At 60.5% G+C, this 57,671-nt stretch carries 52 protein-coding genes (1 of these 52 running past the window's edge); 30 read left to right on the forward strand and 22 right to left on the reverse strand.

Translation table 11 applies throughout. The features are described 5' to 3' along the window. Positions 1 to 682: 682 nt before the first annotated feature. From K408_RS0129650 to K408_RS0129660, 3 genes are all read left to right on the forward strand, one after another. Positions 683 to 2,287 (forward strand): site-specific integrase, encoded by a 1,605-nt coding sequence (locus tag K408_RS0129650; RefSeq protein ID WP_035698644.1) that lies wholly within the window; start codon positions 683 to 685, stop codon positions 2,285 to 2,287. 281 nt (positions 2,288 to 2,568) lie between these two features. Continuing rightward, the gene (locus K408_RS0129655) at positions 2,569 to 4,443 is read left to right on the forward strand and encodes an ATP-binding protein (protein WP_024341996.1); all 1,875 of its coding nucleotides are present in this window, start codon (positions 2,569 to 2,571) and stop codon (positions 4,441 to 4,443) included. A 120-nt stretch (positions 4,444 to 4,563) separates the two neighbouring features. After that, positions 4,564 to 6,036, forward strand: coding sequence for an AlbA family DNA-binding domain-containing protein (locus K408_RS0129660; protein WP_196232418.1), 1,473 nt, complete (start codon positions 4,564 to 4,566; stop codon positions 6,034 to 6,036). A gap of 179 nt (positions 6,037 to 6,215) precedes the next feature. On the opposite strand, the gene K408_RS0129665 is transcribed toward K408_RS0129660, so the two are convergent. Continuing rightward, positions 6,216 to 6,554, reverse strand: coding sequence for a hypothetical protein (locus K408_RS0129665; RefSeq protein WP_155248689.1), 339 nt, complete (start codon positions 6,552 to 6,554; stop codon positions 6,216 to 6,218). Between the two features lie 211 nt (positions 6,555 to 6,765). Between K408_RS0129665 and mobF the strand changes: the two genes are divergently transcribed. The 5 genes from mobF (at position 6,766) to K408_RS0129690 (ending at position 12,707) form a co-directional block, all read left to right on the forward strand. Beyond that, positions 6,766 to 9,402 carry a MobF family relaxase gene (gene mobF / locus K408_RS0129670; RefSeq protein WP_028146051.1) on the forward strand — a complete coding sequence of 879 codons (2,637 nt, stop codon included), beginning with the start codon at positions 6,766 to 6,768 and terminating at the stop codon, positions 9,400 to 9,402. A gap of 379 nt (positions 9,403 to 9,781) precedes the next feature. After that, positions 9,782 to 9,991 (forward strand): hypothetical protein, encoded by a 210-nt coding sequence (locus K408_RS39145; RefSeq protein ID WP_024341992.1) that lies wholly within the window; start codon positions 9,782 to 9,784, stop codon positions 9,989 to 9,991. A gap of 248 nt (positions 9,992 to 10,239) precedes the next feature. Continuing rightward, a complete protein-coding gene (locus K408_RS0129680) occupies positions 10,240 to 10,449 on the forward strand; it encodes a P-loop NTPase family protein (protein ID WP_024341991.1) in 210 nt (69 codons plus the stop codon). Then, positions 10,449 to 10,979, forward strand: a complete 531-nt coding sequence (locus K408_RS0129685) for a hypothetical protein (RefSeq protein WP_024341990.1) — start codon at positions 10,449 to 10,451, stop codon at positions 10,977 to 10,979. The genes K408_RS0129680 and K408_RS0129685 overlap by 1 nt, the downstream gene beginning before the upstream one ends. 3 nt (positions 10,980 to 10,982) lie before the next feature. Further along, positions 10,983 to 12,707 carry a type IV secretion system DNA-binding domain-containing protein gene (locus tag K408_RS0129690; RefSeq protein ID WP_024341989.1) on the forward strand — a complete coding sequence of 575 codons (1,725 nt, stop codon included), beginning with the start codon at positions 10,983 to 10,985 and terminating at the stop codon, positions 12,705 to 12,707. A 16-nt stretch (positions 12,708 to 12,723) separates the two neighbouring features. Here K408_RS0129690 and K408_RS0129695 read toward each other — a convergent pair whose 3' ends face one another. Together K408_RS0129695 and K408_RS0129700 are read right to left on the reverse strand one after the other, a co-directional pair. Further along, positions 12,724 to 14,097: a hypothetical protein gene (locus K408_RS0129695; protein ID WP_155248688.1), complete on the reverse strand. Its 1,374-nt coding sequence runs from the start codon at positions 14,095 to 14,097 to the stop codon at positions 12,724 to 12,726. Between the two features lie 274 nt (positions 14,098 to 14,371). Then, positions 14,372 to 15,628, reverse strand: coding sequence for an MgtC/SapB family protein (locus K408_RS0129700; RefSeq protein WP_024341987.1), 1,257 nt, complete (start codon positions 15,626 to 15,628; stop codon positions 14,372 to 14,374). A gap of 262 nt (positions 15,629 to 15,890) precedes the next feature. Here K408_RS0129700 and K408_RS0129710 point away from each other — a divergent pair, with 262 nt between their 5' ends. Then, positions 15,891 to 16,955, forward strand: a complete 1,065-nt coding sequence (locus tag K408_RS0129710; protein ID WP_024341986.1) for an AI-2E family transporter — start codon at positions 15,891 to 15,893, stop codon at positions 16,953 to 16,955. Between the two features lie 113 nt (positions 16,956 to 17,068). Here the strand turns inward: K408_RS0129710 and K408_RS0129715 are convergent, their stop codons facing one another. Continuing rightward, positions 17,069 to 18,307 carry an APC family permease gene (locus K408_RS0129715; RefSeq protein ID WP_024341985.1) on the reverse strand — a complete coding sequence of 413 codons (1,239 nt, stop codon included), beginning with the start codon at positions 18,305 to 18,307 and terminating at the stop codon, positions 17,069 to 17,071. A 134-nt stretch (positions 18,308 to 18,441) separates the two neighbouring features. On the opposite strand from K408_RS0129715, the gene K408_RS0129720 reads away from it, so the two are divergent. The 5 genes from K408_RS0129720 to K408_RS0129740 all read left to right on the forward strand — a co-directional run bounded on the left by K408_RS0129720 (position 18,442) and on the right by K408_RS0129740 (position 24,559). Further along, entirely contained in the window at positions 18,442 to 19,263 is an 822-nt protein-coding gene (locus K408_RS0129720; RefSeq protein WP_024341984.1) for a universal stress protein, read from the forward strand. A 111-nt stretch (positions 19,264 to 19,374) separates the two neighbouring features. Beyond that, positions 19,375 to 20,211, forward strand: a complete 837-nt coding sequence (locus K408_RS0129725; RefSeq protein ID WP_024341983.1) for a universal stress protein — start codon at positions 19,375 to 19,377, stop codon at positions 20,209 to 20,211. A 48-nt stretch (positions 20,212 to 20,259) separates the two neighbouring features. Beyond that, positions 20,260 to 20,997 carry an ABC transporter ATP-binding protein gene (locus tag K408_RS0129730; protein WP_024341982.1) on the forward strand — a complete coding sequence of 246 codons (738 nt, stop codon included), beginning with the start codon at positions 20,260 to 20,262 and terminating at the stop codon, positions 20,995 to 20,997. Continuing rightward, a complete protein-coding gene (locus K408_RS0129735) occupies positions 20,994 to 23,357 on the forward strand; it encodes an ABC transporter permease (RefSeq protein WP_024341981.1) in 2,364 nt (787 codons plus the stop codon). Before K408_RS0129730 ends, K408_RS0129735 begins: the two co-directional genes overlap by 4 nt. A gap of 2 nt (positions 23,358 to 23,359) precedes the next feature. Then, positions 23,360 to 24,559, forward strand: a complete 1,200-nt coding sequence (locus K408_RS0129740) for an efflux RND transporter periplasmic adaptor subunit (RefSeq protein ID WP_024341980.1) — start codon at positions 23,360 to 23,362, stop codon at positions 24,557 to 24,559. Between the two features lie 59 nt (positions 24,560 to 24,618). Here K408_RS0129740 and K408_RS39150 read toward each other — a convergent pair whose 3' ends face one another. Together K408_RS39150 and K408_RS0129750 are read right to left on the reverse strand one after the other, a co-directional pair. Next, positions 24,619 to 25,299, reverse strand: coding sequence for a cytochrome c3 family protein (locus K408_RS39150; protein ID WP_029674420.1), 681 nt, complete (start codon positions 25,297 to 25,299; stop codon positions 24,619 to 24,621). After that, positions 25,296 to 25,883, reverse strand: a complete 588-nt coding sequence (locus tag K408_RS0129750; protein ID WP_024341978.1) for a hypothetical protein — start codon at positions 25,881 to 25,883, stop codon at positions 25,296 to 25,298. The genes K408_RS39150 and K408_RS0129750 overlap by 4 nt, the downstream gene beginning before the upstream one ends. Before the next feature lie 15 nt (positions 25,884 to 25,898). On the opposite strand from K408_RS0129750, the gene K408_RS0129755 reads away from it, so the two are divergent. After that, positions 25,899 to 26,597: a hypothetical protein gene (locus K408_RS0129755; RefSeq protein ID WP_245265927.1), complete on the forward strand. Its 699-nt coding sequence runs from the start codon at positions 25,899 to 25,901 to the stop codon at positions 26,595 to 26,597. A 506-nt stretch (positions 26,598 to 27,103) separates the two neighbouring features. After that, the gene (locus tag K408_RS0129765; protein ID WP_029674418.1) at positions 27,104 to 29,401 is read left to right on the forward strand and encodes a heavy metal translocating P-type ATPase; all 2,298 of its coding nucleotides are present in this window, start codon (positions 27,104 to 27,106) and stop codon (positions 29,399 to 29,401) included. A 67-nt stretch (positions 29,402 to 29,468) separates the two neighbouring features. On the opposite strand, the gene K408_RS41380 is transcribed toward K408_RS0129765, so the two are convergent. From K408_RS41380 to K408_RS0129820, 10 genes are all read right to left on the reverse strand, one after another. Then, on the reverse strand, positions 29,469 to 29,846 hold the full coding sequence (locus K408_RS41380; protein WP_080654943.1) for a hypothetical protein: 378 nt from the start codon (positions 29,844 to 29,846) through the stop codon (positions 29,469 to 29,471). Between the two features lie 65 nt (positions 29,847 to 29,911). Continuing rightward, positions 29,912 to 31,954 carry a carbohydrate porin gene (locus tag K408_RS0129775; protein WP_024341973.1) on the reverse strand — a complete coding sequence of 681 codons (2,043 nt, stop codon included), beginning with the start codon at positions 31,952 to 31,954 and terminating at the stop codon, positions 29,912 to 29,914. Positions 31,955 to 32,077: 123 nt separating this feature from the next. Further along, entirely contained in the window at positions 32,078 to 33,040 is a 963-nt protein-coding gene (locus tag K408_RS0129780) for a DUF6662 family protein (RefSeq protein WP_245265926.1), read from the reverse strand. A 45-nt stretch (positions 33,041 to 33,085) separates the two neighbouring features. Further along, the gene (locus K408_RS0129785; protein WP_024341971.1) at positions 33,086 to 34,147 is read right to left on the reverse strand and encodes a nickel/cobalt efflux transporter; all 1,062 of its coding nucleotides are present in this window, start codon (positions 34,145 to 34,147) and stop codon (positions 33,086 to 33,088) included. A gap of 5 nt (positions 34,148 to 34,152) precedes the next feature. Continuing rightward, positions 34,153 to 34,431, reverse strand: a complete 279-nt coding sequence (locus tag K408_RS0129790; RefSeq protein ID WP_024341970.1) for a metal/formaldehyde-sensitive transcriptional repressor — start codon at positions 34,429 to 34,431, stop codon at positions 34,153 to 34,155. Between the two features lie 267 nt (positions 34,432 to 34,698). Next, positions 34,699 to 37,380: a magnesium-translocating P-type ATPase gene (mgtA, locus tag K408_RS0129800; protein ID WP_024341968.1), complete on the reverse strand. Its 2,682-nt coding sequence runs from the start codon at positions 37,378 to 37,380 to the stop codon at positions 34,699 to 34,701. 124 nt (positions 37,381 to 37,504) lie between these two features. Further along, a complete protein-coding gene (locus tag K408_RS0129805) occupies positions 37,505 to 37,768 on the reverse strand; it encodes a hypothetical protein (protein WP_024341967.1) in 264 nt (87 codons plus the stop codon). A 364-nt stretch (positions 37,769 to 38,132) separates the two neighbouring features. Next, positions 38,133 to 38,828 carry a VIT1/CCC1 transporter family protein gene (locus K408_RS0129810; RefSeq protein ID WP_024341966.1) on the reverse strand — a complete coding sequence of 232 codons (696 nt, stop codon included), beginning with the start codon at positions 38,826 to 38,828 and terminating at the stop codon, positions 38,133 to 38,135. 42 nt (positions 38,829 to 38,870) lie between these two features. Further along, a complete protein-coding gene (locus K408_RS0129815) occupies positions 38,871 to 39,437 on the reverse strand; it encodes a cytochrome b/b6 domain-containing protein (RefSeq protein WP_024341965.1) in 567 nt (188 codons plus the stop codon). A gap of 10 nt (positions 39,438 to 39,447) precedes the next feature. Continuing rightward, a complete protein-coding gene (locus tag K408_RS0129820) occupies positions 39,448 to 39,720 on the reverse strand; it encodes a PepSY domain-containing protein (protein WP_024341964.1) in 273 nt (90 codons plus the stop codon). 106 nt (positions 39,721 to 39,826) lie between these two features. On the opposite strand from K408_RS0129820, the gene K408_RS0129825 reads away from it, so the two are divergent. Together K408_RS0129825 and K408_RS0129830 are read left to right on the forward strand one after the other, a co-directional pair. Then, positions 39,827 to 40,183, forward strand: a complete 357-nt coding sequence (locus K408_RS0129825) for a PepSY domain-containing protein (protein ID WP_245265925.1) — start codon at positions 39,827 to 39,829, stop codon at positions 40,181 to 40,183. Beyond that, positions 40,183 to 40,848: a response regulator transcription factor gene (locus tag K408_RS0129830; RefSeq protein WP_024341962.1), complete on the forward strand. Its 666-nt coding sequence runs from the start codon at positions 40,183 to 40,185 to the stop codon at positions 40,846 to 40,848. The genes K408_RS0129825 and K408_RS0129830 overlap by 1 nt, the downstream gene beginning before the upstream one ends. On the opposite strand, the gene K408_RS43970 is transcribed toward K408_RS0129830, so the two are convergent. Next, positions 40,821 to 40,952, reverse strand: coding sequence for a hypothetical protein (locus K408_RS43970; protein WP_283806491.1), 132 nt, complete (start codon positions 40,950 to 40,952; stop codon positions 40,821 to 40,823). The two genes, K408_RS0129830 and K408_RS43970, sit on opposite strands and share 28 nt — an antisense overlap. Between K408_RS43970 and K408_RS0129835 the strand changes: the two genes are divergently transcribed. The 4 genes from K408_RS0129835 to K408_RS0129850 all read left to right on the forward strand — a co-directional run bounded on the left by K408_RS0129835 (position 40,953) and on the right by K408_RS0129850 (position 47,199). Further along, a complete protein-coding gene (locus tag K408_RS0129835) occupies positions 40,953 to 42,224 on the forward strand; it encodes a sensor histidine kinase (protein ID WP_245269081.1) in 1,272 nt (423 codons plus the stop codon). Positions 42,225 to 42,725: 501 nt separating this feature from the next. Then, complete coding sequence (locus K408_RS0129840; protein WP_245265932.1) at positions 42,726 to 43,799, forward strand: efflux RND transporter periplasmic adaptor subunit; 1,074 nt, start codon at positions 42,726 to 42,728, stop codon at positions 43,797 to 43,799. A 2-nt stretch (positions 43,800 to 43,801) separates the two neighbouring features. Beyond that, positions 43,802 to 46,879 (forward strand): efflux RND transporter permease subunit, encoded by a 3,078-nt coding sequence (locus K408_RS0129845; RefSeq protein WP_024341959.1) that lies wholly within the window; start codon positions 43,802 to 43,804, stop codon positions 46,877 to 46,879. Continuing rightward, a complete protein-coding gene (locus tag K408_RS0129850; protein WP_024341958.1) occupies positions 46,876 to 47,199 on the forward strand; it encodes a DUF3240 family protein in 324 nt (107 codons plus the stop codon). The genes K408_RS0129845 and K408_RS0129850 overlap by 4 nt, the downstream gene beginning before the upstream one ends. A gap of 44 nt (positions 47,200 to 47,243) precedes the next feature. Here the strand turns inward: K408_RS0129850 and K408_RS0129855 are convergent, their stop codons facing one another. After that, positions 47,244 to 47,900, reverse strand: a complete 657-nt coding sequence (locus K408_RS0129855) for a tetratricopeptide repeat protein (protein ID WP_024341957.1) — start codon at positions 47,898 to 47,900, stop codon at positions 47,244 to 47,246. A 304-nt stretch (positions 47,901 to 48,204) separates the two neighbouring features. Here K408_RS0129855 and K408_RS43975 point away from each other — a divergent pair, with 304 nt between their 5' ends. Further along, a complete protein-coding gene (locus K408_RS43975; RefSeq protein WP_283805287.1) occupies positions 48,205 to 48,339 on the forward strand; it encodes a hypothetical protein in 135 nt (44 codons plus the stop codon). Between the two features lie 225 nt (positions 48,340 to 48,564). Then, positions 48,565 to 48,807: a hypothetical protein gene (locus K408_RS42355; RefSeq protein WP_155248687.1), complete on the forward strand. Its 243-nt coding sequence runs from the start codon at positions 48,565 to 48,567 to the stop codon at positions 48,805 to 48,807. A 243-nt stretch (positions 48,808 to 49,050) separates the two neighbouring features. Here K408_RS42355 and opgC (K408_RS43980) read toward each other — a convergent pair whose 3' ends face one another. Both opgC (K408_RS43980) and opgC (K408_RS43985) read right to left on the reverse strand, forming a co-directional pair. Then, a complete protein-coding gene (gene opgC / locus K408_RS43980) occupies positions 49,051 to 49,503 on the reverse strand; it encodes an OpgC domain-containing protein (protein WP_283805286.1) in 453 nt (150 codons plus the stop codon). After that, positions 49,437 to 50,126 (reverse strand): OpgC domain-containing protein, encoded by a 690-nt coding sequence (opgC, locus tag K408_RS43985; RefSeq protein ID WP_283805285.1) that lies wholly within the window; start codon positions 50,124 to 50,126, stop codon positions 49,437 to 49,439. Before opgC (K408_RS43985) ends, opgC (K408_RS43980) begins: the two co-directional genes overlap by 67 nt. A gap of 266 nt (positions 50,127 to 50,392) precedes the next feature. On the opposite strand from opgC (K408_RS43985), the gene K408_RS0129875 reads away from it, so the two are divergent. Continuing rightward, positions 50,393 to 51,055 (forward strand): cytochrome b, encoded by a 663-nt coding sequence (locus tag K408_RS0129875; RefSeq protein ID WP_433994152.1) that lies wholly within the window; start codon positions 50,393 to 50,395, stop codon positions 51,053 to 51,055. Between the two features lie 73 nt (positions 51,056 to 51,128). Beyond that, positions 51,129 to 51,608, forward strand: a complete 480-nt coding sequence (locus K408_RS0129880; protein WP_028146060.1) for a CDP-archaeol synthase — start codon at positions 51,129 to 51,131, stop codon at positions 51,606 to 51,608. On the opposite strand, the gene K408_RS0129885 is transcribed toward K408_RS0129880, so the two are convergent. After that, complete coding sequence (locus K408_RS0129885; RefSeq protein WP_024341954.1) at positions 51,589 to 52,554, reverse strand: metallophosphoesterase; 966 nt, start codon at positions 52,552 to 52,554, stop codon at positions 51,589 to 51,591. The two genes, K408_RS0129880 and K408_RS0129885, sit on opposite strands and share 20 nt — an antisense overlap. A 457-nt stretch (positions 52,555 to 53,011) precedes the next feature. On the opposite strand from K408_RS0129885, the gene K408_RS0129890 reads away from it, so the two are divergent. Further along, positions 53,012 to 53,848, forward strand: coding sequence for a universal stress protein (locus tag K408_RS0129890; protein WP_024341953.1), 837 nt, complete (start codon positions 53,012 to 53,014; stop codon positions 53,846 to 53,848). Positions 53,849 to 54,326: 478 nt separating this feature from the next. Then, positions 54,327 to 55,301, forward strand: a complete 975-nt coding sequence (locus tag K408_RS0129895) for an ArdC family protein (RefSeq protein ID WP_433994153.1) — start codon at positions 54,327 to 54,329, stop codon at positions 55,299 to 55,301. Between the two features lie 510 nt (positions 55,302 to 55,811). On the opposite strand, the gene K408_RS44165 is transcribed toward K408_RS0129895, so the two are convergent. Beyond that, on the reverse strand, positions 55,812 to 55,973 hold the full coding sequence (locus K408_RS44165) for a hypothetical protein (RefSeq protein WP_349509773.1): 162 nt from the start codon (positions 55,971 to 55,973) through the stop codon (positions 55,812 to 55,814). Positions 55,974 to 56,174: 201 nt separating this feature from the next. Between K408_RS44165 and K408_RS0129910 the strand changes: the two genes are divergently transcribed. Next, positions 56,175 to 56,519 carry a response regulator gene (locus K408_RS0129910; RefSeq protein ID WP_024341951.1) on the forward strand — a complete coding sequence of 115 codons (345 nt, stop codon included), beginning with the start codon at positions 56,175 to 56,177 and terminating at the stop codon, positions 56,517 to 56,519. Between the two features lie 858 nt (positions 56,520 to 57,377). After that, on the forward strand, positions 57,378 to 57,671 hold the 5' portion of the coding sequence (locus K408_RS0129920; protein ID WP_028146062.1) for a response regulator. It continues 99 nt past the right edge of the window; the window shows 294 of its 393 coding nt (coding positions 1–294); its start codon is at positions 57,378 to 57,380; its stop codon lies off the right edge, out of view.

Below are 57,671 nucleotides of genomic sequence, written 5' to 3' on the forward strand. Positions count from 1 at the left end.
GGGGATACCAACACCCGCAAGGGCTGCATCCGTTCAATCATCGATGCGATCCAGGTCAATGACCGCGCCATCCGGATCATCGCCAGCAAGGCTCAAGGCTGCCATCGCCGGAAAACACTTTGCTTTCGGACCGCTCGTCTCGACAATAGTGGAAACCGTTTACCATTCGGCGGAATCTCGCTTGAGCTGGGACATCGGTTCCGGTACATACTGCCGGTACACGCAACCCGCCGCGGTTGTCCGGAAACGCTGATTTTGCTCCGGTTTTCGAGGTCCCCGGGACCCCGGCAGAGAATCCCTCCCTCTCCGCCAGGTCACTCGCATCCGACCGCCACTTTCCAACGCCGAAAACCTTGAAAAACAACGCTTCCGGCCTGCCCCAGGTGTGCCAGTGTCGAAGCGTGTATCCACCAATGTAGTCCACGAAGTAGTCCAGCAGAAAAGGGCGTCCAAGGGCCCGGCGCGATGGCCCAGAGGGCCGGGCCGGGCGCCAACCTATCTGGTGCGCCGGCTTTCCACGTATTTCTTCCAGATTAGGCCCCCCTCAAACCTTGCAGCCAGACTGCCGTCATGCGCTCCTATTCGGGTGCGTCTGGGGGTGCTTCCGCATCGTGAGGCGCAGCGGCGGGCGTCTTGGCTGGGCGCGCTGGCGCAGACCGGTTTCAGCCAGTGGAGAGGCGGGGTGAGTACTGACACCGGGGGACAGATTCCGAACAGCGACGTCGGGTTTCCGAAGGGCAACAGCCCCGAGGAATTCGTTGCGAACATGCTCGCCTTCCTGGAGGCGGCGGCCGCCAAAATCGCCAATCCCTCGCCGTGGCCGGATTTCTCGCCCGACGCGCTTCGCGATATCGCCTCGATCCAAGAGGCGGTGCTGATCGAAAAGGAGGTCAGCAAGGGTGGAGCGGGAAATCCAACGGTCGTGGCCCGGGCCGACCTGTTGCGCCAAGACGTCTGGAATCGGTGGCGGGCTGGCGCAGGAATCGCGCCTAGCAGTGAGCCGCTCTCACACGTGCTCGGCAAGCTCACCGAAGTTGCCGACCGGCAACTTGCAATTCTGGAGCAGACCTCGGCGACGTCGACCAGCCGCAGGTCGCGCGACTTCAGGCCGGTGAAGCCCGAGCCGGCGCAAGCGGCCGCGGCGCCTAACGTCGAAACCTCGACCGCGCCAAAGTTCAGCGAGTTGGAAGACGAATATTTCGAGCTCCGAAAGGCCGGAGGAGCGTCTGACAGTGCCATCAGCACGGGTCGGATGCGTGCGGCAACCTTCAAAGCTCTTGTGGGAGATCGGCCGATCGACTGCTATTTGCCGATTGACCTGCAGAACTTCGTCAACGAGCTTCAGTACGTCCCGGTTGAACTTTCGCGTGAGGGCGAAAACACCGAAGAGCTGCGACAGATGGGCATCCATGCAGCGATCGAAAAGAATAAGGTCGAAAGCTGCTACGAGCCTCTGGCGCTGAAAACCATCCAGGACGGCTACGTTCAGACGGTGCGAGCTATCATCAACGGCGCCGTTGGCTTGCACCGACTTCGCAATCCGTTCGAGGGCTATCGCGTGCGTTGGCCGGACAACGCCAAGCCCTCAGTGAAACGCGAAGCGCTCGACTACGAAAAAGTAGACAAGGTCTTCAGGCTGGGCGTCGACAGCGGCTATCTGGATGACGCGATGCTGGGCCCCCTGTGCCTTCTGTCGTCGCGCCGCATTGGAATCCTTCCGTTCATCCGAGGCAGCGATATTGACCGCAAGCATGGTGTCGACATCGTGCGCGTCAACGGCATCGTTTATGACAAAGAAAAAGGAATGTACAAACGCGTCGGCTTCAAAACAGAGGCCAGCCTGCGCTTCTTCGTGCTGCATGACTTTTTCCGCCGTATCGGTTTTGTCGAATGGGCGGCCGCACAGGGCGATAATTTCATCTTCCGCTTGCTCGCCACCACGACTGATCCGGGCGACGTTGCTTCAAAACGAGTGAACCGGCTTCTGAAAAAAGCTGGCGCGATTGGCATGAATATCGAGGTTGCCCATTCTCTCCGGCACGGCGCCAAAGAGATGTTCATCGAGGAGGATCTCGATGACGAGGCCACCAGGCTGCAGATGGGTCATGAAGCGAACGACGTCCACGCAAATTACGGCCAGCAGTCTGCGCTGCGCCGCAAACAGTGCCAGGAGTTGGCTCATTTCGAGCTGCCGAAAGAAATCGATTGGTCGATGTTCGAGGGGTTGGATTTCGAAACCATGGCGTCTGAGCCGCGCAAAATCGGCCGGCCGAAGCTGAGAGGTTGACGATATTCGTGGGGACGCCGCCGCGGCGTAACCCCTTGATTTCCTAAGACTTGGCCGAGTGCTATGTCGACGCGGATGTCTCGTTGATACATCCAGCACATCTTTCGATCAACGCGATCAAGAAAAGCGGAGGATCGTCGTCGTTGCCGGTGGGGGCGAAAAAGCGTATGGTTAAAAAGTTGTGAGTCTCTGACCGTTCGCCCGAGCGCAAGCTCCGCCGAACCAAGGAGGGTCAACAACAACCGGACCCCGCGGCATTGCCGCCTCGTTAGGAGAAGCCAATGAGCACCCGCGCCATGCAGGTGGCGAATATCGCGTTCCTTTTGGATCGCCTTGCCGCCGACACTCCGCCCAATCAACAAATTCGTGAGCTGACCGAGAACGCTCTCGAGGCAATCGAGCGCCGTCATAAGGCCGGCGACGCAGCCGAGGGTATCATCCGCTGGGATGTTGATTGGGATAATCTGAAGCGCACCAACCAATACAAGCTCTCCATCACAGACAATGGTGATGGCATGACTTCGCAGCAGATGCTGGATTATCTGAATGCGTTGGCGGTACAGGGCGCCAACCAGACACAGGGCATTTCGCAGAACTTTGGCGTCGGCGCCAAGATCACGGCGCTTCACCGGAACAGCCACGGCCTTGTGTACCAGTCTTGGCATCAAGGCAAAGGCTCTATGGTTAAGCTGCACCGCGACGACAAAGAGGGCGTCTACGGGTTGGCTTCATTTGATCTCGCGGATGGTCCTGATTGGACGCCGCGCATCAAGGATTCGTTCAAGCCGAAAAGTATCGACCAGAGCGGCACGAAGGTCACCCTCTTGGGCACTTCTGAGAATGACAATACTTGTTTCCCCCCTGCTGACGCGGGCGGTGGAATGAATTGGTTGATTACCTATTTGACTGGCCGCTATTTCCGGGTGCCAGAGAACACCAAGATCCAGGTCAGGGTGCTGACAAAGGACGAGGACGCATGGCCCAGTGAAGAGCCGTCACCTTCTGCGAAGACTTTCAACTTCCAGACGGTCAGCGGGTCCAAGGCGCTATTTGACCAATACTCTGAAGCCAAGGGCACGGTGCAGCTGGCGACGGCCGATGCACATTGGTGGGTATTCGCCGATCCCAAGGAAGACTCAAAAAAGATGAGCACTCGAGGCGGCCGGACATGCAAAGTCGGTATCGTGTTTCAGGACGAGGTTTACGTCCATCTTACACCCCCAACCGCGCGACGTCTGTTGGCTGGCTTCGGGATCGTATTTGGCGCAGATCACGTCGTCATCTATGTCGAGCCGAAGAAGACCTTGGATATCCGCGCTGACACCGCGCGAAGCCGAATCATTATCAACGGCGAGGACGTGCAGGAGGCAAACTGGTTCGAGATTTGGGGAGCGGAGTTTCGGGAAAAGATGCCCGCTGAGATCAAGGCCAAGATCGACGAGATCATGGCCAAGACCGAACGCGATCCCGACGGCAAGACTCGAGAACGTATTTTGGAGCGGCTGCAGCGCATCCGGGACCTGCTGAGACCGACCAGGTATCGGCGCGATCCGAACGGTTCACTGCGAGCGTCGGGGCAGACACTCGGTGGTGGTAGCGAATTTGGTGATACGCAGCGGGAGACGACCTCGCCAGGCGGTGGAGGACACCGTGGTGGTAGGTCCAGCGACGACTACTTGGCCGATCTTGTTGAATCGGGCGGCGAAGCTGTTAATGCAGTCGTCGTCTCCACAAAGGAACCAGCAGTCAAGTGGGTCTCTCGCGCCGACGGTACTCGCGAGGAAGGCGAGTTGGACGACCTCGCCGCGGAGATCGTCGGGGATACGCTGACCGGTGAGATCGTGAAGGCCAATCGCGATTTCCGTGGTTATCGGGATTTGGTTGGCTTCTTCACGAAGGAGTTTAATCCAGGAGGCGATCCTGCGATTAATCGGAAGATAGTAGAATACGTCGAGGAGTGGCTTGAAGGGCAGCTTGTCGAGGCGATCATGACGGTTCGGAATCTTACCAATGGCCGCACCTGGACGCCTGCTGATATCGACCGGGCGCTCTCAGCTTACTCGTTGACAACCGTGATGATGGCCCGCTTTCATATTGTCGAGCGTGTCAAGCGTTCTCTTAGCTCTGACCTCGCCCGCCCCTCCAAGGCCGCATGAGAATAGTGGTCGACACCTCGCGGGCCGCTGTTTACGCAGCGGCCTTTTCTTGCCGGGCCTGGCGCGGCACAGGGTGCCGCACGTAATCTGCAGCAGTGAACAATGACCAAGAGGCGGAACATGACCGACGCTGAGGTCGGTCTCGCACGCGCGATGCTCGCAAAGGGCATGAAGAACGATGCCGTCCACTTTTACTTCAACAGAGCTAATCGTTTGATCAGCTCGGGGCGCATCGCGCAGATCAAGAACGGTACCTACGCCAAAGATGTGGTCGCCGCCGGGCCCGATGAACTAGAGGCTTTTCTGAAGAAGTGGGAAGCCGAGCACGCCGCAGTATATCCAAGGGGGCCGCAGTCGCCGACAGATCTCGAATACATTGAGGCGATGTTCGAAAAGCGAAAGACTACCTGGCACGTACGGGGCGGTGAAACCGATTCCGTCGAGTGCAAGTTGAACTACACAATTAGCGGCAAGATCATCAGGGCCATCGCTGGTCTCGCGAATAACAAAGGTGGCCACATCATTTTCGGGGTGCATGATGGCGGCAGTACTGTCGAGGGAATGTCGGACGAAAGATTCGAGACGCTTGATCCTGCGTTGCTGAACGCGCACCTTGCCAGTTCGTTGGATCCTGTGCCGAAGGTTACGCGCGTCGCCGCGAGCATCGGGGGCAAGAAAATCGGTGTGATTTATGTCGAGAAGCAGGACCACGGCCCGGTAATCGCCTTGAAGACGATCGGGGGCGATCTCAGGGAAGGCGGCATTTACTTCCGGTACGTCGGTGAAACACGACTTATAAAGCCTGGAGAACTACGGGCGATCATGGAAGCTCGTGAGGCCCGCGCAGTTGCGGAGTTTGCCCGTCGAATGAATCGCGTCGCAACCGGTGCCAATGCGACTATTGACCTGGACACTGGCGAGGTGTCGGGTCGGACCGGCGAATTCGTTATCGATAAAGACTTGCTCTCATCGATCCAATTCCTTCGGGAAGGAGATTTCACACAGGTAAAGGGCGCGCCAGCTCTCCGGGTCATCGGCGATGTCCAGCCGATCTCGGCGGCTGACCGCGAGAAAGTTCGTATCGTTCGCGAGAACGTGACGCCGGATTCGATCATTGAAAACTTCCTGCTCGGAAATTCGGTTCAGGACCCGTTGGCCTACTTGCACTCGCAGGCGTATCATCAGCGCAAATGGATGCCGATTTGGCACTATGTTCGACAGCTTTCCATGACTATCGATGAAATTGTCGAGGATCTGCGACGGTTGAACGCGAGCATGCCTGCAAGTCGTGACGCTGTCGTGCAGCGACTCCGCGGAACGGTGACAGCGCACAAGCTCTATTCCGGCAAGCCGAAAGCCATGCTTGCGTCCTTTCAACCCGGCAAAATCGTACTCCCAAAGAACGATGCCGACCTAAGCGCGTTTGCGTACGCGCTGCATGGCCTACCGGACGATTTTCAACAGGCTGTGGAGCTGCGGCCGCTGCTCGCCGAGCTGTTTAAGCGTGATACTGGAGGAAAAATCAGACCTGCGATCTATCGTGCTGTTTCACGCGTGGACGAGATCTTGCAGCATCAGCGCCTCGCCGTCTGACTGCGAAAATGGCCCCTTCGCTCAGCGTCGCACTAATGAGCAAGGACCGCGAGGTGCCGGTCAAATCGCGGCCAGCGATCACGAAGAATGTGAGCTGATCGTCGATCGGCATATTCAAGTTGAAAGGCACTATCTAAATGGATGCCGCCAGCGCGAAAAGCCGCGCTGGCGGGTCTTTCTTACCAGAAGACGACGAGCACCTCCTGGTTCGCGGCGTTGGCGGAGACCTCGAAGAGGCTACCTGCGTAGAGCAAGGTGTCCTCGTTCCAGGCACCGGTGTCACCGACCCAGAGGGCCTGGATGAGGTGTTCCCAGTCCCTGCGGAAGAACTGCACCCGGATCATGGCGTGGTCGGTCGGCCCCGCAACAGGGCCGCAGTACACCCCGAACGTGATTTCCGGCTGGGGGTCGGCCTCCAAGCGCTTCCGGACCTTCTCGGTGATGACCGAGATCAGGCCATTCCCGAAGCCCGGCTCGGCACACGCCTTGCGGATGATGTTGGTCACGTTGTCGCACATGATGTGCTGCCTTTCTGCTCTCTTGAGCTGCTGGTGAAACAGAAGAAGGCCCCGAAGTCTAAGATCGAGTCCTCCTTCCACGCAGCATTGAACAGCAGAAGGGCCGCGCCTCTTTTGGAAGCCAAAGTGATGCGCTCACGCGATCACTTTGGCTTCCAAAAGAGCTTCGCCTATCTGAAGAGACAATCGGCCTCCGCTCATGGAGGCCGCGATGGTCGCAAGCATCGGCAAAGGAACGGTCGCGCAGTATTATTTGCGCAGAACCGAATATTATCTGACCGGCAAAGAGCCGGCCGGCGTCTGGCTCAGCGAGTCGGCCACGCTTGGCATTAAGGTCGGACAAACCGTCGAAGCGGACCTCTTTGAAAAGCTGCACGCAGGCGTAGGCCCCGACGGGCGGTCGCTCATCACCAACGACGGCGGCAAGGAACGCGTGTCAGGCTTCGACCTGACGCTGAGCGCGCCGAAGTCGGTCAGCATCGCTTTTGCGCTTGCCGACCCAGTGATGCGCGCCGCGATCGAGCAGGTGCAGCTGGATGCCTGTAAGGCTGTCGTTGCCATGTTGAACCGCGAGGCCGCCTTCACACGCCGTGGCAAGAACGGTGCGATCCTTGAGAAGACCTCGCTGATCGTGGCTGCGTTCCAGCACGGCGAGGCCCGTCCTGCGCCGCATATCGATGGGCGAGTTACGGCCGATATGGACCTCCATACGCACTTGTGCCTTGCCAATTTGGGCGAAAGGCCAGTCAGGGAGGACGAGCACGCGCCCACCTTTGGGGCCCTGGACGCACGCCCCTTATTCAAAGCCAAAATGTTGGCAGGAAGCGTGTATCACCTGGCCCTTTCTTCAGGACTTCAGAAGCTGGGCTTTCAAGTCGAGATCACCGGCAAGAACGGGATCTTCGAATTGGTGACGCCGGCCGGACTGGCCGTGAGTGAAGATACGAAGCGGTATTTCTCGGCGCGAAGGACCAAACTGGAAGAGCGCTTGGCAGAGTACGATCTAGCGACCGGCGAAGCGCAGCAGCTCGCGGCCGCAGTCGTCAAGGCGACACGTCTGTCAAAGACATCCGATGATCGCGATCGCTTCGAAATCTGGCGCGAGCAGGCGCAGGAGCAGGGCATCGATGTCGAGCACTTCATTGAGCAGATCCGAACCGGTCGCGCCCTGTCAGACCAAGAACGAGAGGTCCTGATCGCGCAGCGGATCGCGGAAATTCCGGCTGCCCTCACCGAGCACGAATCGGTGTTCGAACGGCGCTATCTGATGGCGGCCGTCGCGAGCAGCCTGGTCGGGACCGGAGCGAGCTCCGAGCGTGTCGACGGCGAGATCGAACGGCTGATGAGTTCGGGCCGGATTGTTCAGCTTGGGCAGGACATTCACAGTCATGGCTTGTACTCGACTCCTGAGATGATCGCGATCGAGAAAAACCTCCTGAAAACCGCCCGCACGCTGGCGCAGCGTGGCTGGACCGAGGTCGACCGGAAGCAGATCGAACAAGAGTGCGACAGGCGCGGCCTGTCGGAGGAACAGCGCGCGGCGGCGCTTGCCGCCACCGACGGCCGCTCTATTGCCATCGTGGAGGGCGCTGCCGGAGCCGGCAAGACCACCATGCTCAAGGTCGTGGTCGATACTTACGGGGACACCAAGAATAAGACCGTGATCGGGAGCGCGATTTCGCACAGGACGGCGTCGATGTTGCGGTCCGAGCTGGGCATCGATGCCACGGCAATTGATCGCCTGTTGGCGCAGATCAAGGCCGGGCAGCACGTGCTTGACCGCAACACCGTGCTTCTGATGGACGAGTGCGGCCAGGTCGGCTCGAAAATCATGAATGAGCTGCTCACGGCCGTCGCGCAAACCGGAGCGAAATTGATTCTGGTCGGGGATCGCGAACAACTCCAGCCGATTAACGCCGGGCCGGCGCTGAAGATTCTGTCGACGGTTTTGTCGCCGACCCGTGTCGACACCATCGTTCGGCAGCGCGAGCAGTGGGCGCGCGATGCGGCACAAGCCTTCGCCAAGGGAAACGCTGCTGCGGGACTGAAGGCCTACGAGGACCGGGGTCTTCTGACCGGCTGCTCGGGAGCGGAGGCCACCATCCGTGCTGCCGTGGACCGCTACATGGAGGCGCAGCGGCGGGCGCCGGACAAATCGCATCTGCTCATCGCGAAATCCAACAAGACGGTCCGGGCCCTCAACGCCGAGATCCGCTCGCGCATGCGCGATGCCGGTCTCCTCACAGGTCCCGATCACGACATCACTGCCGGCGATGCTTCGGGACGGAGCTTCCGGTTGCATCTCGCGGTCGGCGACAAGATCCGCTTCGGCATTCGCCAGGACAGGATCGGCGACGGCGTAATCAACGGAGCGGTTGGTAAGATTGAGGCGATCGAAGAGCTCGATGACGCTCACCTGCTTGTCCGTGCTGTCGTGAACGGTAAGAGCATCGAGTTCTCCACCCAAGCTCTCAAGGACAAGGCGGGCCGCGTTCGGCTGAGTCACGATCTCGCCGTCACTGCCTATAGCAGTCAAGGCTTGACGGCCGAGACCGCGACCATCGTGCTTGGGTCAGAATATGACCGGCACGAGTGCTACGTCGCAATCTCACGCGCCAGAGGCGAGGCACGCATCTATTATGACCAGTCTCTCCTTTCCACCCAGGCGAAGGGCGAGCGAGACCTTGCGTCAAAGCAGCAAGAGCTGACCGAAGGCGCTGACATGGCTTACCTTGCCGCCAGACTCTCGCGGGCAAATCTGAAGACGTCGACGCTTGCTCTGAGCACAGACCCAGAAGTGTCGCGAGATCAATCTGGGCGCAGACGCGATCGTCAGCTTTCGTTGTGATCGACGATCGAGAACTGGCCGTTTCATCGGCCGCCTCACGTCCGGCTGTGCTGCAAGCTGTCAAGTTCGCGGCCGCCGCAACTATGATCGGCAATCTAGGTGAGGACTGCGTTTCAGTTCGGTGAGCGTCCGACGCTGGTTGCAAAAAGCTCCTTTCGGATTGGTGCGGGTCCGTCACCAGGGCGAACCTCTCAATCGGCCGTTGTCTATCGAGGCGCGCAGCGCCGTCAAAGCCGTTCGCTTCCGTGCTTTGCGTGTGCAGCTCGCGCCACGTTGGGGGACCTGACGGTCCGCTTTGACAGCTCCGCTATGACGCCTCGATCGAGAGCGGCCATCGAGGTCGCCAATGGGGCGGACTCAAAAACGAAAGGAGCTTTCCATGACCAACCAGACGACTTCATCTCGCCCGACGCACCGCATCTACGCCGTGACCAAGAACGGCAACCAGAAAATCTGGCGCGCAATCGGCGCTCTCTGGCCGCACAACGACGGCAAGGGCTTCAATCACAAGCTCGACTGCCTTCCGCTCAACGGCGCCCAGATTGTGATCCGTGCCATCGATGCGGATGCCGAGGAGGGCGCGCAATAGCGCGCCTGTTCTCGCTCGGGCGCCGGTGGCCGCGATCAAGGCAAGACCTGCGTTACGCGCGTCGGCTGAAGTTCAGCTGCGGTGACAAGCAACGCCACTCAGCACAATCAGTGAAGAAAAGTTGCTTTATTCTATTGTCTTAGCTCTGATCGAGCCGGCACTTTGGCTTCCAAAAGAGGTGCCTTCGAAACGTGAAACGCTCCTCGCGATGTTGGCGATCCCCGTCAACTCGCAGAAGGAGCTACCCCATGACTACCACCTTTCCTGTGAAACCGCCTTTCCTTGCTGTCACTGCCGCTAAGAAGGGCGGCGTCGGCAAGACGCACCTGATGGCGACGGTCGCCGATCTCTTGGCGCTGAACGGATACCCCTTCACCGCGTTCCAGGCCGACGACAAGAAGCGTTTGGCGACGCTCATCGGCGCCAAGGTCGTCGACCTGCCGAAGGGAGGCGCGTAATGAGCAAGGAAGAGGACAAGAGGCCGGCTGACAAGCCGGCTTCAATCCCTCCGATGAGCAAGATCGAATGGGAACGGAGGCGCGAGGTCGGCGCTCAGGTTCGCGCGGCCGTCGAGAACGTGCTTACAAAGGGCGGCGTGGTCAGCGCGACCCAACTCGGAAAATGGGAGCCTGACGGCACCGAGTATTTCTTTCGCGTGATCAGGCGGCGCATCGGCAAGGAGATGTCGGAGACGAAAGCGGCGGCCGCCGTCACGCCGCCGAAATCGGCGAAGGCGCGCGTCGGGAATGCCAAGGCCAAGCATGCCACCAAGCGCGGGGAGGCAAGCAAGGCCGCGACCGCGACGCTGCCGGTCTCCACGGATCGGGACTGGACCGACCAGCAGCGCAATCGCTGGTCAACGCGGACGCGTGCCTTCGTGCACGGGCTGAGCGTTGCCGCCGTCCTGTTCGCCGGCGCCGTGGCCTTCACGCGGCTCTGGAGCGGGCTGGCTCCTTTCATCCAACAGCAGATTCAGAACTGGAGATAGACAATGGCTGCACTTCCCAAGCTCAGGCCCGGCCTCGACCTTTATCGCTCGTCCGACGAAGCGGTCTACGTCGGCTTCATCGTGTTTCTGGTTTCTTTCGGCCTGCTGCTCGCACCGCTTCTGGCGCTGCCGGCGGCCGATGCCCCGTTCGCATGGCGTGACTGGGGCGCCAACCTGGCAAGTCTCCGTCATGCCGATCGCTGGGCGACACTTTTGGCGACGGGCTGGCCGCGCGTCATCCTGGCAGTAGGCATCAGCATGGTCGCGGCACATTTCGCGCGCTTGACCGCGCGAGACGAGGCTCCTCTGACTGAGCCGTTCCTGACGCCTGACCCGCGCCAGCCCCGCATCTACTACGACCATGATGCACGCCGCAGGCTGTGCAATCGGTTCCGTGCAGAGGCGGGGTATTTCGCGCGCGAGGGAATCTGGCTTGCGCCGCACCTTAACTTGCCGTTCGACCTGGAAAGCCGCTACGCCATGATCTTCGGCGCCTCCGGGCACGGAAAATCGAACCTCGTCCGCGCTTACGCGACGCAGATGGCCAAGCGTGGAGACCTTCTCATGATGCACTGTAACAAAGGTGACGTCACCCGGTCCTTCGATCTCAAATCGGTGGTCTTGATCTCGCCCGCTCATCGTGATGGCTGGGCCTGGGATATCGCCGCCGACATCAGCGGCCCCGCTGCTGCGGCCGATTTCGCGACCGACGTGGTCCCGGCATCGGAGCAGAGCTTCTGGTCGGATACCGCTCGCCTGCTCTTGACCGACATCATCTGCGCAGTTGCCGAGGAGAAGGGGCGGCAATGGGGTGCGCGCGATCTGCTCGAGGCGGTGCTGTCGGACTCCAACGACCTGCGTCAACGCATCGAGTCGCTAGACCTCAGCGCGAGCCCGTTGCTGCGGAGCGGCGAGGAGGATGGCGAGAGCAAGACCGTGCTCAGCATCATGGCAACGCTCCTGAGCGCTGCCATGACCAGCCTCCGTCCGATGGCATACGCATGGTCTACCGTGCCGCCCGCGAAGCGCTTCTCCGTCACTGGCTGGCTGTCGAAGACCTACACCGGTCCCAAGACCGTCATCGTTCAGACCTCGCCGAATTTCCAGATGATGTCGACGGTGGTCTGCGGCGGCATCTTGCGGCGGACCTGCAAGGAACTCTCGGACGCCTCCGTGGAAATCGACACGGCCCGCCGTGTCAGCGTCGTGCTGGACGAATTCTACTCGCTCGGCAAGATTGACGGGTTTGCCCGTGCGCTCTCCGTTGCGCGAGAAAAGGGCTTGGCCTGCGTCGTTGCCCTCCAGTCGGAAAGTCAGCTCAAGCCGTATGGCGACGAGGCGGGACTTCTGCTCGATCTGTTCCAGATCAAGATCTATACTCGCCTCACTGCCGGCGCCAGCGCGGAATGGGCGGAGAAGATGATCGGCTACCGCGATATTCGGTGGCTTGCCCCCAACAACAATCCCGCAAAAGACGACAAGCGGCTCTTCATCAGCCAAACCGACAGGAAGCCCGTGGTCAGCGCCGCCGAGTTCGCGGGCGAGTTGGGCGTGTTCGGCGCGACCGAAGATGACCGCATCGTCCGCGCCGTCGTGCACTACGCTGGCAACGCCTATCGTTTCGACTGGCCGCTCACGACCTGGGCGATCCGGGGTAAAGGGTTCGTGCCGGCCGCGTGGACCCGCTTCACCAAGGCAAACTCCCACGCCAATCCGGAGATGCAATGAGCGGCTCTGCCGCTCATCATCTCCTTCGTTGAGACGGCACTAGGAAGCCACCCAACTCGCGAACGATGGCCGACTTTTCGATCCAATAATCCTGCTGTCCGCGATCAGTAGGGAAGCACAGCATAGGACCACGAATCGTCAAAGCCCGACCGCGCCGTCTCACGACTCCCACTTCCTGGATCGTATCGGCCCCGACCCATTCGTATAGAAGTTTGACAGGGCCTGGGTCCCGCTCGCGACGGAGTCTAGGGATGCGATTGGGCTCCATTCCCAGAGGTGTCCATCGCGGCTTTAGGTTCCGAGCTGTCTCGAAAATTTCTGCCCATGTGTCTGCGCGAAATTGACCGAGTAAATGGTTGCCCGGCCGGTCTTCATTGATCCAGTCCCGGCCCATCTCAAGCAAGCGGGCGATGCCCTGCGTCATGGTGGCCTCGCCAGTCCTCTTCAGAGAGCCGATCCAGTTCGCGACCGTGAGCAACTGATAGCCATTGTTAAAGAAATCGTACTCTCCGCAAGGTCGGGTGTCGACCTTCGATCCATGCAACGCAGCAAGAATTCGATCTTCCAGACTCATCCGCAGCACAATGTCTTTGACGCCGGAGCGCCCACGAACTTCGTCGACCAAGTTGCCGATTGGATCTTTCATATCAGAAGCTCGCCAAGAGAGTTCCTCGACGCCTTCGATCTGCCCGTAGACAGTTCTCTCGTTCAGGAGTCCTTGCGTGGTGGTGGGCCAATCGCGCGACACACGCGACCGCCAGCCGACGCGCCGTTGCGCGACAATGACCTGGCTGAACCATGTCAGGATCGCGCCGTTTGCGGTCGGGTTATTGATTTCCGCCCCGCCGTTTGCAACTCGGTCCGCTCCAAACACGACGTGCGCATTTCGGAGTTCGAAGGTCAGCTGTTTCGAGACGCTTTCCCCTCGCGCGCCGTAGAGGAGCTTACGAACGTGTTCGGTGTCACCTTTGCGTGTTGTTCCCGGAGACGACAGCGTTCCCAGGTAGACGTCTCTACTGGCGGGGGCGGAGCTTCCAAGGAACAATCCTTGGTGCAGCACGGTCTCTACAATCTCCGGGCGTTGCGCATATTCCTTGATATGGGCGTCGTCTTTCCTGGTCCGCGTTCCGACGATATGCGCCATAAGTTCATCAAGCTCTTCCTCGCGCTGATCGTTGAGCCGTCCGATCTCAAAGCCCAGGCTGTCATGTTGTAACTTGAGCATCTTGCGCCAGAGCATAGCGTTTGAGCGAGTGACCCCTTCGTTCCGGGCGACAAGCTGGACGGCTCCGCCTTTCTGCCCAACACCTGCTCCGCGTTGATCTACTTCAGTTACATAGCCGTCCTCCACGAACCGTTTCTCGGCACCGCTGAATGGCGAAATGCTCACGCCAGGCAGCCTGATGTCGAATGGTGGGCCCATTGACCCGTCGCCCACGGTCGACTGGGCAATCTCGGGGGCTTCGCCACGCTCGAGATCGAATGCTCGCGGCGCAAGACCCGCGGGACATCCGCCTGGAGGCGTACTGCGTCATCCCACCAACCCCACATTCGTCGCCGCTTTGGCCAAGCGGTTTCTGCTCGCGGCAATATGCAAAGGCCGGGCGGCTCGCCAGAGCGCGAATTCGACGCTGCCGCGAGAAATCCGGTGCGAGCCGCACGTACTATTGGGCGTCGAAGATTGCGCCAGCCCAGGCGGCGGCGACAACGAGAATGAGGCCGGGGATCAGCCGAATTGCGAAGGAGCGCTCGCCGCTGATCCAGCCAACGACGATCTTGCTGAGAGTATTTGTCGAGAGCGCCGCAAGGATCGGAGCGACAGCGTCGGAAGCGGTGATCTTGCCCGAGGCAGCGAGGGTGGCTGCGGCCACCGCGGGAGAGTGCGTATCCGCGAGCCCAGCTACGGCGGCGCTGACAACCAGGCCGATTTCTCCGAACGCCTCCTGTAAGCTGGCGGAGAGCAGGAGCACTCCAGAGAGCGTCAAAGCCAGTATCAACGCGGACGGCAGGCTGAACGCACGTCCGTGCTCGAGCTCGGCTGTGCCGGTCTCCCTCATGCCCTTGAGGGTGAAGATCGTGCCATAGATCGTCGCCGCCGCACCGGCGCAGAGAAGAGGAACTAGGAGGGCTCGCAGCGTCGGCAGGCTGGTTGCTGCGAGCACTGCGAAGAACTGAGCGATCGTTGCGACGGTCGAAAGCGTTGCGCCGGCCGTGGCGGCCCCGAGCAACTCCGGCTCCTTGCGAGCGCGTGCCCCCATTGCCCCAATGGTGGCTGTACTGGAGACGAAGCCCGAGGCGAAACCAGCAATCGCGAGACCCCTCTTTGCGCCGAGCAAGCGTTTCGAAATATGCCCAGCGGCTCCGATTGCCATTATCAGGATGCCGATGATCCAGATTGCACGCGGATTGAGCGCGCCGAAGGGGCCAACCGGCTGATCAGGAAGCAGGGGCAAAACGACGAGCGTGGCGGCGGCAAAGATCAGGCCGTCCTTGACCTCGTTCTCACTGAGCACCGAGCGGACGAAGTCGTGCAATACTGCGCGTGCTGCAAGCAGAATGGACAAGATAACAGCAACGCCTGCCGCCAGGATGGGCCGCTGCGTGGCCAGCCCGCCAAGCAGGACCGTCAGGATGAGCGCGGTTTCCGAAGTAAGACCAGGATCGTCACTCCTGGAGCGCAGATAGGCTATCGCGGTCACGACAATGATTCCTGCGGTCACGACCGCCAACAGCCCCTTGCCGCCGATTAGTACGCTTATGGCGCCAGCGAGCGATGCCGCGGCAAAGGTGCGCAGCCCGGCGGGCGAGCGCCCCGGTCCCTCGCCCTTGCTGCGTTCTCGCTCGAGCCCGATCAGGAGTCCGATGCCGAGCGCAACGGCAATGGCCATAACCTCGGAGTTCAGGTTTGGGAAATCCACCATGGAAACTGTGCTGCATCAGGCCTTTGTGACGGTGCGTCGATCGGGGGCCGCTGCCCGCCGTCTCACATTCGCACCAATATCAAGCCGACACGAGCAGGAGAAAGGATGCGCTTACTTTTCGCTCGATTGCCTCGCTTTTAAGAGAATTTCACATGCGTCGCCTCACGAGACTTGATTTGCATCAATCGGAAACGCCGATTCGCTGCCTGTGTTGTCGGCGAAGACCAGGTCCCCCGGATCCGCGACCAATAGAGGAGCTGCCGTGTTGCACGAAAAGTCAGATGAGATCTACTCGCGGCGCTTTTCCCGTCACTTGCTGCTCGTATGCTTTGTCGGTGCGGCAGCGCTCAGCGTCTGGAAACTCTCGGACGTTCTGGTGCTTGCCTTCGGCGCCGCGCTTCTGGCGCTGCTGCTGCGTGGCTTGGCGCATGGAGTGAGCCGCCGGACCGGATTGCCGGAGGCCTGGGCGGTATTCCCAGTCGTGGTCGCGATGGTTGGATCCGTCGTTGCCGTTGCTTGGCTGTTCGGCGCACAAATTGCAGCACAATTCAGTGTTTTGGCGAAGGATTTACCTCAAAGCATCCCGCAGCTTGGCAGCGAGTTTCAGTCAAGTGCGTGGGGCTCCTGGCTCCTCGGACGAGCGAAGGATGTGAACCTTGGCAGTGCGACGGGCCAAGCGGCAGGCTACGTCGCTGTTCTATTTGGGTCCGTCTTTCGGGTGGGTGCCTATTTCGCCGTACTTGTATTTTCGGCAATGTATCTGGCGATCCAGCCAACAAGATATCTGGACGGTCTACTGCGGTTGGCACCCGAGAGTCGTCGGGAAGCGGCTAGGAATACAATTGATCTTCTTGAAGCGACGTTGAGGCGCTGGCTGATCGGCCAATCGATTACGATGGCCGTAGTTGGTACTCTGACAGCAATTGGGCTGTTGCTCCTCGGTGTTGCCGCACCGCTCGCGCTTGGACTGATTTCTGGCATGTTTGCCTTCGTGCCCTATGTCGGTCCGATCCTGGCTTCAGCGTCAGGTATTCTCATGGCCGCAATGCAGGGGCCAATGCTAACCGTCTACGTCGTTGCTCTTTACGCGGGAATCCATTTTGTAGAGGGCAATCTCATCACGCCGCTTGTTCAGGCAGAAGCGATCGAATTGCCTCCGGTACTCACGCTTTTTGCGACTCTCGTTTTCGGACTATTGTTGGGCCCCATCGGCGTACTGCTTGCAGCGCCGCTCGCGGTCGTTTTGCTTGTCGCAGTCAATGTCGTCTACATCGAGGGCGTGCTGGGCGAACGCCGGGTTTGGCCGTCGATTCGAGTTGATGCTTGAGAGGCGGCATACGAACAGAAGGTTTCGCGCCGAGGCGACGCTGAATGAAGCCGCCCAAGAAGATGACGACCATAACGAGCTGGCTCAGTTTGACAGTTCTTCTCGTAGGTTCGCTAAGGCGCGATAAGCGCGGCTGCCATCATCAGCACGCATGTGATCAGACCGAGGGAAGGTATCCACAATGGAACGCGAACGGCCGCCGCGCCTGTTTCGGGGTGTCGTGATCGGATTCGGAGCACAGACACGTTGACGCAGGCAAAGAGCATAAGCGTCGCCAGAGATGTGCTTTCAGCCAGCGGCTCAAGCGGGATTGTTAGCGCAAGAGCAGCGACGGCCAGCATGACCAGTCCAGTGGCGATGAGCGGCGTTCCGGTTCGCGAGTCGACACGTCCCGCCATTCCGGGCAGGTCACCTTGCTGCGCCATGCCGTAGACGACCCGCGCTGTCATGGTCATTTGGGCAAGAATGGTGTTGAGTGTCGAGACGATCGCGATCACGCTAAAAGCGTTCGGGCTTATACCCGCAACGGCACCGAACACCAGGCTCAACGGGGCCGTTGATGCCGCAAGGATTTTCGGCGGCACGACGCTGACGGAAATCGCCGCGATCAGAACGTAGAGCACAGTCGTGATCAGCAGCGTCAGCGCCATAGCCCACGGTATGTTCCGTTGCGGTCTCTTCGCCTCTTCGACCACGTTGGCGAGGTCCTCGAACCCGACGAAGGCGAAGAATGCGAGCAGGCCGGCAAAGGTGATTCCGGAAAAGACGCCGGCATTTAGTGGGGGAGGTGTAAATAGCGCAGCGTTAAACGCGGTCCCGGAATGAGTGGCGGACACGATGATCCACACCAGTCCGCCCGTCTCGATCAATGTCAACAATCCCGCGAGCATCACCGATTCGAGAATGCCCCAGGCCGCGACGACGCCCAAGGCGGCGACGACCGCAATTGCAATCAGAGGCGTGGGCAGCTCGACTAGCTGCCTTATGTAGCCGGAACCGCCAAGGGTCACTGCGGCGGCCGAAACGATGCCGATGGCGAGCCTCAATGAGCCGACGGCCGTGGATAGCAGTCGAGAGTTGAATGCGGCACGGATGTAGGCGGCCTCACCGGCGCTAACGGGATAGCGGGTCGCGAGTTCGGCGTACGAGGCGGCCGTCAATGCCATGACAGCGGCCGCCAACGCGAACGCCCACGAGGAGTAAGTCCCGGCATGGCCCGCGACGGCCCCAATCAAGACGTAGATCCCGGCCCCCACGGTGACCCCCGTCCCGTAGAGGACGAGAAGCGGCAGTCCCAGCCGCCGTCGTAAACCCGCAGCGGGCCCGATCTGATCTTGCGGCACTGCATCCATTTTTCAGCATCACAGGCGACGGCCAATACTTGCAGTTTATATCAGCTGGCCTGCTGCGCGGCCTCTTGATTTGCGTCAATCGGGCGCACGTAGGCGGTGCCAAATAGAAGGTGTCAACTAGCGGAGTTATGCCGATGACGATTGCGACCGTGATGGTCTACGTTGATCCCGATCAGCAGGCGGAAGGGCAAGTCCGCATCGCCCGGGACGTCGCAGACAGATTTGGAGCATCGCTGATCGGCGTTTCCGCCTTCGCGGTCGAGCCTCCGTTTGTGGCGGAGGGCGTCATTATCAAGGAAACAACCGCGGATGACCTGAAGCGGATGAGGTCGGCGCTCTCCGACAAGGAGCAATGGTTTCGCACCGTGGCCGCGTTGCCTAAAGAACGGGTGGAGTGGCGCTGCGGTGTGGAATACCCAACCACATTTCTGACCAATGAAGCGCGATCGGCCGATCTGGTGGTGGTCAGGCGGACGCAGGAAAAAATGGATCAATTCCATTTCATTGATCCAGCCGAGGCGATGATGCGGATGGGAAGACCGACGCTACTAGTGCCTGATCATGTTCCGACGTTGAGTGCCGACCACGTCCTGGTCGGTTGGAAAGACTCTCGCGAGGCAAGAATCGCCGTGCGAGATGCGCTGCCGTTCCTCTCGAGAGCTTCGCAGGTCACGATTGTCGAGATCTGCACATCCGATGAACAGGACCAAGCGCGCCACCGCGTCCGCGATGTCGCGAAATATCTGCAGGCCCATGCCGTAAAATGCCAAGGCGATGTGCGCGTGCACATGGCGGAACCGGATGCGCACCAGCTTGTTCGCGTGGCAAAGGACGAGGGAGCCGATCTGATCGTAACCGGAGGCTACGGCCACAGTCGGCTCGGCGAGTGGATGTTCGGGGGCATGACCCACGGCCTGATGAACGAGGCGGCGGTCTGCGTGATGATGTCGCACTAGATTGGCTGTCTCCGTCCCTAGGCACAGTGGTGGCATTGTTATGAGCTAGATCAGGTGGTCCGGACCTCTAGGGGCGACCTTTGAAGAAGAAATTGCATCTCCGGAGACGCCATGGCCATCAGAGACGTTCTACTCACGCTCACCAGCTATCCAGATCCGACGCCGGTTTCAGTGATTGATCGCGCCGTGTCGCTGGCCTCAACTTTCGGCGCCCACATCGCGGCGATCTCGTGTGAAGCTCATGTGCAGGTTCCCGGCAGCTTCCTGGGTGGCGCCGGGAATCTCGGGTCGATCGTGGCGAGCGAGGCGCACAAGAGCCGAAAGAACGCACAGGATCTGCTGGCGGCGTTTGAGGAGGCCGCTCAGAAATCCGGCGTGCTGCACGAGATTGTTCTCGAACGTTGTCTGACGTCTGAAGTGCCGGACCTGTTGGTGGAATACGCGCGGCTGCGCGACCTCACCATCGTGCCGGTGCCAGAATCCTACGACCAATGGTATGCCGAAGCCGTCATCTTCGGGTCCGGACGACCGACTTTAGTGGTCCCCGAAGCCCCGGCATCCGGGCTGATCGACCTGAACAGGGTGCTCGTTGCCTGGGACTTCAGCCGCGCGGCGGCCCGCGCGGTCTCCGATGCCACCCCGATCCTTGAGAAGGCGCACGAGGTGCGCATCCTCACGGTGACCAACGAGAAAGCGATATCGAGCCGGCGCTCGCCGTCCGAACTCCCCAAGAACCTGTCCCGGCACGGAATCGATGTGATCGTCGAGGAGGTGGATGCCGCCGGACGGGCGATCGGCGAGATTCTTGCGGCGCGGACTGCATCCTGCCGAGCGGATCTCCTCGTCATGGGCGCCTATGGCCATTCGCGTTTCCGCGAATTCATATTGGGAGGCGCGACCCGAAGCATCCTGACGGGGCCGCCGATTCCCGTGCTGTTTTCCCACTAAACGGTTCGGACGACTCCGCAAGTGCCGCTTACTCCGCTCCAAACGCACATGGACGCAAATCCGGTCAGAGACGAAGGGAGAATAGTCCCGGTGTTTTGTGCCCGGGGGCTTTCTAAGACGTATCTGATGGGAGAGGTCGAGGTGCACGCGCTCCGAGACGTCGATCTCGACATCTTCGAAGGCGAGTTCGTCGTGCTCCTCGGGCCGTCCGGGTCGGGCAAGTCGACCCTGCTGAACATCCTGGGTGGTCTAGATAGCCCAACTTCGGGCGAGGCCCACTGGCGCGACCACAACCTGGTCGGCGCGACTGATGTGGAATTGACCCGGTATCGGCGCGAGCACGTCGGCTTCGTCTTTCAGTTCTACAATCTCATCCCCAGCCTCACAGTGCTGGAGAACGTCGCACTGGTGAACGAAATTGCGGACAAGCCGCTCGATCCGCTCGAGGTGCTCGCGCTCGTCGGGCTCGAAAAGCGGATCGACCACTTCCCCTCGCAACTGTCCGGCGGCGAGCAGCAGCGCGTCGCGGTTGCCCGCGCCATCGTGAAGTCGCCGGACGTGTTGCTGTGCGACGAGCCGACGGGAGCGCTGGATTACGAGACCGGCAAGGTAGTGCTGGCGGCGATCGCGCGAGCCAACGAGCGGCTCGGTACCACAACGATCATCATCACGCACAATGCCGCGATCGCGGGCATGGCAGACCGCGTGCTGCGGCTCGGTGGCGGGCGGATCGTCGGCGAGGAGCGCAATGCACACCGACTGTCGGCAGACGAGGTGCACTGGTGAGCCTGCTCGATCGAAAACTGCTGCGCGATATTGCCGCAATGCGGGGCCAGGTGATTACCATCGCCCTGCTGGTTGCCGCCGGCGTCGCCGTCTTCGTCGGCTCAGTCTCGACTTACAACTCGCTCAGTACGGCGGTCGAGCGCTTCTACGCAACCGCGCGATTCCCGCAGGTCTTCGTGACGCTCAAGCGTGCGCCGCTATCGATCGTTCCGCAGCTCAACACCATTCCCGGGGTCGCGACCGTGGAACCCCGTATTGTTCGCGAGGTCATCGTGGACTGGCCGGCCGCTTCGCAGCCGGTCTCGGCCCGCATGGTGTCGCTCAGCCATGCCGGCGACGAACGGCTTGCCCGACTGCATTTGCGCCGCGGCGCGGCGCCAGAGCCCGGTTCCGCAAGAAGCGCGGCGGTCAACGAAGCGTTTGCCGAAGCCAACGGCGTGAATCCCGGTGACGACATCCGCGTGCTGCTCAACGGCAAGGTGGAAGCCTTTCACGTGTCCGGCGTCGCGCTCTCGCCCGAATATGTCTACGCTGTCAAGCCGGGCCTTCCGATTCCGGACGACCGGCTCTATGCCATTCTCTGGGTTGACCGCAGCGCGGCGGAAGCCGCCTTCGACATGAAGGGGGCTTTCAATGATGCCATCGTTTCGCTGGCGCCGAGCACCGATCCTAAAGCTGTGATCGACGAGCTGGATCGGGTGCTCGAAGCTTACGGATCGGTCGGCGCTGTTGAGCGACGGGATCAACCGTCCAACCGGTTTCTCGAAGACGAGCTGAACCAGCAGAAGGTGATGTCGACCACCATCCCGTTCATCTTCTTCGGCGTCGCAGCGTTCCTGCTCAACAGCGCACTGGGCAGGCTGGTGGCTGCCCAGCGCGAGCAGATCGCTGCGTTGAAGGCGTTGGGCTTTCCGACCGCGGCGCTGATCCTGCACTATCTGAAGCTGATACTCATCATCGTGCTGATCGGGTCGGTGCTGGGGATTGCAGCCGGCTGGGGCTTTGGAAAAGCGATGATCGCAAGTTATCAGGGGTTCTTTCGTCTGCCGGAGCTGCCGTTCGGGCTCACCCCTTGGTCGGCAGTGCTGGGCATTGCGATCAGCCTGACCGCGGCTTCTCTCGGCGTCTTGACTGCATTACGGCAGGTCGTCCGCCTTGCGCCAGCGGTCGCCATGCGGCCGGCCGCGCCGCTTGGCTTTCGTCGCTCCTGGATCGAGGCGCTCCTGCCACGCACCGCGACCAGGTCACGCCGGCTGATGATCATGCGGAATACGGCCGGACGCCCATTTCGCTCGCTCATGACTGTGATCGGGGTTGCCTTTGCCGTGCCGATGATGGTGCTGGGACTCTTTTGGCGCGACGCCATCAACGAGATGATCGACCTCCAGTTCAACCTGGTCGAACGCGGCAACACGACGGTGACGTTTCCACACCCCATGAATCGCTCGATCATGCGCGATCTGGCACGCGAGCCCGGCGTTCTCGTGGCGGAAGGGCAGCGCATCGTGCCGGTGCGCCTCCGCGCCGGGCAGCGCAGCTATTTGACGTCTGTGATCGGTCTGTCTGCCGGGGGCGAGTTGCGCCGACCGCACGATGCCATGCTGCGCCCAATCGCGGCCACGCCCGACGGAATTACGCTCACCCGGCGGCTTGCCGAACGGCTTGATGTGAAAGCCGGCGATGTCATTGCGGTCGAGGCGATGGAGGGACGGCGGCGCAAGCGCGATCTCCCGGTTAGCGCTATCGTCGACGAGTCGATCGGAATGGCATCCTACATGGAGATCGAGACCCTGAACCGCTTCACCGACGAGGGCGCCGTGATTTCGGCTGCGAGCTTGTACGTCGAGCGTGCGGCGATGCCGGCATTGGGGCAGAGGTTCAAGAATCTCCCGACCATCGAATCGGTGTCGATGAAGGCGTACACGATTTCATCCTTCATGGAGAAGATCGCCGGTCTCGTGTTCGTGACGGCAGGTATCCTTGCCGCTTTCGCCACGATCATCACCGTAGGTGTGGTCTACAACAGCGCGCGCATCAGCTTGCAGGAGCGCGCTTGGGAGTTGGCGAGCCTGCGGGTGCTGGGCTTTACCCGCGGCGAGGTTGCGGGCATCCTCTTCGGCGAGTTTGCCATCGAGATCGCGCTGGGGATTCTGATCGGCCTGCCGCTGTCGCACGCCGTTATCGGCCTGATCACCAGATTTCATTCCAACGAGAGCTTCCAGATACCCGCCGTGATCGCGCCGCAGACCTATTTCATCGCAGCCGGTGTTGTGTTGGCCGCGGCCGCCGTCAGCGCCTACATCGTCAAAGGTCGTGTCGATCGGCTCGATTTGGTCGCAGCTCTCAAGACCAGGGAATGAGCATGCATATCACGGGCCGCCATATCGGGATTGCCGGCGGGCTTCTGGCAGCCGCCGGAATCACGGCCTGGCTCTTAATCCCGGCGCCGGTGCCGGTCGAGACTGCCGCGGTGACGAAGGGAAGGTTCGTCGCCACCGTCGATGAGGACGGCAAGACGCGTGTGCGTGAGCGATACGTGGTCGCGGCGCCGCTCGCCGGGCGGCTGAGCCGAATCCGCTTCAAGGTCGGCGACCAGGTCCGGGTCGATGATGCCGTTGCGACGATTACCCCATCTCCAGCGCCGCTGATGGATTCCCGGACCCGCCGCGAAGTCGAGGAAATGCTCGGAACAGCCGAAGCCAACCTGGAGCGCGCCAAGGCCATTGTCGAGCGTGCGCGGGCCCAGAGGGAGCAGGGCAACACCGACCTGGTGCGGACGAAAACCTTGGCTCAGCAAGGGGCCGCAACGGCGCAGGCCCTCGAGCGTGCAGAACTCGCGATGCGCCTTGCCGACAGGGATTTGCGTGCGGCGGAGTTTCAGGAACACGCCGCAGAGCACGAGATCAGCCAACAGCGCGCATTGTTGGCGCGATACGGCAGCGACGGCGGCGGGCACCCGGATAGCTGGAACGTCGCATCGCCTGTTGCCGGCGTGGTGCTGAAGGTCGCCCAGGAAAGCGAGACGATCGTCCAGCCGGGCGCTCCACTCCTGGACATTGGCGACGCCGGGGATATCGAAGTCGTCGTCGACGTCTTGAGCACCGATGCCGTCGAGATCCGACCAGGAGCTGAGGTCGTCATCGATCATTGGGGTGGGGAGGGAAAGCTGAAGGGTCGCGTTCGCCGGGTCGAGCCGGCGGCTTTTACCAAGATCTCGACGCTCGGCGTTGAGGAGCAGAGGGTGAATGTTCTCGTCGATATCCTCTCGCCAACGGAGCAGTGGGCGCGGCTGGGCGACGCCTATCAGGTGGATGTTCAGATCACCGTCTTCGCGCTGGACGATGCCACGACCGTTCCGGCCGGTGCGCTCTTTCGTCGCGGGGAAGACTGGAATGTCTATGTGGCGAGGGAAGGTCGCGCCGAATTGCGCCAGATTGAGCTCGTACGCCGGTCCGGCCGCCTCGCAGCCGTCGCCGCCGGACTTACTCCCGGCGAAGTGGTCATCGTCTACCCTAGCGACCGCGTTGCACCGGGTACGCGCGTTGCACCACGACCGCGTTGAAGAGACCGCCCGCCTTCTTGCTTGTTCCGGGCCCCTGCTGGTCCCGCCACGCGACCATATCATTCACGGGCGCTTCGATGACAGCGCACACAATTTTCGAAGTTTCCTATGCCTTCTTTGATGTGTTCGCGGCGAACGTTCTCCACGTTGTGGGCATGGCAGCCGTAGCACGTATATTGCTTGAAATCGGTGCCGGGATGGCAGGTTGCACAATTCGCATTGTGGTTTGAATCCAGCTTGAAGAACTCGGAATGATCGAAGGTAGCGGGCTTCCAGCGTTCCAGGCGATGGCATTGCATGCAGTTTGCGGTGAAATTCGCATGGAAATCGCTTTTGGGCGCTGCGTGACAGCTTTCGCACCGCTCCCGCTTTGAAGCCTGAAGTAGCTCATGGCGGAAAATTGTACGGCTGCGCGTCGGAAACAAGCCGACATGCTCGCTATGGCAGGCGACACAATCCTCGACGGTGAGATCTCGATGAAAGCTTGCCTTTTGAGTATCGCTCGCGAGCGGGACACCGTTCGTTGTACGCAAGCCTATATCTGCAACAGAGTGACAATTCGTGCATCGTTGGGGTGATGCGCCGAGAAACGGTGCATGGCAGCCGAAGCAATCCATCGCGAGCGCAGCGTGCCCTTCGCTCAGATGCCCCGGACTGATCATCAAGTCCGGATAGGTGACGGCGAGCGCCATGATTGCTGTGATGCTCAACGTGATTGCCAGCAGGGCGGCACGTCTCATCGCCAGCCCCAAAACAGAAGAACAGTTACAACGTGCGCGATGGCCAGTACTGCGAAGGCGAGCGTGATCGGCAAATGCACGACCTTCCATTGCCTGACTGCATCAAACGCCAGGCTGTCCCAGTACAATTGCTCATCAAGGGCGGCCTGGGGCACGCCTTGCTCACGCAACTCCTGCCGTGCGGATTCCAGTCTGCGCCCCGCGCTCTTCAGCAAATACTTCCCCGTGAGGCCGCTTCCGACGTTAGTCAGCATCGCTCCGACAGCCAACCACGGCAGAATTGCGTTGAAATGGACACCGGCGTGCACCAGGATTAGCAACGACCCGGTCCAGGCCATTCTCTGATGAACGACGAGGAGCTGTACGGGGCGTCCGAGGTCGAGCAATTTCCGCTTGTTGAGCGAATAGCTGAATGACCCGAGAATGAGGAGAGTTCCGGGAATTCCAAGATAGCGGCCAATCCAGACTTTGCCGAACGCATGAAGGGCGGCATCGGCAAGCAGAGCTGCAAGGACGAGCGCCGCAAATGCCGCGAAGAAAGGAAGGATCTCACGGCGAAGTAGGTCGGCTCGTGTTTTTGCCATCCGTCGAGCTCCGGGATGCGCCAGATCAAAACACAGAAGGGGAATAGCCTGAGGCCAGGACCCAAACGACGATCCACGTTGCGCGAAATGGTCAAATGTTGCCCTGACGTGGATCAACAAGCGCTTAGGCAGAACGAAATGCGCAAAGAAGACCAAAACACAGACAACATTATCGAAATGCGCGTCGGCACGGTCGAACAGCTCTTTCACACGCTCGATCCGTATCCATTTCGCGACAAGGACCTCGACCGAGAAGTCGAGGATTACATCGTTGGATGGGCAAGAGAATTGCCGCGTAATCGTCCTTTCAGGATCATCGTTCACTTCCCGGGGGATCAAGGACAGACGCGACTAGCCCAGGAGCTTCCGGAGGCCTTCAGCCGGTACTTCGCGGGCCGGGCTGGCGCCATCCAAGGCGACCTGAACGAACTATTCCGGGTCGGCCGGAGGTCTCTCGCAATTGGCGTTACGATCTTGATCGCGTGCCTTTTCTCGGCACATTTTGCCGCTGGATATCTTATTGAAGCCCCTTTCCGAAGGTTGGTTGAGGAAAGCTTCCTGATCCTTGGGTGGGTCGCAAACTGGCGTCCGCTCGAGATATTTCTTTACGACTGGTGGCCTCTTGCGAGACGCCGAGATCTCTACGGGCGGCTTTCCAGTGCGATCGTCGAGCGAAAGCAGTCTATTCCCGGCAGTACTGAGTCTGCGCGGTGATCGCATCCTTCAAAACTAGCGCCGATCAGGACCGCGATTGCTTCTCGTCTGTCGTGCGCGAGCGCTGTTAGCATGGACGCTCAGTGGCTTGGATTCTTGTCGTCCCGCAACCGCCACTCGCGGCCAGCTTTGCGGTGATCCCAGTCTCGCTGGTCCATCATTCGCTGCAGCCGATGAGTGGCGTTTCGGGTTCGGTCCGTCGCTTCCGGCTGATGCTCCCCGGCGCGCTGTGATGACTTGGACGGCGAGTAACCCTCGGTCGTTCCGAGCTGACCGGCGGAGCAGGGCATGCCGAACGATAACACGGAAAAAACCGTGAGAACGCGAGCTAGTGTGCGCATGACGGCCTCCTCCAGGAAAGTATCGGACAAGCGATCGGCCAGATGTTGATTCAGGTCATGGTCGCATGAGGCTTCCGGATACAATTATTATTGCACCGCAATTGTTTGCTCGAACGGCGAAGCTGGTTTCGGATCAGATTCATTCGCAAAGTATGGAACGGAGCTATGTTGTTGGAGCGAGTGCTTCGATGGACGCTGGTGGCAATCGCGATTGCAGGATTGATCGCGGGTATTCTTGCGCGAGCCGCTGGCCGGCCTGATGTGGCCGATGTTGCGTGGGAGCTTGGGACGGCTCCCGTCATCGGAGGGCTGGCGATCTCGATGATCCGAGATCTCCTAAGCGGCCGCCTCGGAGTGGATGCGATTGCGCTGCTATCGATGAGCGCTGCGTTGGCGCTGGGACAACCGCTTGCCGGCGTCGTGGTAGCGCTGATGTATTCCGGCGGTAATGTGCTGGAGGATATCGCCGTCGCGCGGGCAGAGCGCGACCTCCGCTCACTGGTGGATCGTGCACCCCGGCGGGCCCGTCGCAAGACTGGCGAGCGGATTGAGGAGGTTCCGGTCGAAGCAGTCGCAGTCGGCGACGTTCTGCTGGTGCGAGCCGGAGAGATCGTGCCGGCGGATGGTATCGTCCGCTCGGCCTTGGCGACCATCGACGAGTCCGCCGTTACCGGCGAGCCTATCCCGGTCGAGAAGACACGCGGCACGGCTGTTCTTTCGGGCTCGTTGAATGCCGGCGAGACCTTCGAATTGGCGGTGACCGCGCCGGCCGGCGAGAGCACCTACGCCGGGATCGTGCGCATGGTGACGGCCGCTCAGACCGCGAAAGCTCCATTCGTGCGGATGGCCGACCGTTTTGCGCTGATACTTCTGCCGTTGACACTTGCCTTGGCCTTCCTGGCTTGGCGAATCTCGGGCGATCTCACGCGCAGTCTTGCTGTGCTCGTCGCGGCGACGCCTTGTCCGCTGATTTTGGCTGCACCCGTGGCCTTTATCGCGGGCGTGGCAAGGGCGGCCCGACGCGGCATCCTCGCCAAAGGTGGAGGGGCACTAGAAGGGCTGGCTCGCGCGCACACGGTGCTGTTTGACAAGACCGGTACCCTAACCGTCGGAGGCGCACGGTTGCTTTCTGTCGAGGTCGCTCCCGGCGAGGATCCGGACGAAGTACTGCGGCTTGGGGCATCGCTTGAGCAGGCCTCGCACCACGTGCTGGCAAAGACCGTGGTCGCTGCGGCCCTCGATCGCGGCCTCAAGCTGGGCGCGCCCGAGCAGGTCAAGGAGATGATGGGTTCCGGCCTGAGCGGCTCGATAAACGGTCGCCGCATAACCGCGGGCTCCAGAGACATGATTCTCTCAAAGGCCGAACTTTCGCCTTGGGAGCAGCGTGCGATACGGCGCGCCTCATGGCGTTCAGCGCTAGTCGTCTTCATCGCTGTGGAGGGCCGTCCGATCGGCGCGCTGCTGCTGGCAGACGAGTTGCGACCCGACACTCCGCGAGCGATCCGGATGCTGCGCGATGCGGGCATCGTGCGAATGGTGATGGTCACCGGCGATCGTGCTGCCGCAGCGCAGGCCATTGGTGCAGCGCTTGATTTGGACGCAGTGCTGGCCGACCGTGTCCCTTCGGACAAGGTCGAGGCGGTGCGAAGCGAGCAGCGGTTGCATCCGACCATCATGGTCGGCGATGGCATAAATGATGCCCCGGCGCTGGCCGTCGCCGACATCGGGGTTGCGCTCGGCGCCCGCGGTGCGAGCGCTTCGTCTGAGGCGGCCGACGTAGTGATTCTGGCCGATCGGCTCGATCGCGTAGGCGAAGCGATCATCATCGCGCAGCGTGCACGAGGCATCGCTCTGCAAAGCATTGTTGTCGGAATGGGTCTATCCTTGGTGGCAATGGTAGCTGCCACCATTGGCTGGCTAGATCCGGTGCCGGCAGCCATCGTTCAAGAGGTGATCGACGTTGCCGTCATTTTGAATGCACTACGGGCACTCACTCCTGGGTTCATCGGGGGCGGCGCGCGCATCAGCGCGGAGCAGGGGCTGGCACTGCATCACGATCATCAGACCTTGTTCAAGGACCTCGACCGCTTGCGAAAGATCGTCGACGCGTTGGACGATGCGACGCCCGAATCCGCCTCAGCACTGATTGCCGAAGCTCAGCGCCTTGTTCAGAATGGCGTGGTGATGCACGAGCGCGAGGACGAGGACAGCGTCTATCCGAAGCTTGCCGAGGTGCTGCGCGAACGCCACGGCCTCTCTGCCATGAGCCGTGCCCATCGAGAGATCCTGCATCTTGCTCGCCTGCTCGATCGGATCGTGGACGATCTGCCGTCGGAGAAAGTCGATCGCTATCTTGTCCGAGACGCCCAGCGGGTGATCGAGGCGATCGAAACGCTGGTACGCATGCATACGGCCCAGGAAGAGGATATTTACGAAGCTGTGGCTGCCCAAGCGGCGGCCTAGCTGATTCGGCGCTATGGCCTCGCGGCATGAGGCGAAACAGGGGTCGAAGGCGCAAGCGGGAATTAGCCTAGTCGTTGCACGGTCCGTAGTAGTGCTTCACCAGCCGGTAGCGCGCGCCGGATGCGATGAACTCCTGGTGCAGGCAATTGTCACCGCGACGAAACCTCTGTTCGCCATCGCAGCGAAAATTTTCAAAATGGAGCCGTACTGTCCGCGCATGATCGAGGTAGGTTGCAAAGTAGTGCGCGGCTTGGACGTGCCCGTGACAGCTGTGGAGAACAGCCTTTCGAACGTCGGGTGGCAGCCGGTCAATATGATCGGGATTCCAGGGCCCGTCGTGCGAACTGGAGCTTCCGAGCGCAGAGGCCGTGCCTTGCAAGCAGGTGGCTTGCACCAAGAGGGCGATCGCCGTCAGCGAAAATAAGTGCGGCTTCCGTTTACGCATTGCAGCACGCCCGTGACTTAATCTACGAATTTCTATCAGAATCCGACGCGCGAGGTGAAAAGAAATTAGAACTGAGCGTGCAAGCGCGTGGCGATGACCGAGACTGGTCCGCGATCACGATTGTAGGCGGGATTGTCGATGAACTGATAGTCGAATGTGAGCATCCAGGTTGCGATTGGAAGCGTGTAGTATATTTCCATGATCTTCTCAGCGCTGGGATGCGGAAGCTGCCCGTCGCCGATCAGCGCGCTGTACCCGCCGGCCGCGAAATAAGCCTGGTGCGTCGCGGAAATCATGTTGCGAACGCCGGCTATTCCAAGCGTATCATTCGGCCTGTTCCAGAATTTTCCCGAGATCGAGGCACCTCCTGCGAACGTCGCGTCGGCATCGGTAAATGCGTAGGCTTCCAGTCGGCCGGGAGTGTAGCCGGCACGCGCAAAAAGGCCGACTCCGGGGATGATTTGCTGCTCGATGTTTCCGGAAATTCCGAGCTTGCTCGTGTAGCTGCGCACGACCGAGAGGTCCGGCGCGGCGCCGGTCAGGTTGGCAAGATCGACGGCGTCCTGGAAATTGCCCATTCGCGCGCGAGTTAGGTAGCCCGTCACGGCGATTTTGCCGGGTTGGTCCATGACCACGTAGCGACGCTCGACCTCGCCGACCATCTGAAATTGGCCGAAGGCCGGATCCAGATTCGTGCTGTTGGGCACCACGGGGCCATCGAACACGCCAGCGCGGAAAGTCCAGGACCCGGTGTACCATTCGGCCGCGGCGCCATAGGTAAAGGCCCAAGCATCCGCGGCGTAATCGAATGCGCCGGTGTTGACCAGCGTCCAGTTGAGGAAGTCGCCGCGCGGGTCGTGCGCATATTTGTTGGAATCGAAGATATCGACGACGCTGAATTTGCCGACGGTTAGCACGAGGCGATCGCTGGTCTGGGAGCCTGCGAACTGCATGGGCCCGGACTCGACCTTCTGGACCTCGCCGCCGAGGTCGATCGTTTGCCGCAGAAATGCGCGCGGAATTCTCGCATAAGGATAGGTAGCCCCGACCTTGTAGGCCTCTGCGCTCGGGAAGCCGGCGACGCCGAACGTGCCGTTTAGGCCAAAGCCCTGGTCGACTTCCGGATTGATCCAGATTTCGCCGCCGTCCCAAGGGCGGAAGCCGACGAAGAGGTCCGCATCGAAGGTCTCTCGCACCTGGTTGGGCGAGAGGCTGTTCTGGCCGGCATAGGGCGCGCGAAACGGGAGCGCATATTGGGTCACGATCGTGGTCTGCCCATGCACTGCGAAATTGTCGGTCTCGGCCGGGGCGATGCCTTTCAGAGCAAAATCAGTGTGCGCGGGATCGGGACCAAGCTGATAATTGAGCCCGACCTGGAGGCGCTGCACCGTGAGGCTTGAACTGAGCTGCTCGGCCGATGCCGCGAGGCTCTTGCGGTGATCGCCGAACTCCGAAGCGAGGAATTCGGCCTTGGCCGTCCAGCGCGGGGCGATCGGCACCTCCGCTCCGATGCCGGCGACCCAGCCAAGACGCCATGTCAATGCCGTATCGACCGTGCCGATGGCCGCGTTGCCCACCAGCGGTATTCCCGCAAGCTGTGTGCGCTCCAACCTGTCATAAGACCAGGCGAAGCCCCCGGTCGCATAGAGGAGCCAGTGATCGAAGGCATAACCAAGCCTGCCGCGCGCCGTCCCCATGCCGAGCACGGTGTCTCGATAGCTCGCCGTTCCGCCGGAGACGGTCGTGACCGTCTGTTCTCCCGCGATCGTGTTGGGGGCGGAAAAATCCGCCTCCAGACCCATGACGAAGCGCGATGGCAGCATCAGATTGTAGCCGCCCTGGAGGCCGAACAGATAGCTGCCTGTACCTTTGAACGCGTCGTAGGAGTTGAACAGGCCGGTCGACCCGCCCGCGGTGGACAAGCCATCGTCAGCGCTCCAGTTTGCCCGGCCGGCGGCATAGCCGAAATGACCGCCCAGATAGAAGCCGGTCCACTCCGCGACGTCAGGCCTTGGAGCCTTGATCGGGTACGACTCCGCCGCGCTCGCTGCACTGGGCGCTGCGAGGGCAAGGCTCACAACTGCGTATGTGAGGCGTATCTGCTTCATTCCCGTTCAACAGCCCTATTCGAACCGCGGTTCAAGCACCAGTCGCAGCCTAGATCGTTTCTCTCGTTCGCTTGTAACGGATCTGCAACAGTGAACCCGAGCCGGCTGCTCAAACCCATATTTCTAGAAATTGGAGTTGAAGCGCAGCTTCACCTGGTGTCGTTCGAAGTGGACCAGATCGAGCGGGCCGCCACCGGAGCTTCGGCCGGTGACCTGCGTATTCCACGCCCCAGAAAGCGCCATGCCTTGCGCGATCTGCACATAGAACGTTGGGCCGGCGAACAGCGCCTGGCCGGAATACGTATCCAGGCCAAGTCCATCAAAGACGCGGAGGTAACGAAGCTCTCCACCAACAAATGCGGCTGATGTGATTCGCGTGGACAGGGCAGCCGATACACCGATCTTCGAATCATGGATCCAATTGTCGACGGCAGGAAAACGTGTCGTTTGCCCATCGTAGAGGACGTTGAGCGTTGCCAATAAGCGATCATCTATCAGTTCCTTGTCGACAACGAGCGTGAGGAGGGCACCATACGCCGTCAGGTGCTCGCCGCTATTGGCGTCGATTTGGCTCCAGCGCGGTTCGAAAATGGCCGTTAATCCGAACGGTCCGCTACGCCTGTTGATCAGCATGTAGCGGGCTTCGAACGAAGCTCCCTGCAAACCAGTGAGCTGATGATCGGCGAGGTCGGGCACACCAGAAATCCCGAAATGGGCCAGCACGACATTGGCGGATACCCGGAAATTGTCGATCGGCAGTATCTTGACCGAGTCGGTTTGAAGCAGCGCCGCATAACTGCCCGCCGACTTACCCAGGTGCCCGATGTTTTCGCTTTCAGCCTCCCGCTCGCCTGCCCTGCCGATGTCGGCTCCTTCCGTGAACCCGAAAATGTGCTCGCTATCGACGTCGGAGGCGCGCGCAGGAACGCGCGCGTTGACCGCCACGAGAGCGGCAAAAGCCAGTCTGGTCACCAACCGACATATCAGCGCAGACCTTGATCGCCGGACAATAGCAACGCTTGAGTTGCGCTGCATGATAGCCTTCGTCAGCCCGAGCCACATAGATTCGACATTTGTGAGCTTCATCCGACGGCACCATTTGCGCTGCATGGCTGGCCATGTTTGAGCAGATCAAGAAACGATTTCGTGCAGGCCCAGCCACCCGGTATAGAATCCAACCAAGACGATCAAAGCCGCAGACACGTAGGGAGCGCGGTGCGCGAAGCGGCTAAAGCCGCTCCAGTGGCGCTCGACGTGCCGCAGGCTGAGCGCCGCCAGGACGCCGGCTGAAACCATAGTGATCGCGAGACCGATACCAAAGCATAGCACCAGCATGAAGCCGAGGGTGAACTGCTTCAGTTGGAAGCAGAGCAGAAGCACGGTGATTGCTGCCGGGCACGGGATCAGACCGCCCGTGAGACCGAACAAGACGATCTGCGTTGTCGTGACTGTACGCCCCGCGAAGCGCTTCCGGATGTCTGCCGCGTGAGCACGGGCGTGAGCATCATCCTCGTCGCCGAGCTCCATGTGGTTGTGATCGTGCTCCTCGAACAGCACTTCGGCGGTATCCCCAGCGAGTGAGACGCGCGCCTTAAACGCGTGAGGCTCTGGAATCTCCTCGAGGCTCTCCAGGTATCCGTCCCGGGCCGCAAACGCGAACGTCTGCTCGGCGCCGTCCTCCCGGATGGTCGTTACCTGCACGGCGGCGGCGGAGGGCAGGGCACCGTTTTCGCTCCGGACCCGCCAGTGCGGAGGGACGTCGTCCTCGAAGATCTCCAGCAACAGCGACTGTCCGGCCAGCGAGATGGATTGCGGCTCGTCGTGATGGTGGTGGTCATGCTCGGCGTTCTGATCCCGCCAAGTGCGCCAGACCATCCAGCCTGCGATGCCGACGATGATCACGGCCGATGCTAGTTGCAGATAGGCCTCGCTGCGCTCTCCTGAGAGTTCTTGGCCGAAATGGAGACCCGCGAGCGCGATCACCCAAACGATCGCAGTATGGGAGATTGTTGCCGACAGGCCGAGGAGTACGGCCTGAACGACTGTGCCTCTGATCGCAACGATAAACGCGGCCATCATGGTCTTGGAGTGACCGGGCTCGAGACCGTGAAGTGCGCCGAGCAGGATTGCGCTGGGCACGAATAGCCATGCGTGTGCGCTGCTCTGTTGGAGCAGTTGAGATAGGTCTGTCATTTCACTCACTTCAAGTACGTTCGGACAACTTCGATCAGGTCAGCGGCGCCCTTGGCCTTTTCCGGGTCCTTTTCGTGGGCGGGATCAACGACATGATGGCGGATGTGGTCTTCGAGCAGCTCGGCCGTCAGACCGCCAACGGCGCCCTTCACTGACGCGACCAGCATCAGCACGTCCGTGCAGCCAAGCTCCGCCTCCAGCGCTCGTTCGACGGCGTCGAGTTGCCCCTTAATGCGCCGGACGCGAGCGAGCAGCTTTGACTTGTGTTTGATCGTATGTGACATGAAGATAATATAGGGGGGTACCCTATGACAGTCAACTCCAACGATGATGGCGACCCCTCGGCCTGCTCAAGAGCCAGCCGAGTCGCCAGATTTCGCCGCTAAGGTGATAGGCGCGTTTTGCGTCGGCCAGTTCATCAACTCGGCTTGATGCAACTTCCGAGAACCCAGCAGGATGCCGCGAGCGAGGCGGATCATGGCGCTCGCGGCGTAGCGTTTGGCGCGATCTCCGATCCGCTCCCAAGCGTTATCGGGTCGCATGATCCGTCCCTATAGCCATTGGCCGAAGCGGCGGATGTACAGGCGCTTGATCAATTGCGTGAGCAGGCAGTAGCTCAGCAGGATTGCGACCAGGATCGGGAAATAGGCCTCCGGCAAGGGTGCCATTCCGACGTGCGCACCAAGCGGCGAGAACGGCAAATAGATGCCAATCGCCATGATGCTTGCGGTGAGTAGGATCACCGGCATGGCAGCTCGGCTCTGGATGAACGGGATGTGCTGCGTGCGGATCATGTGCACGATCAGCGTCTGCGTCAGCAGGCCGACCACGAACCAGCCCGATTGAAACAGCGACTGCTTCTCGACCGAATCGGCTCCGAACACGTGCCACATGACGATGAAGGTCACGATATCGAAGATCGAGCTGATCGGGCCGATGAACATCATGAAGCGCGCAAGGCCGCTGGCGTCCCATTTCCGAGGTTGCTTCAGATAGTCCTCGTCCACATCGTCCCACGGGATCGAAACCTGCGAGATGTCGTAGAGCAGGTTCTGGATCAGCAGTTGGATGGGCAGCATCGGCAGGAACGGCAAAAAGATGCTTGCAACCAGCACGCTGAATACGTTGCCGAAATTCGAGCTCGCCGTCATCTTGATGTACTTGATGATGTTGGCGAATGTCTTACGTCCCTCGATGACGGCCTCTTCGAGCACGAGGAGGCTCTTTTCGAGCAGGATGATGTCGGCCGATTCCTTGGCGATGTCGACGGCGGTATCGACCGAAATTCCGACGTCTGCGTCCTTGAGGGCCGCGGCGTCGTTGATGCCGTCGCCGAGATAGCCGACGGTGTGGCCCTTGCTCTGAAGCGCGCGGATGACCCGCGACTTCTCCATCGGAGACATCTTGGTGAAGATGGTGGCGCGCTCGGCGATATCGGCAAGCTCGGCGTCGGACATGGCGGCCACCTCCTTGCCCGTCATGGCCTTGTTGACGACAAGCCCGACTTCCTTGCAGATCTTGCGTGTAACCACCTCGTTGTCACCGGTGATGATCTTGGTGTCGACCCCGTGTTCCCGGAGCGCGGCGATTGCTTCGCGCGCTGTGTCCTTGGGCGGATCGAGGAACGCCACGTAGCCCGCGAGGACGAGGTCTTGTTCGTCGGAGACGGTGTAGGCGCGATCTTCGAGCGGCAGCGCCTTGTACGCCACCGCCAGGGCACGCAAGCCGTCCTCGTTCAGATCCATGGTGATGGCGCGTACCTTTTGGCGCATCTCGCCGGTGAACGGCACCACGCCGTCAGGCGCAGCCGCGTTGTCGTCAGCGGAGGTGCACAGCGCGAGCACTTCCTCGACCGCGCCCTTGCACACCAGGAGATTCTTGTTGCCGTTGCGGACGATCACCGACATGCGGCGACGCACGAAATCGAACGGAATTTCGTCGACCTTTTGATAGTGCTGAAGCTTGCCGACCAGCTTGTCTTGCTCGGCGTATTCGAGGACGGCCACGTCGAGCAAATTCTTAAGTCCGGTCTGATGGAAGCTGTTCAGCCAGGCGAGCTCCAGCACCTGGCTGTCCTCTTTGCCGTGGATGTCGAGGTGCCGCTCGAGAATCACCTTGTTCTGCGTCAGCGTGCCGGTCTTGTCCGTGCACAGAATGTCCATCGCGCCGAAGTTCTGGATGGCATTGAGGTTCTTCACGATGCTCTTGCGCCGAGCCATCATGACCGCGCCCTTTGCGAGGTTTGCGGTTACGATCATCGGGAGCATTTCCGGGGTCAGGCCGACCGCGACGGAGACGGCAAACAGCAGCGATTCCAGCCAGGCACCCTTGCCCAGCCCGTTGATGAGGAACACCAGTGGGGTCATCACCAGCAGAAAGCGGATCAGCATCCACGAGACCCGGTTGATGCCAATATCGAAGCTGGTGAGGGGACGCCCGCCTACGATGTCCCGCGCCATCGCGCCGAAGTAGGTCGCATCGCCAGTCGCTGCGACAACGGCCGTTGCCGTGCCGCTCACAACGTTCGTGCCCATGAAGCAGGCGGTTTCCAGCTCCAGAGCGCCACGAGCCTGGCTCGCGCTCTTGGTGCCCACCGGAACGGGGTACTTCTCCAGCGGGATGGATTCCCCGGTCAGCATCGCCTGGCTGACGAACAGGTCTTTCGCGGTCAGCAGCCGCACATCCGCCGGCACCATATCGCCTGCCGACAGACAGACGATGTCGCCGGGGACCAGTTCGGAAATTGGCATCTCCTGGGGGCGCGACATGCCGGCGCGCAGCACCGCGGTCGTCGAACTGACCATGGCCTTGAGTTCTTCGGCCGCCTTGTTCGACCGGAACTCCTGCCAAAACCGCAAGAGCGTGCTGAGCAGCACCATTGAGATCAGGACGATGATCGTTCTGAACGAGCGATCTTCCGGCGCGGCAAAGATCACGTCGGAGAACAGCGATACGATGCTGACCGTGAACAGCACGCCATTGAACGGCGTCAGGAAGGCGTGGAAGAGCTGTTGATACCAGGTCGGCGGCCGCTCATGCGTGACCTCGTTGAGGCCGTACTGCTCCTGCCGGGCTTCGACCTGGTCCTCGGGCAGGCCGCTGCGGGTGGTGTCGAGCCGCGTGAGAGCGTCCTCAGGCGCGCACTCGGCGAGCTCCGTCAGGAGGGTGGATGAGACCTGCTTGTTGCGGCGCGGTTCACGACCGTTCAGGACATGTTTTGCTTCGATATTCATGGCAGATGACTCGTCGTTTCGCGCGATGGTCCGGATGCTGACTCGGAGACGCGGCAAGGCGTCCCCGCCGCGTGCGGCTTGGCATGGCGGCAGGTTTCGGAATCCGGATATGGAAAGAGGCGGGCTAGGCGGCGCGAGGCAAGTTATCGCTGCAACTGACGCCCTCGTCAGTTGCGCCGTGATCGACAACCCAGCAACATTCGGGGCGCTTGCTCAACGGGTTCGTGCGCCAAACCATGATCGGCACGATGCGATTGGCCGCCCGCGGCGCATCGGCGCAGCGGCGATCTTCGGCCCGGTGATGCTGGATGTTGACGTTCGCCCGACCCCTGCGGAGTGCGGGCGCGGCAACATTGCCGCGAAGAAAGACGATGTTGTTGATGCTCATGGCTCACCTCCGGACCGGCCCGACGGTCCAGGAAGGCGAGCAGACAGGACGCTAGGCCCGGCGCGTGCTCGCCCGACGGGTAACGCCGGGAGCAGTCCCAGTGGGTTGGGTTTGTGTCCGATGAAGCCGGCTTGGCGCCACCGGACAGCGACTAGGGTAGCTGTCCATTTCTCGTTTCGGTCGGTTTGAAATGAACTCGGAACTCCGAGTTCATGCGGTCCGAATGCTCCTGCACCACGCAGCTGTCAAGCAGAAATCGCCGACGGGATCGCAAATTGGGATGTGCCATTTGGAGATGAACAATCTTACACAATCGAATTGATCGATGCTCCGTCTCATTTCTTGAAAGCACCAGGATGTGCACTTACCCGAAGAGGTGGGCGAGCCAAAATGCCGCTCCCGCGGCCAATCCGCCCACCAGCAGCGTTTGCAGCGCCGACTTGATCTTGTTGACGCCGGTGAAGTGCCCTTTGACGGCTCCGAAGCACAGCAGGGCTACACCGGTCGCCCCCACCGAAATCTGCAAGGCCGTACCGATGTTTTGCGTGAACATGTAGGGCACGAGTGGAATCAAACCGCCGACTACGTACGAGCCTCCGATCGTGGCGGCGCTGATCGGCGCGCGCTTGGGGTCGGGACGCTCAAGCCCCAACTCGAAGCGCATCATGAAGTCGACCCATCGCTGCCGGTTCGCCGCGACCGCGCCGACGACGGACTTGAGCGCATCTCCTTCGAGGCCGTACTCGCGGAAGATCTGCTCGACCTCGTCGATCTCCCGCTCGCGCAGGTGATCGATTTCGTGGTGCTCCCGCTGTTCTTCGGCGGCGTAGTGCTCCGCATCCGTGCGGGCAGCGAGATACCCGCCAAGGCCCATCGCGATGGCGCCGGCGACGACTTCGGCCAAGCCCGCGGTGACAATCACGTCCGTGCTGGTGACCGCGGCCGAGAGACCGGCCGCCAACGCGAACGGGACCGTCAAGCCGTCGGCCATCCCGATCACGACGTCACGGACGCTTTCGGAGGCGGTGAAGTGCTTTTCGATGTGAGGGGTGGCTGGCACGGAGGCGCTCCTGGTTGCGGTTCTGGTTTGAAGGAAAGCTGCTCAATCAGCAGCCCTCTTGCGGCCGGAGATCATGGACGCGACCAAGTTCTCACGATGCTCGAAGCTCGCGATCAGTACGCCGAGGACATGCGCCACGACCAGGCCGACGGTCAGGTTAGCCAAGAATTCGTGGACGTGTTCGATCAGCTTGGAGCCCCAGTAGGCATCCGTAGTCATCATGTAGCCCGTCGCACACGTGCTGGCCAGCGCCACAAGGAGCGCGACGATCATGGCCCCGCCTGCCGGGTTGTGCCCGATGTAGCGCGGAGCCCTCAGCAGGGCGAGGTCCCGCACATAATCGAGCACTTCGCGCGGCGGACGAACGAAGTTGGAAAAGCGCGCATGTCGCGGGCCGATGAAGCCCCAGATGACGCGGATAGCGAGGAGGCCGGCGATGGCGTAGCCGGCCGCGACGTGCATCCACTCGATCTCGTCGCCGGTGGCGTAGGCCAGAACGAACAAGCTCGCCAGCGACCAGTGGAAGATCCGGACGAACGGATCCCAGACCTTGACCGTGGCCGGCGGCATCGCGCCGCCGGCTCCGATCGTGTTGCTCAGGGTTCTCATTTGCGGATCGTCACATTTGGCCGATGATCTGGCCGTTGGTCGGGTCCACGAACAGCTCCACCCGGTTGCCGTTCTTGTCGAGCGTATAGAGTTCGCCGCAAGCGTTCTTGAGCTTGGCCTTCTGGACCTTGTAGCCCTGGGCCTCGACCTTGGCCTGCAACTGCGCGATCGGCAGCCACTGGGCCTCCGGGGCCGACGTGCACGGCTTGCCGAGGCTGCCGGCCTGGGCGGCGGCCGCTCCGAGCGTGACAGCGGCGACGGTAAGAATGGCGATCGTTCGCATAGGTATCTCCTGACGGTGGCCGGCCGCACAATGCGGCGGCGATGCGAGGCAACCTGCCAGAAGCGGCCTGACAGGTGCCTGTTGAGCCAAGTCAGCGAATTGTCAGGTGATATCTGGCATCCATATCCTCCGGATGACGAGTTTCTTCATGGACTTACGCCCGCACCGAGTTCGCGCGCTTATCCTTGCAACCGCCCTTCTGCTTGCGGCGACCGGGGCGCCGGCGCTCGGCCGCGATCATGATGACGCGCGACGGGCGGTGGAGGCTGGCGAGATACGCCCGCTTTCCGACGTTCTGAACATGGTCAAGGGGAAGCTTCGGGGCGAGGTCGTCGGCGTGAAACTCGAACGAGAGGCCGGCGTCTGGATGTACGAATTCCGGGTCGTCGACGAGGAGGGGCAGCTGCTTGAGATCCACGTTGACGCCCGAAGCGGCGAAATTGGGCGAACGAGGGTGAAGTGATGCGCGTGCTTGTTGTCGAGGACGACCAGCGGATCGCGTCGGATATCTCGCACGCGCTCGAAGCCTCCGGGTACGTGGTCGAGACCGTTGCGAGCGGAGAGGACGCCTGGTTCCTCGGCGATACGGAGGATTACGGTGCCGTCGTTCTCGACCTGGGTCTGCCCGGAATGGACGGCCTCGCCGTCCTGAAGCGTTGGCGCGCCAACAGCCGCCACATGCCTGTTCTCATCCTCACGGCACGGGGAAGCTGGGCCGAGCGCGTAGATGGCATCGACGCTGGCGCCGACGACTACCTGCCGAAGCCGTTCCGGATGGAGGAGCTCCTCGCCCGGTTGCGATCCATCGTTCGGCGCTCGGCAGGGCACGGCTCGTCGGTCATAACGGCGGGTGAGATCACGCTCGACGAGCGGCAGATGAAGGTGACCCGCCGCGGCGTGCCAATCACGCTCTCACCGCTCGAGTACAGGCTAGTTGCCCACCTCCTCCGTAATCGCGGGCGAGTCGTCTCGCAGCAGGAGATTGACGAGAACGTCTACGGTCACGGCGAAGAGCACGATTCCAACACACTTGAGGTGCTGGTCGGGCGTGTGCGCAAGAAGCTTGGCGCGGACTCGATCGAAACGCGGCGGGGGTTCGGTTACATGATGCCTGATGCGCCCGCATGAAACGACACTCGCTCAGACTGCGACTCGTCGCCGGCGGCATCGTCGCGATCCTGATCGCGCTTGCGATTGCCGGTGGGGGGCTCGTCGTCCTCTTCGAACGCCATGTGTCACGCACCCTGGCGCAAGATCTCGACGTTCATCTGAAGCAGCTTCTCGCCAATATCGACGTCGACCCTCAGGGCAAGCTGGTGCTGTCCCAGACCCCGGTCGATCCGCGGTTCGCGGATCCTCTTTCCGGGCTCTACTGGCAAGTCGGCGATGATCACGGGCAGTTGCTTCGCTCGCGGTCGCTGTGGGATTCGGCCATGGAGCTTCCGGCCGATCGGCCGAGTCCTGGCGAAACGCACCAGCACGAAGCTTCCGGTCCCGGTGGGCAGCGCGTGCTGGTCGCCGAGCGCGCCGTCACTCTTTCCGCGGGCGGGAAGCCGGTTACCGTCCGCCTTGCCGTCGCCGAGGACCTGGCGAGGGTGTCGGAGGCAAGCTCGGCGTTCGCCAAGGATCTCTCGATCGCGCTCGTCCTTCTCGGTTGTGTGCTGGCCATTGCGACCTGGGTCCAGGTCGGCATCGGCTTGCATCCGCTGGTCGCGCTGCGCCGCGGAGTGGCCGATATCAGAGCAGGGCGAATTCGCCACCTGCCATCCTCGGTCCCGACCGAAGTCCAACCTCTCGTCGAGGAAGTTAACGCACTCATTGATGCGCAGGAACACGAAATCGAACGTTCCCGCGGTCGCGCCGCGGACCTGGCGCACGGGCTGAAGACGCCGCTTGCCGCTCTTGCGGCCGATGCTTCGCGCCTACGGGAGCGGGGCGAGCGCGACATTGCTCGGGACATCGACGCCGTCGGCGAAGCCATGGGCCGTCATGTCGACCGCGAACTCGCGCGGGCGAGGATTCGCGGTAGCGCCAGGAGTAACGCCGCAACATCCGTCTCTGTGAAGCCGCTCATAGGGTCGATCATCGCGACCATCTCGCGCACTCCCGACGGCGCGCGAGTGACGTTCGAGAACCTTGTCGGCGACGATCTGTCCCTCCCGCTCGACAGGACCGACCTCGCGGAAGTGCTAGGCAATCTGATCGAGAACGCCGCCCGCCATGCCACGGAACGTGTGCGCATCACCGCCGACGACGACGGGCTGTCCCTTGTCGTCGAAGATGATGGCGAAGGGATCGAGCCAAGTCAGCTCGAGCGGGTGATCGAGCGCGGTGCCCGCCTTGACGAGCGCGGGGGAACCGCGGGCCTGGGTCTTGCAATCGTCCAGGACGTCCTGGACGCGTATGAGTGGGGGCTGCACCTCTCGAAGTCGGAGCTCGGCGGGCTGAAGGCGAGAATCGCTCAACAATCGAACGCCTCGGCACCTTCCCCGCAGCAAGCCTGACGCTATAAGTGCCGGCGCCAGTATTTTGATCAAGTCCGAGAAAGCCACTCAGAAAGTTCTCGCTTCGATCCAATCACTCGTTTGGGCTGAACGGGATTTATTGTGCCGGCGGAAATGTGCAGGGCGCATTCGAGAATCATCCGGGCAAACGCCTTGGCCTCCGCTTCCGTGAGAAAGGTTTTGGTCTCGCGCCGGTAAATGCGGTTTGTTCCGCGGTTCGCTGGTTCGAACGAGATGTACCACTTCGGCTTCATAGCCAGCCTTATCGCCGATTGGACCTTACAATTTGCTGACATGCCTCAACAGCTTCCGGTCAGCGAAGGTGTCTTATTGTTCAAACAGCGATTGGCGAGGCAGTTGATGAATATCAACCCCCTGACATGCAGGTCGGAGGATAGTTGGTCCAACGGCCAGATCTCCGGTCTCGATCGCTGCAATGGGATCTTGACAATGCATCGGAGTTTAACAGCGCGCTTGTGGAGCAGCGGCACCCGCACCCTGATGGTAGCGGCGTTTCTGGCTGTGCCTTCTATATCGATGGCCGAGGATGGAGTGAAACTCAGCCCTGAGCAGGCAACAAGCTTGGGAGTTCGTGTCGTTCATCCTGTTGCAAGTCCGACCGACAAGACACTCCCTTATCCGGCCCAGATCGTAGTCCCCACGCCACAATTGTGGGTCGTTAGCGCTCCGGTGGCTGGCATGGTCACCAACCTTTCAGTGGCGCGAGGGGACCGCGTCGCCGCTGGGCAGCCGCTCGTCACCATGGAGAGCCAGGGCTTCGTGTCGCAGCAGCGCGACTATCTGCATGCCGTTGCGCAGGAAGTCCTGGCTACTCAGCAACTCAACCGCAACACTCAGCTCTTTCAGGGCAATGCGGTAGCGCAGCGCGTCCTTGAGGCAAGCCAGGCCGAGGCAAGGCAGGCGAGCATTGCGGTCGCGGAGCGCCGTCAGATGCTTCGTCTCAGTGGCCTTTCAGATGAGACAATCTCAAGACTGACCAGCGAGGCAACGATCAGCGCGACCCTTACGGTCGCCGCTCCGCGACCAGCGACGGTGATTGATATTGCCGTTTCTCCTGGCCAACGCGTGGAGCAATCGGCGCCATTGATCAAGATCGCACAGCTTTCTCCACTATGGGTCGAGATCGCGGTTCCGGCCTCGAACATCAAGGCCATTAGACAAGGCGCCAAGGTGGAGGTCGACGGCTACGAGACCCCAGGCCAGGTGGTTCTGGTGTCAGAAACGACCGATCCGGCTACGCAAACCGTGCTGGTCCGGGCAGAGGTACCTAACTCGGGCGATTTGCGGCCGGGACAAACTGCTGCGGCTCGCATCTCCTTTGCCTCCAAAAGGGACAACGCTTGGGAACTTCCTTACAGCGCGCTATTCCGCCGCGGTGAGCAAGCTTCTGTGTTCGTGGCAACGCAGGACGGCTTCCGCCTGGTGCCGGTTACGCTTCTTGAGGAGGACCAGGATCATGTCGTGGTCTCCGGCGCCATCACGAACAACGACGATGTTGCAGTTAGCGGCATCTCCGCGCTCCGCGGAATCCTGTTGAAGCTGGGAGCGGGCTAGTCATGCTCGAACGTCTCGTCGCATTTGCGCTTTCCCAGCGGTTATTCGTCGCTCTTGGCGTGCTTCTATTGATCGGCGCCGGACTGGTTATGTTGCCCAGTCTGCCGATTGACGCCTTTCCGGATGTCTCGCCCGTCCAGGTCAAAGTCATTATGAAGGCGCCGGGTCTCACGCCGGAAGAGGTAGAACAGCGGGTCACGGTGCCTATCGAGCTCGAACTGCTTGGGCTGCCAAACAAGAAGATCCTGCGCTCGACCACCAAATACGCGCTCGCCGATGTCACAGTCGATTTTGAAGATGGCACCGACATCTACTGGGCCCGCAACCAGGTGTCCGAACGCTTGGCCAACATCAGTCGCGACCTGCCTGAAGGAGTCACTGGAGGACTAGCCCCGATCACCAGTCCGCTCGGCGAAATGTTCATGTTCACCATCGAAAGTGCCGAGCTCTCGCTGGCCGAGCGGCGAAGTCTGCTCGATTGGGTGATCCGTCCGGCGCTGCGGACAGTGCCGGGAGTGGCCGATGTCAATGCGCTCGGCGGTTATGTCCGGGCGTTTGAGATCGTCCCGCTCAACGATGCGCTTGCGGCACGCGGCATTTCCTCTGAGATGTTTCGGCGCGCGATCGAGACCAACAGCCGCAACGACGGAGCCGGTCGGGTCAATCAGGGCGAAGACAGCGCTCTTGTGCGCATCGAAGGCAGCATTCGGACCATCGACGACATCAGGCAAATCGTCGTCGATACCAAGGATGGCGTTCCGATCCGGGTCAAGGACATTGCTCGCGTTCAGCTGGGCGCGTTGACACGGTACGGCGCAGTCACCGCCGACGGTCACGGCGAAACGGTCGAGGGACTTGTCCTAGGTCTGCGAGGCGCCAATGCGCGCCAACTCGTGGCCGACGTGCAGGCACGGCTTGACGAGATCAAACAATCACTACCTCAAAGCGTCAGTATCCAAGTCTTTTATGACCGCGGCCGGCTGGTCGACCGTGCGGTTGGCACCGTCATCCGCGCGCTTGGCGAAGCAACCGTCCTGGTCGTCGTCCTCCTCCTGCTATTTCTCGGCAACTGGCGTGCCTCCCTGGTGATCGCACTAAGCCTGCCGCTCGCGATCGTTATTGCGCTGATCGTCATGCGCATCGTCGGCATGTCGGCAAACCTGATGAGTCTGGGCGGCCTTGCCATCGCCATCGGCATGCTGATCGACGCGCTGGTGGTAGTGGTCGAGAACGTCGTGGGAAATCTCAGCAAGGAACCGCAGGGCAAGGCCGCGCCGCTCGTCCATATCATCTATCGCTCGGTGTCCGAGGTGCTCCAGCCGGTCGCCTCGGGCGTACTGATTATCATGATCGTCTTTGTGCCGCTGCTGACGCTAGAGGGACTCGAAGGGAAGTTGTTCATCCCTGTGGCGCTCGCGATCATCTTTGCGCTCGCTGGCTCGCTGCTCTTGGCCCTCACGGTCATCCCCGTGGCAACTTCCTTTCTCCTCAAGAGCACGTCGCACCATGAACCCTGGTTGATCCGAATCGCGTCGCGGCTTTATGCGCCTGCACTTGCTTGGGCTCTGAACAATGAGCGCAAGGTAATCATCGCGGCAGTCGCGGCGCTTGTCGCTGCCGGCTACGCCTATACCCAGCTCGGCAAGACGTTTATGCCGACGATGGATGAAGGCGACACGATCGTCAGCGTCGAGGCACTGCCATCGATCAATCTGGACGAAATGATTGCGATCAACGCCCGACTTCAGTCCGCGATCCTCGCGAAGATCCCTGACGTCAAGAATATAGTGGCCCGGACAGGATCCGACGAGCTCGGGCTCGACCCAATGGGACCCAACCAGACCGACACGTTCCTGGTTCTGAAGCCCGCAGCAGAGCGAAAGACGGTCGACAAATCTGCCCTGATTGAAGAGCTGCGGCAGGTGCTCGGCGATTTTCCGGGACTATCGCTCAGCTTTACACAGCCGATCGACATGCGCGTGCAGGAGATGATCAGCGGCGTGCGCGGCGATGTCGCAGTGAAGATCTTTGGAACTGATATCGCTAAGCTCAATGAGATTGCGAGCAAGCTATCCACCATCTTGTCGGGCATCGACGGCGCCGAAGACGTCTACACTACTGTGAACGAAGGTGCGCAATACTACACCGTAGCCGTGAACCGAATGGAGGCGGGACGCCTCGGACTGACGGTGGACGCCATCTCCAATTCGCTGCGCACCCAGATCGAAGGGCGTACGATCGGAACTGTGCTGGAAGAAGGGCGCCGCACCCCCATCCTCGTGCGTGGCAGCGAATCCACACGTGAAGCGCCTACGCTGCTCGCAAGCTTGCCCCTAACTCTCGCCTCGGGTCAGCATGTGGCCCTGTCGCAAGTGGCCCGCATTCATCGGGTGGACGGTCCCGTCCTGGTCAATCGCGAGAACGGGAACCGAATGAGCGTCGTGCGGGCCAACGTTCGCGGTCGCGACATGGTCGGCTTTGTTGAGGCTGCCCGGCAGAAGGTCGCTGCGGAGTTGCCCTTGCCAGAGGGTTATAGACTCACTTGGGGCGGGCAGTTCGAGAACCAACAACGCGCCGCCGCGCGCCTGTCGATTGTGGTGCCAGTGGCGATCGGGCTGATATTTGTACTGCTGTTCACAACCTTCGGTTCGATCCGACAGGCGCTACTGGTTTTGGTCAATATTCCGTTTGCCGTGATTGGCGGTGTCTTTGCCCTGGTGCTTACCGGCGAATATCTTTCGGTTCCGGCCTCGGTCGGGTTCATTGCGCTGCTCGGAATTGCGGTGCTCAACGGTGTCGTGCTGGTCTCCTATTTCAACCAGCTACGCGCTCATGGTGTGCCGGAGGGCCGCATTGTCATTGAGGGCTCCCAGCGCAGGCTCAGGCCCGTCCTGATGACGGCGAGCATCACGGCCTTGGGCCTGATCCCTCTGTTATTTGCGACCGGCCCGGGATCAGAGATCCAGCGGCCTCTCGCGATCGTGGTGATCGGCGGCCTGTTGTCGTCGACGGCTTTGACGCTGATCCTTCTGCCAATCCTCTATCGACGGTTTGGTGGCATTGTGAAGGGTGCCAAATGAGTGCCAAGTTCGTCTGCCTTACACTAATCGCCGGCCGAGCGCTCCGCAGCGAGTTGTTCGACTATCTCAGCGAGCAGCGCGATCTCGTTTCCGGGTTCACGGCTTCTGACGCCGCGGGCCACGGTCCCGACGTCCGATTGCAGACGCCGGAGGAGCGGGTGAAGGGACATGCTGACGAGTTGATAGTGCGGACGATCCTCGAGGTACGAGCCGCGGCTGAGTTGCTCGAACGACTGAAGGCGGCGTTCGCTGGATCCAGAATCATCTATTGGATCGTGCCGGTTTCGGAATTTGGTGTGATCGACGTCCCCTATCGGTGAAGTTTGCCGATCCCTCGACCTTTCGTGCCAGATCGAGGCGAACGTTATTTCGGGCGAACCGGGGCCGTACTGCTGGAGCCGAGGACCTCAGCTCGGCGAAAATCCGCTTCCGCACCGACCCCGTCGCCCATTTTTGACTTGATCGTTCCGCGCTCGCGGATGAGAACCTGATTTTTCGGATCTGCTTTGATGACAACGTCGAGGTCGGCGATAGCACGGTCGAACAGGCCTTTGCGGCTATAAGCCGCGGCTCGAGCAGCAAAGGCTGCGAAGTAGTCCGATTTCAATCGAATCGCGTGATCAAAATCCGTGATCGCGCGGTCTAACTCGCCCTTGGCCATCAACGCCACGCCCCGATTGTTGATGGCAACATAGTGGTCGGGCATCAGGCGAATGGCCTGATCGTAGTCCTCTATGGCGCGGTCCAGATCTCCATTAGCCCTGAACGCAAGCCCACGATTGTTGTAAGCCGCGACCAATTGGGCGAGAACCCGCTCCCCTGCGGAGATCACCGCCGTGCATCCCCGGATCGGGCGATCAGACGATAGCTCAGCGGAACGTGCGCAGGTATCCCAGTCTTCGTCGGTCAGGGCTGAAGCTGGCGAGGTGCAAAACGCGACCAGTAACGCAGTCATCGCTGCGCCTGTCAGACCTGCTTTGAGTGTTGCGCCGGCCGCAACTCTTACCAGCGATTCCTTCATTGCCTGCACTCTTGCCAATTCGCGATCTCAGACGTTGGTCGCTCAGTCTCGCCGTTTTTTGGTGCGCGCCAATATGGCGGTTGGTAGCTGACATCTGACTGACATTGATCAACAGGATCTTGTCAGACATCCTCTCAAGCGCACGCCGACGGCGGAGCAAATGGAAAGATGGCCGCTGTCGTCGGCAGAAACGCGCCTCCGAAGCCTGGATTGGCTTCGGGCAGGCAGGGTAAGCCCGCCTCAGTTGCCACCCTTCCCTTGATCTAGCGCAACGGGCCCGCCGGTTCTCCGGCGACGTTGGGCCATGACCGAGCCCGACAAACAGAGCGAGCTGCAGGAGACCAAGCCCTCCCGGTTGGAGGAAGCGCGGCGCATCATCGAGGAGTACGCCGCCGGGCTGCGGGAGATCATCCAAAAGCTACGGCGCAAGATGAACTGACGTCGCCGAGTTGGCCCCCGCTTGCGTTAAATCAACATCGCCGGTCGGAGTTAGCCTATAAGCACAAGATGGCGTCGTTTGAGCCAGCCCCCAATCGTCGCCCTCAGTACAGAGGCCGCCTCAGTTGGCGGCCTCTTTCATTGAAGGCGTCGTCTCCTAACCCGCCTCCGTTCCTTTTGACACTCTCGAGGGATTGACTGCCAAGCCAATGAGGAACAGCCTTTTTTGGTCATCACCCGCCCCCAGCCTTCTATGTTAACGCGAGAAGAACATCTTGAACGGAGCAAGGAATCCGCGCTCGCGCTTCTGAGCGCCGGCCGTATGCGCGAGGCGGTTTCTTCGATGATGACGGATATCGTCAGCAGCCCAAGCAGCGCATTGCCTCATGAAATCCATGCATTTGGCATCTGTGCTGCCGCGGCTGGCGACACTAGGGCGGTGCGAGAATACATCGAAGGCTTTATCTGATATCTCTCGGCCCTATGTCGCCCCTTATGATGGCTTTCGGACGCCGGCTGCCAGAGCTTGCCGCAGCACCGTCGCGGCCGGCATTCGAAACCCTTCACGGTCCTTGGAGAAGTCACTGCCGCTTTCGGGTCGCTCACAGTTGGCGGCTATGATCCAGCACGGGTCGGTAATCCAGCGTCTTCGCTTGCCGGCCCGCCTCGCAAAGGTCACCCGCGAGCGCGAGGACCTTCCCAGCTATGCGCCCTAGAGTAGGGATGGACCCCGCCGGTCGAGTTTCGCTTCCCATGTAAGAAGGTTAGCAATCGCAACCATGAAGGCGATGCCAAGCACGCTGACTGCGGCTTGCATTGGCAATCCGTCGGATACCCGGTTCAGTAGAACGAACCCAATAAACGAGACTAACACGCTCAAACAAAAGACGGATAGCGAGTTTTCGCCGCAACGGATCAGCGCCTTTTGCCAGAATCCGGATGGACGGTGCCCGTCTGGTGGCACAAAACGCGTCAATAAAACAACGATGGCTAAAAAGTGGATGAGCCGAACCGGATCCAAGTGGCTCTTGTAGATTGGATAGATCCAGCCTTCGATCGTTTGCGGGATCAGCCATTTGAAGGCATCCACACGCCAACTCAAGACGACAATGAGGCTGAACAGAACGTAAGCGGCGGCGAGCGATATCGCGGCTCGGTGTCGCACGAAGCCAGCGAACTGTGGGACGCATGGGCCGGCGGAGCAGCGCCGACGACAAACAAGATCTGCCAAGCGAATGGATTGAAATAGAGTTCACCAGTCGGCCAGGCAGGCATGTGCCAGCTATACAGCTGCACCATCAAGTAAAGCACGAATGATGCAGCGAGTGCGATTACTGCATTACGGGCAATAAGCCACAGCACGAGCGGAAATGCGAGATGCAGTATGACGAACGTGGGCAGGATATCAGTGTTGACGGGAGCGTACTGGAGAGCCAGGAGACGGATGAGAACTGTCCCTGGATTATCGAAAAAGTGCCTTGTGTTCGTTTCGTCGAAATAAGAGCCGCTTTGCCAGACCAGGGTGAGATAGCTGATGACCAGCAGTAGAAACGCAACATAAATTTCGAAGCTGCGTCGCAAGCTGCTTGCGATGACTGTTGGCCAACCTCGATTTCGCAGCGTGCCGCCGTATGAGACCATGCACGTATAGCCCGACACGAAAACAAATACTTCGGATGCGTCGCTAAATCCGTAGTTGCGAATGGTCAACCACTCGAAGACGTTGCCAGGGATGTGGTCGATGAAAACAAACCAGAGCGCCAGCCCACGACAAGCGTCGAGCCGCAAGTCACGATCATCGCCAGATATCTCTGACCTCTCCGGAGTTTTTATCAAAGCAATCTGCAAAATTCGAAGCCGCCGTGCCGTGTACCTTGCTGTAGAAGGAACCGGTCCGCACGCGGTACGGAAGCGCTCGATGGCCGGACGAGTCTTGATCTAGAGCAAAATGGCAGCCGCTCCAGGTCGTGCGGCATGTCACACACCGGGTTTTGCATCTCCCTCCCGGGGTCGGAAAACCCGCCGCCTGCGGTCATTTAAGCAGGCGGCGCTTTATGGGTGTGCCGATTGGTGAGCCCGTGCTCGACCTGCTTGATTCACGTCAAGGACTTGAAGTGCGCTTTGGAGGAGTGTGGTCAAAAGGCTCCGACATGCAGCTACTCAATTCGGACAAGAACTATGGCGCCATTGCGCAGAGCTTGCACTGGCTGACGGTCATTCTTGTCATTGTTGCTTGGGCGCTTGGCATTTTTGGCGATGACTTGCCGAAGGGCGAACCCCGTCAGATCGGTCTTGCCGTTCATGCTGCGGCCGGACTCGCGGTTCTCGTCCTGCTCGTGGCTCGCTTGGTGTGGCGATCGGTCAATCCACCGCCTGTATCGGAAGCGACCGAATTTGGGGGCTGGCTCGGAGAGTGGGGCGATCCTGCCGCCGCGATCGCGCACTATACTCTTTACGCTTTGCTCGTCGCGGTGCCCGTCGCCGGGATCGTGCTTCAGTTCGCGCGTGGCGATGCGTTGCCATTGTTCGGTCTTGCCACCATTCCGTCGCCGTGGCTCAAGGATGCGGCCTTTGCCCACAACGTGAAGGAAGTGCACGAAATTATGGCGCATGCGTTGGTGGTCATCGCAGCGTTTCACGCGATCGCCGCGCTCATTCATCATTGGGTATTTCAGGACCGTACCCTCATCCGCATGTTGCCTCACTCCAAAGATTGAGACGTCCTACGAGTCGCAGACGTGTCTGGTTGCTCATACCTCGCAACTGTCCGCGAGATGCTTGAAGGCCGTGATGCCAATTTTCTATTCGATTTTTCTGCTGACGCTCGCGAACGGGTCGCCTGTCGTGGCCAAGAAGCTCTTCGGCTCTCGGTTCGCGTTCGCCCTGGATGGAGGGCATCTGCTCTTCGACGGCCGGCCGGTATTCGGGGCTTCGAAGACCGTCCGCGGCGTCGTTGTGTCAATCGTCGTGACCGCGGTTGGCGGGATCCTTCTTGGACTGGGTTACGAATTGGGAGCTCTCATGGCCATCGTCGCTATGGCGGGGGACTTGTTTTCCAGCTTCTTGAAGCGGCGCATGAATATGCCGCCAAGCAGCCAGGCGTTGGGTTTGGACCAGGTTCCGGAATCGCTGTTCCCACTTCTAGCTTGCCAGGAAAGCCTCGGGCTGAGCTACGCTGACATTTTCGTGGTTGTCTTAATGTTCTTTGTCGGCGAGCTCGCCATCTCCCGTGTGCTGTACATGTTGCGCATCAGGGATCAGCCGTATTGAAGCGGTCCGCCGGCCGGCACAATCGATGCAGCGTAATTTCGGGCGGGCAGTTGAAGCGCACGGCCACAACGCTCGATCCTGCGCCGACCGACGTGTAACCGATCATATCGTGATAGCGCCAGGCTCCGGCTCCCATCCGACGCGGCAGCACTGAGTCAAGGGTGATGGGGATCGAGCCCGGAAGACAGATCTGTCCTCCGTGCGTGTGTCCGCTCAGGAGTACATCAAAGCCCGCATGCGCCGCTTGCCGGTAGATTTCGGGTGTGTGGGACAGCAGCATCGAAAATGCTCCGTCCGGGATCTCCGACCCAACCTTCTCGATGTTATCGACCCTGAAATAGTGCGCATCGTCGATCCCTGCGATGAATATCTTCTGATCGCCGCGCGTGATCGTCGTGCATTCGTTCTGGAGCATGCGTATGCCCATCGCCTCCAGACCGGGCAGCATCCTGATGGTGTCGTGATTGCCGAGCACACCGAGAATGGGCTGCTTGAGTTGGGCGGTCACACGTGCCATGCCTTCCAGCGCAGCATCGAACGCTCCGAAAGTCTTGCCACGATAGTCGCCGGTCAGGACGCATAAATCATAGTTCAGGCCTGACACCAGCTCGACCAGGCGCCGCATGGCGCGCTGGCTCATATCTACGTGGGTATCGCTGATGTGAAGAACCGTGAAACCTTCGAACAACGCCGGCAAACTTGCGCACTCGATACTGTTGTATTTCACGGAAACGCGCTCGGCATTTCGGCGTCCGCGCCAGTAAAGCCCGGACAGCTTCAGAACATTTCGTATCAACGAATGAACGGAGTACCAGTTCTCGATATGAAAGAAGTTGAGGCCCTGGCCGAAGATCTGGGCCTCATGATCCGTTTCGATCCCAAGCCGTTGCCGCGCGTGGATCCGCCCCAGGCGCTGCTCCAAGATCGAAAGCAATTCATCGTCCACTGGGTGCGCCTTTCGGTTCGAGGCAATCAACTGCGTATCCACACTGGTTGATGTCTTCTGCGGATAGATCGAGCTTGTCCAGGGCAAGAAGAAGTGGCGCCACGCGGTTGGCCGAGGCGGCCCACTCCGCCAACCGCGGATAATTGTCGGTAAACCAGCTGCTCGCGCCGGATTTGCAGCAAAGTGAAGGTGAGGGCGACCAGCTATGGACCGAGCACCACGCCCGGTGTCCCCGTGAGGACCAATCCGCTGACGACGGCGATGAGAGACAGCATCATGATCGGGCGATCCTAGGCACGGCCGCTTGATTTGGGTCAACTCGGCAGCCCCAGGTCATGGCCTGGGCGGCAATTGGAAATTCGACGGCCGAGCCCGGACCGGAAATGTTCTGACCCAGATCAATCGACCCGGGCCCGGCGCTGGTATCCTATAAAAATTGCATTTTCGGAGATACGCGATGGCCATCAGGGACGTTCTGCTCACCTTGACCAGCTATCCCGAACCGACGCCGGCTTCGGTGATCGACCGCGCCTTATCGCTTATCTCACCATTTGCCGCGCACATCGCGGCGATCTCTTGTGAAGTCCATGTGCAGGTACCCGGGACTTTCCTGTCCGGGGTCGGCAATGTCGGATCAATCGTGGCCAGCGAAGCTCACAAGAGCAGGAAAAATGCGCAGGACCTGCTGGCGACTTTTGAAGCGGCCACCACGAAATCGGGGCTGCTGAACGAGATCATTCTCGAGCGTTGCCTGACGTCCGAGGTCCCGGATCTCCTGGTAGACTATGCTCGGCTGCGCGATCTCACCATCGTGCCGGTGCCGGAATCCTATGACCAATGGTATGCTGAAGCGATCATCTTCGGTTCGGGAAGACCGACGCTGGTGCTGCCGGAGGCCACCACCTCCAGGGAAGCCGAACTCAGCAGAGTGATGGTTGCGTGGGACTTCAGCCGCGCGGCGGCACGTGCCGTCTCCGATGCGATCCCGATCCTGGAGAAGGCGCGAGAGGTGATTATTCTCACGGTCACCAATGAGAAGGCGATTTCAAGCCGGCGCTCGTCACCCGAACTTGCAAAGAATCTCTCGCGTCATGGCATCGATGTGGTCGTCGAAGAGGTCGATGCTGCAGGAAGGGCCATCGGCGATGTTCTCGCGGCTGAGATAGCTTTCCGCAGGGCAGATGTGCTCGTCATGGGGGCGTATGGTCACTCCCGCTTGCGAGAGTTCATATTAGGAGGTGCCACCCGCAGCATACTGACGAGGCCGCCAATTCCCGTGCTGTTGTCGCACTGAACCGATTCGCAACCGGCCAAGCTACTGCGAGTGGCCTTCAGTTTCCTGAATATCCTGGGCCTAGACAGCCCGATCTCCGATCATACGACGACGCATTGCGACCTTTGTCGCTTGCGGCGGGTTCTAACTCTTGTTGAGTATTCAGCGCCCATTTCTCCGCATTCTCGGATGGTGCGCCAAGTGAACCGTTTTATCGCGAACCGTCATCTGTATGCGAGTAATCGGGCACGAGGTGTTGGGCCTCTAACGATGGACGGCATCGCCGAGAGTTAAAGGGCCTGCGGCCCCGATCGCTTCCCGCAACGGCTGGTCGGGCTATTTTCCCCGCCACCATGCGGCTCCTCGCGCAAGTCAAAATAGCCCTCCGTCGCCGTCCTCCGCTGCGCTCCGGCCTACGGTGCAGGTCGATCGCCTCCCGGCGCAAGCACCGCCATCGAGGCCGCAATCACGCGGGCCCGACGCAAACGGAGAGACGATCATGGCTACCAACCGGCCACACCAAGCCCAATCATCCAAGCATACCAGAGCTGCTTCAATCACCAAGAACTCCAGTACGCATCCGCGTGTAGACGTCTATCAGCGCGTCACCGACAAGATCATCCGCGACCTTGAGCAGGGCACGCGTAGTTGGATCAAGCCTTGGACTCCGTCGTCAGGGCAGGCCGTGCCAGCCCGCCCACTACGCCATGACGGCACACCATATCGAGGCGTCAATGTTCTCATCCTGTGGTCCGAAGCAATCACGCATGGCTACTCGTCGGCAACTTGGATGACGTATCGCCAGGCCCAGGCGCTGGGTGCTCAAGTCCGCAAAGGTGAGCAGGGCGCGAGTGTCGTCTATGCCAAAGCCATTGAACGCGCCGATGACGATCCTGTGACGGCCGAAGAGGCCATCCGACGTATCCCGCTGCTCCGCGCGTATACGGTCTTCAACATCGAGCAGATCGATGGCCTTTCTGCGCAGCCCGCGCCGGTCCCGGCCCATGAACCCACGTCAACGAGGATCGACAGTGTCGATGCCTTTATCGCCGCCACCACAGCCAAGATCGTCCACAAGGGCAACCGTGCCTGCTATCTTCCGTCAGATGACCGTATCGAACTGCCGCCTTATCGTCAGTTCATCGATACGCCAACCTCGAGCGCAGCCGAAGGCTACTATGCGACGCTGCTTCACGAACTCATCCATTGGACGTCGCCAAAGCATCGCTGCGACCGTGATCTGGGAAAGCGCTTCGGAGACAACGCCTACGCGCGCGAAGAGCTCGTCGCCGAGATCGGGGCTGCGTTCCTCTGCGCTGATCTTGGCATTGCACTGGAACCGAGGTCAGACCATGCTTGCTATCTCGCAAGCTGGTTGGCTGTACTCAAATCCGACAAGCGGGCAATCTTTACCGCTGCTGCCCTGGCGCAGAAAGCAGTCGATTGGCTCGCTGCTAAGAGCCACCCCGACTAGGACTACTTTGACAGAATGTATTTGCCAAGCATTTGCTTTCGGCAGCACGGACACCCTGGAGCCAGCGGCCGCAGAATGAGATCGACCGTCGCGTGACGCACGGCGCGCGTGGTTGGTTGATGCAGGGGCCGCTAGTCTTTTTCCCGCCTCACGAATGCAAGGCGATGATGTTGCGGAAGGCAGATCTGGCCCGCTCTGATTCAATGAGCGGCCCTGCGGCACGCTAGGCGCAACTTCGCAGATGGGCCAACAGGGGAAGTCAGCCTTGGCTAAGAGGGTGCCATCTCATGCGGCATTAGCCACTCGGCGGCGGCGTTTCGTTTCGCAATTGGGCCATAGCCGTGACGACCTGCGCTGGCGCGAATGGCTTCATCAGAAGAAGGCTGTTGCGCGACGCCCACTCGTCGGCAGCTGCGCCGGTCATGTAAACCACCGGAAGGTCCGGCGAATAATTCTCTTGCGCGTTTTGCAACCTGCCAGCCCGTGTGATCGTCCTTCAAATTGATGTCCTCATAAGCGCGCGATATTTATGGTCGTCATTGGCAACGCGAGCGCTTCCTTGCCGGAGGCCACTACCTCCGCCTCGAAGCCTCCTTCTGCCAGCGCCTCCCGGACCATTTCCGCAATGAGGTGGTCGTCCTCGAAAACCAATATCCGCAATGGACTTTGCACGGCCCGCCCTCCAGTCCACATCGTTGTGGCTGCGTGCAAAGTACAAAAGTGCACACAAACTTCCAATCGGTATTCAGCCATTCCTAGCCCGGTGAGACCTGGTATTAGCCTTTTTAACGAGCGGTTCAGGATCGGTTCACTATTACCTGACCATCGTTCGTAACATAGAGAAGGTCCCTCACAGTAATTGAAGGGCAGGCAATGGCTTCGGTGTTTTTGGTGGAGGATGAAGTACTCATCCGCATGATGGTGGCCGACATGGTGACGGAGCTTGGCCATACCGTCGCGTGCGAAGCTGGCGATTTGCCTTCGGCGTTGGAGCACGCAAATGACGCTGCCTTTGACCTCGCAGTGCTCGATGTGCAGCTAGGCCGCGATAGCATCGCGCCTGTGGCGAACGTTCTCGCGCATCGCAACGTCCCGTTCGCGTTCGCAACGGGCTATGGAGCGGAGGGTGTACCAAAAGAATTTAGCGGACGGCCATGGCTGCAAAAGCCGTTTCAAATAGAACAGCTTGAACGCTGCATCGCTCAATTGTTGCCATAACGACAAGAAGACAACATCGAAACAGACCGCCAACCGAGGCGGCTTTACTCACTCATCTTGTTCTCGTCCCAATGCAGTGTGGCTCTCTCTGTCTCAAGGTCTTTGACGACTTCAGCCATTAGGGCCAGCGCCAGCTGATCGTCTATCAGGGGCCGGACCCGTTTGAGGGCGGCAAGCTCCTCGTCGATGCTGATGCACCTATTGCACATCATGAGGCCGATCTGCCTCTGGCAGTTGGCGCTCTAGCCAATCAGCAATGACCTTGTACTCCCTTTGCATTTTTTCGAGTTCTTCTCTGGTTTCCTTGTGCTGTGTAAGAGCAGCCTGCACTTGACAATTCCGCTCTAACGCGCGGTACATACGAAGAGGCATGTGACTTCCCCGTCACGAAGGATGCCGCCAGCAAACATCTTGTTCCTGATTCGGGAACTTACCTATGTGAATCATTCAGGATTTTGCGGGCGGTTTGAGTCTCTCTCGGGAAAGGCTCTTGTGTTTTCCTGCCGAGAAAGGTGTCGGGCATAGGAAATCGCGTCAGGACATCACGAGCATCCCTGACGAACTCTTGTAACCGTTCTATTTCGTCGATTTCTTGCTGGGACGGACGACAGATTCCGCGCCGTAATAACATGGCCGCGCTCCCTGGTTGCAGGCGGGAGCGCAAGCGGTCTCTCAGCCACCGGCACCCACGGACAGAGCCGCAGCCGGTGATACGCATCGTCTAACACGGGGGCAGAACTTTCCCATTAACATAGAATACATTTGGCGATGGTTGCGGGCTTACAATTAGCAAGCAAGTCAATGGTTTGGAACGTTACTCCAATCTGGAGGTTGGCCGACCAGCATCACGAGGAGCCGATGATGGTCCCCCAGGAGCAGCTGAAGAGTGAGCGTGTCAGGGTTTTGCTCGTGGAGGATGAATGGTTCATCCGATTTGATGTAGCTGAGCAGCTTCGAGGCGAAGGGTTTGAGGTTGTCGAGGCGAGCACCGCAGATGATGCGATGGACTACCTTGCATCAGGCGAGCGGATTGACGCGCTTATAACTGACATCCGAATGCCGGGAACCCTCGATGGCCTTGAGTTGGCTGGGAGGGTGCGCGATATGCAACCGATGCTCCTAATCCTCGTTGCCTCTGGAAGCATAGAATTG

The organism is Bradyrhizobium sp. in8p8, from assembly GCF_000426845.1.
GTDB classification, from domain to species: Bacteria; Pseudomonadota; Alphaproteobacteria; order Rhizobiales; family Xanthobacteraceae; genus Bradyrhizobium; species Bradyrhizobium japonicum_C.

Excerpts from the sequence above, each read along its gene's own strand:
- K408_RS0129840 (WP_245265932.1), top strand. The coding sequence starts at position 42,726 with ATGGTAGCGGCGTTTCTGGCTGTGCCTTCTATATCGATGGCCGAGGAT.
- K408_RS0129690 (WP_024341989.1), top strand. The coding sequence starts at position 10,983 with ATGGCTGCACTTCCCAAGCTCAGGCCCGGCCTCGACCTTTATCGCTCG.
- K408_RS0129715 (WP_024341985.1), bottom strand. The coding sequence starts at position 18,307 with ATGGATGCAGTGCCGCAAGATCAGATCGGGCCCGCTGCGGGTTTACGA.
- K408_RS0129875 (WP_433994152.1), top strand. The coding sequence starts at position 50,393 with ATGGGTGTGCCGATTGGTGAGCCCGTGCTCGACCTGCTTGATTCACGT.
- K408_RS0129720 (WP_024341984.1), top strand. The coding sequence starts at position 18,442 with ATGACGATTGCGACCGTGATGGTCTACGTTGATCCCGATCAGCAGGCG.
- K408_RS0129685 (WP_024341990.1), top strand. The coding sequence starts at position 10,449 with ATGAGCAAGGAAGAGGACAAGAGGCCGGCTGACAAGCCGGCTTCAATC.
- K408_RS0129730 (WP_024341982.1), top strand. The coding sequence starts at position 20,260 with ATGGACGCAAATCCGGTCAGAGACGAAGGGAGAATAGTCCCGGTGTTT.
- K408_RS0129785 (WP_024341971.1), bottom strand. The coding sequence starts at position 34,147 with ATGACAGACCTATCTCAACTGCTCCAACAGAGCAGCGCACACGCATGG.
- K408_RS0129725 (WP_024341983.1), top strand. The coding sequence starts at position 19,375 with ATGGCCATCAGAGACGTTCTACTCACGCTCACCAGCTATCCAGATCCG.
- K408_RS0129790 (WP_024341970.1), bottom strand. The coding sequence starts at position 34,431 with ATGTCACATACGATCAAACACAAGTCAAAGCTGCTCGCTCGCGTCCGG.
- K408_RS43970 (WP_283806491.1), bottom strand. The coding sequence starts at position 40,952 with ATGGCGTTCGAAGAGGACGACGAGCCCCCCACCGGCAATCGCAAGCGC.
- K408_RS0129740 (WP_024341980.1), top strand. The coding sequence starts at position 23,360 with ATGCATATCACGGGCCGCCATATCGGGATTGCCGGCGGGCTTCTGGCA.
- K408_RS0129660 (WP_196232418.1), top strand. The coding sequence starts at position 4,564 with ATGACCGACGCTGAGGTCGGTCTCGCACGCGCGATGCTCGCAAAGGGC.
- K408_RS0129830 (WP_024341962.1), top strand. The coding sequence starts at position 40,183 with ATGCGCGTGCTTGTTGTCGAGGACGACCAGCGGATCGCGTCGGATATC.
- K408_RS39150 (WP_029674420.1), bottom strand. The coding sequence starts at position 25,299 with ATGAGACGTGCCGCCCTGCTGGCAATCACGTTGAGCATCACAGCAATC.
- K408_RS0129890 (WP_024341953.1), top strand. The coding sequence starts at position 53,012 with ATGGCCATCAGGGACGTTCTGCTCACCTTGACCAGCTATCCCGAACCG.
- K408_RS43975 (WP_283805287.1), top strand. The coding sequence starts at position 48,205 with ATGACCGAGCCCGACAAACAGAGCGAGCTGCAGGAGACCAAGCCCTCC.
- K408_RS0129680 (WP_024341991.1), top strand. The coding sequence starts at position 10,240 with ATGACTACCACCTTTCCTGTGAAACCGCCTTTCCTTGCTGTCACTGCC.
- K408_RS0129765 (WP_029674418.1), top strand. The coding sequence starts at position 27,104 with ATGTTGTTGGAGCGAGTGCTTCGATGGACGCTGGTGGCAATCGCGATT.
- mgtA (WP_024341968.1), bottom strand. The coding sequence starts at position 37,380 with ATGAATATCGAAGCAAAACATGTCCTGAACGGTCGTGAACCGCGCCGC.
- K408_RS41380 (WP_080654943.1), bottom strand. The coding sequence starts at position 29,846 with ATGCGTAAACGGAAGCCGCACTTATTTTCGCTGACGGCGATCGCCCTC.
- K408_RS39145 (WP_024341992.1), top strand. The coding sequence starts at position 9,782 with ATGACCAACCAGACGACTTCATCTCGCCCGACGCACCGCATCTACGCC.
- K408_RS0129855 (WP_024341957.1), bottom strand. The coding sequence starts at position 47,900 with ATGAAGGAATCGCTGGTAAGAGTTGCGGCCGGCGCAACACTCAAAGCA.
- K408_RS0129815 (WP_024341965.1), bottom strand. The coding sequence starts at position 39,437 with ATGAGAACCCTGAGCAACACGATCGGAGCCGGCGGCGCGATGCCGCCG.
- K408_RS0129845 (WP_024341959.1), top strand. The coding sequence starts at position 43,802 with ATGCTCGAACGTCTCGTCGCATTTGCGCTTTCCCAGCGGTTATTCGTC.
- K408_RS0129820 (WP_024341964.1), bottom strand. The coding sequence starts at position 39,720 with ATGCGAACGATCGCCATTCTTACCGTCGCCGCTGTCACGCTCGGAGCG.
- K408_RS0129655 (WP_024341996.1), top strand. The coding sequence starts at position 2,569 with ATGAGCACCCGCGCCATGCAGGTGGCGAATATCGCGTTCCTTTTGGAT.
- K408_RS0129880 (WP_028146060.1), top strand. The coding sequence starts at position 51,129 with ATGCCAATTTTCTATTCGATTTTTCTGCTGACGCTCGCGAACGGGTCG.
- K408_RS0129755 (WP_245265927.1), top strand. The coding sequence starts at position 25,899 with ATGCGCCAGATCAAAACACAGAAGGGGAATAGCCTGAGGCCAGGACCC.
- K408_RS0129910 (WP_024341951.1), top strand. The coding sequence starts at position 56,175 with ATGGCTTCGGTGTTTTTGGTGGAGGATGAAGTACTCATCCGCATGATG.
- K408_RS0129775 (WP_024341973.1), bottom strand. The coding sequence starts at position 31,954 with ATGAAGCAGATACGCCTCACATACGCAGTTGTGAGCCTTGCCCTCGCA.
- K408_RS0129850 (WP_024341958.1), top strand. The coding sequence starts at position 46,876 with ATGAGTGCCAAGTTCGTCTGCCTTACACTAATCGCCGGCCGAGCGCTC.
- K408_RS0129805 (WP_024341967.1), bottom strand. The coding sequence starts at position 37,768 with ATGAGCATCAACAACATCGTCTTTCTTCGCGGCAATGTTGCCGCGCCC.
- K408_RS0129665 (WP_155248689.1), bottom strand. The coding sequence starts at position 6,554 with ATGTGCGACAACGTGACCAACATCATCCGCAAGGCGTGTGCCGAGCCG.
- K408_RS0129750 (WP_024341978.1), bottom strand. The coding sequence starts at position 25,883 with ATGGCAAAAACACGAGCCGACCTACTTCGCCGTGAGATCCTTCCTTTC.
- K408_RS0129895 (WP_433994153.1), top strand. The coding sequence starts at position 54,327 with ATGGCTACCAACCGGCCACACCAAGCCCAATCATCCAAGCATACCAGA.
- mobF (WP_028146051.1), top strand. The coding sequence starts at position 6,766 with ATGGTCGCAAGCATCGGCAAAGGAACGGTCGCGCAGTATTATTTGCGC.
- K408_RS0129700 (WP_024341987.1), bottom strand. The coding sequence starts at position 15,628 with ATGGTGGATTTCCCAAACCTGAACTCCGAGGTTATGGCCATTGCCGTT.
- K408_RS0129780 (WP_245265926.1), bottom strand. The coding sequence starts at position 33,040 with ATGAAGCTCACAAATGTCGAATCTATGTGGCTCGGGCTGACGAAGGCT.